The 57,671-nt window shown below is 48.1% G+C and carries 55 protein-coding genes (2 of these 55 cut by a window edge); 31 read left to right on the forward strand and 24 right to left on the reverse strand.

What is annotated here, in order from left to right:
- From recF to dnaA, 3 genes are all read right to left on the reverse strand, one after another.
- On the reverse strand, window positions 1–377 hold the 5' portion of the coding sequence (gene recF, locus AAC007_RS07010) for a DNA replication/repair protein RecF (RefSeq protein WP_339675531.1). Its footprint begins 742 nt before the window's first position; 377 of the gene's 1,119 nt are visible here — the first part of the coding sequence; it begins with the start codon at window positions 375–377; its stop codon lies off the left edge, out of view.
- 174 nt (window positions 378–551) lie between these two features.
- Window positions 552–1,658 carry a DNA polymerase III subunit beta gene (gene dnaN / locus AAC007_RS07015; RefSeq protein WP_295873339.1) on the reverse strand — a complete coding sequence of 369 codons (1,107 nt, stop codon included), beginning with the start codon at window positions 1,656–1,658 and terminating at the stop codon, window positions 552–554.
- Window positions 1,659–1,743: 85 nt separating this feature from the next.
- The gene (gene dnaA / locus AAC007_RS07020; protein ID WP_295873823.1) at window positions 1,744–3,213 is read right to left on the reverse strand and encodes a chromosomal replication initiator protein DnaA; all 1,470 of its coding nucleotides are present in this window, start codon (window positions 3,211–3,213) and stop codon (window positions 1,744–1,746) included.
- A 450-nt stretch (window positions 3,214–3,663) separates the two neighbouring features.
- On the opposite strand from dnaA, the gene rpmH reads away from it, so the two are divergent.
- The 23 genes from rpmH (at window position 3,664) to glmS (ending at window position 27,944) form a co-directional block, all read left to right on the forward strand.
- Complete coding sequence (gene rpmH / locus AAC007_RS07025) at window positions 3,664–3,801, forward strand: 50S ribosomal protein L34 (protein ID WP_219043305.1); 138 nt, start codon at window positions 3,664–3,666, stop codon at window positions 3,799–3,801.
- A 34-nt stretch (window positions 3,802–3,835) separates the two neighbouring features.
- Window positions 3,836–4,213: a ribonuclease P protein component gene (gene rnpA / locus AAC007_RS07030; RefSeq protein ID WP_219043304.1), complete on the forward strand. Its 378-nt coding sequence runs from the start codon at window positions 3,836–3,838 to the stop codon at window positions 4,211–4,213.
- Window positions 4,214–4,218: 5 nt separating this feature from the next.
- Window positions 4,219–4,482: a membrane protein insertion efficiency factor YidD gene (gene yidD, locus AAC007_RS07035; protein ID WP_295873333.1), complete on the forward strand. Its 264-nt coding sequence runs from the start codon at window positions 4,219–4,221 to the stop codon at window positions 4,480–4,482.
- Window positions 4,475–6,145, forward strand: a complete 1,671-nt coding sequence (gene yidC, locus AAC007_RS07040; protein ID WP_339675535.1) for a membrane protein insertase YidC — start codon at window positions 4,475–4,477, stop codon at window positions 6,143–6,145. Before yidD ends, yidC begins: the two co-directional genes overlap by 8 nt.
- Before the next feature lie 6 nt (window positions 6,146–6,151).
- Window positions 6,152–7,516 carry a tRNA uridine-5-carboxymethylaminomethyl(34) synthesis GTPase MnmE gene (gene mnmE, locus AAC007_RS07045; RefSeq protein WP_339675537.1) on the forward strand — a complete coding sequence of 455 codons (1,365 nt, stop codon included), beginning with the start codon at window positions 6,152–6,154 and terminating at the stop codon, window positions 7,514–7,516.
- 186 nt (window positions 7,517–7,702) lie between these two features.
- Window positions 7,703–9,586, forward strand: coding sequence for a TonB-dependent receptor (locus AAC007_RS07050; RefSeq protein ID WP_296435099.1), 1,884 nt, complete (start codon window positions 7,703–7,705; stop codon window positions 9,584–9,586).
- 99 nt (window positions 9,587–9,685) lie between these two features.
- A complete protein-coding gene (locus AAC007_RS07055; RefSeq protein WP_339675539.1) occupies window positions 9,686–10,495 on the forward strand; it encodes a hypothetical protein in 810 nt (269 codons plus the stop codon).
- A 1-nt stretch (window position 10,496) separates the two neighbouring features.
- Entirely contained in the window at window positions 10,497–12,377 is a 1,881-nt protein-coding gene (locus AAC007_RS07060; protein ID WP_339675542.1) for a response regulator, read from the forward strand.
- 375 nt (window positions 12,378–12,752) lie between these two features.
- Window positions 12,753–14,645, forward strand: coding sequence for a tRNA uridine-5-carboxymethylaminomethyl(34) synthesis enzyme MnmG (gene mnmG, locus AAC007_RS07065; protein ID WP_339675544.1), 1,893 nt, complete (start codon window positions 12,753–12,755; stop codon window positions 14,643–14,645).
- On the forward strand, window positions 14,646–15,272 hold the full coding sequence (gene rsmG, locus AAC007_RS07070; protein WP_296435094.1) for a 16S rRNA (guanine(527)-N(7))-methyltransferase RsmG: 627 nt from the start codon (window positions 14,646–14,648) through the stop codon (window positions 15,270–15,272).
- A gap of 175 nt (window positions 15,273–15,447) precedes the next feature.
- Window positions 15,448–16,257 carry a ParA family protein gene (locus AAC007_RS07075; protein ID WP_339675548.1) on the forward strand — a complete coding sequence of 270 codons (810 nt, stop codon included), beginning with the start codon at window positions 15,448–15,450 and terminating at the stop codon, window positions 16,255–16,257.
- The gene (locus AAC007_RS07080) at window positions 16,250–17,182 is read left to right on the forward strand and encodes a ParB/RepB/Spo0J family partition protein (protein WP_339675550.1); all 933 of its coding nucleotides are present in this window, start codon (window positions 16,250–16,252) and stop codon (window positions 17,180–17,182) included. Before AAC007_RS07075 ends, AAC007_RS07080 begins: the two co-directional genes overlap by 8 nt.
- Before the next feature lie 247 nt (window positions 17,183–17,429).
- On the forward strand, window positions 17,430–17,849 hold the full coding sequence (locus tag AAC007_RS07085; RefSeq protein ID WP_296435093.1) for an ATP synthase subunit I: 420 nt from the start codon (window positions 17,430–17,432) through the stop codon (window positions 17,847–17,849).
- Window positions 17,850–17,887: 38 nt separating this feature from the next.
- Entirely contained in the window at window positions 17,888–18,826 is a 939-nt protein-coding gene (gene atpB / locus AAC007_RS07090; protein ID WP_339675553.1) for a F0F1 ATP synthase subunit A, read from the forward strand.
- A 43-nt stretch (window positions 18,827–18,869) separates the two neighbouring features.
- Window positions 18,870–19,109 (forward strand): F0F1 ATP synthase subunit C, encoded by a 240-nt coding sequence (atpE, locus tag AAC007_RS07095; protein ID WP_008253083.1) that lies wholly within the window; start codon window positions 18,870–18,872, stop codon window positions 19,107–19,109.
- 53 nt (window positions 19,110–19,162) lie between these two features.
- Window positions 19,163–19,633 (forward strand): F0F1 ATP synthase subunit B, encoded by a 471-nt coding sequence (locus tag AAC007_RS07100; protein ID WP_123181780.1) that lies wholly within the window; start codon window positions 19,163–19,165, stop codon window positions 19,631–19,633.
- Window positions 19,634–19,645: 12 nt separating this feature from the next.
- Window positions 19,646–20,182: a F0F1 ATP synthase subunit delta gene (locus tag AAC007_RS07105; protein WP_339675560.1), complete on the forward strand. Its 537-nt coding sequence runs from the start codon at window positions 19,646–19,648 to the stop codon at window positions 20,180–20,182.
- Between the two features lie 31 nt (window positions 20,183–20,213).
- Window positions 20,214–21,758 (forward strand): F0F1 ATP synthase subunit alpha, encoded by a 1,545-nt coding sequence (atpA, locus tag AAC007_RS07110; RefSeq protein WP_339675562.1) that lies wholly within the window; start codon window positions 20,214–20,216, stop codon window positions 21,756–21,758.
- Window positions 21,759–21,809: 51 nt separating this feature from the next.
- A complete protein-coding gene (gene atpG / locus AAC007_RS07115) occupies window positions 21,810–22,676 on the forward strand; it encodes a F0F1 ATP synthase subunit gamma (protein WP_295873301.1) in 867 nt (288 codons plus the stop codon).
- A 57-nt stretch (window positions 22,677–22,733) separates the two neighbouring features.
- On the forward strand, window positions 22,734–24,131 hold the full coding sequence (gene atpD / locus AAC007_RS07120) for a F0F1 ATP synthase subunit beta (protein ID WP_295873298.1): 1,398 nt from the start codon (window positions 22,734–22,736) through the stop codon (window positions 24,129–24,131).
- A 38-nt stretch (window positions 24,132–24,169) separates the two neighbouring features.
- The gene (locus AAC007_RS07125) at window positions 24,170–24,595 is read left to right on the forward strand and encodes a F0F1 ATP synthase subunit epsilon (RefSeq protein ID WP_103685058.1); all 426 of its coding nucleotides are present in this window, start codon (window positions 24,170–24,172) and stop codon (window positions 24,593–24,595) included.
- A 115-nt stretch (window positions 24,596–24,710) separates the two neighbouring features.
- Window positions 24,711–26,081 (forward strand): bifunctional UDP-N-acetylglucosamine diphosphorylase/glucosamine-1-phosphate N-acetyltransferase GlmU, encoded by a 1,371-nt coding sequence (gene glmU, locus AAC007_RS07130; protein ID WP_339675566.1) that lies wholly within the window; start codon window positions 24,711–24,713, stop codon window positions 26,079–26,081.
- Window positions 26,082–26,114: 33 nt separating this feature from the next.
- On the forward strand, window positions 26,115–27,944 hold the full coding sequence (glmS, locus tag AAC007_RS07135; RefSeq protein WP_296436633.1) for a glutamine--fructose-6-phosphate transaminase (isomerizing): 1,830 nt from the start codon (window positions 26,115–26,117) through the stop codon (window positions 27,942–27,944).
- A 260-nt stretch (window positions 27,945–28,204) separates the two neighbouring features.
- On the opposite strand, the gene AAC007_RS07140 is transcribed toward glmS, so the two are convergent.
- From AAC007_RS07140 to AAC007_RS07170, 7 genes are all read right to left on the reverse strand, one after another.
- On the reverse strand, window positions 28,205–29,086 hold the full coding sequence (locus tag AAC007_RS07140; RefSeq protein ID WP_339675568.1) for an alpha/beta hydrolase: 882 nt from the start codon (window positions 29,084–29,086) through the stop codon (window positions 28,205–28,207).
- The gene (locus AAC007_RS07145; protein WP_339675570.1) at window positions 29,079–29,789 is read right to left on the reverse strand and encodes a hypothetical protein; all 711 of its coding nucleotides are present in this window, start codon (window positions 29,787–29,789) and stop codon (window positions 29,079–29,081) included. The genes AAC007_RS07140 and AAC007_RS07145 overlap by 8 nt, the downstream gene beginning before the upstream one ends.
- A gap of 4 nt (window positions 29,790–29,793) precedes the next feature.
- Window positions 29,794–30,480 (reverse strand): c-type cytochrome, encoded by a 687-nt coding sequence (locus tag AAC007_RS07150; protein ID WP_339675572.1) that lies wholly within the window; start codon window positions 30,478–30,480, stop codon window positions 29,794–29,796.
- Window positions 30,477–31,946 carry an FAD-dependent oxidoreductase gene (locus AAC007_RS07155; protein WP_339675573.1) on the reverse strand — a complete coding sequence of 490 codons (1,470 nt, stop codon included), beginning with the start codon at window positions 31,944–31,946 and terminating at the stop codon, window positions 30,477–30,479. The genes AAC007_RS07150 and AAC007_RS07155 overlap by 4 nt, the downstream gene beginning before the upstream one ends.
- An 85-nt stretch (window positions 31,947–32,031) precedes the next feature.
- Complete coding sequence (locus AAC007_RS07160) at window positions 32,032–32,502, reverse strand: 2,4'-dihydroxyacetophenone dioxygenase family protein (RefSeq protein WP_339675575.1); 471 nt, start codon at window positions 32,500–32,502, stop codon at window positions 32,032–32,034.
- Between the two features lie 172 nt (window positions 32,503–32,674).
- Entirely contained in the window at window positions 32,675–34,339 is a 1,665-nt protein-coding gene (locus AAC007_RS07165; RefSeq protein ID WP_339675577.1) for a 3-(methylthio)propionyl-CoA ligase, read from the reverse strand.
- A gap of 43 nt (window positions 34,340–34,382) precedes the next feature.
- Window positions 34,383–35,258: a M24 family metallopeptidase gene (locus tag AAC007_RS07170; protein ID WP_339675579.1), complete on the reverse strand. Its 876-nt coding sequence runs from the start codon at window positions 35,256–35,258 to the stop codon at window positions 34,383–34,385.
- 137 nt (window positions 35,259–35,395) lie between these two features.
- On the opposite strand from AAC007_RS07170, the gene AAC007_RS07175 reads away from it, so the two are divergent.
- The 4 genes from AAC007_RS07175 to AAC007_RS07190 all read left to right on the forward strand — a co-directional run bounded on the left by AAC007_RS07175 (window position 35,396) and on the right by AAC007_RS07190 (window position 40,007).
- The gene (locus AAC007_RS07175) at window positions 35,396–36,421 is read left to right on the forward strand and encodes an AraC family transcriptional regulator (protein WP_339675581.1); all 1,026 of its coding nucleotides are present in this window, start codon (window positions 35,396–35,398) and stop codon (window positions 36,419–36,421) included.
- A gap of 663 nt (window positions 36,422–37,084) precedes the next feature.
- Window positions 37,085–38,746 carry an MFS transporter gene (locus tag AAC007_RS07180; protein WP_296436624.1) on the forward strand — a complete coding sequence of 554 codons (1,662 nt, stop codon included), beginning with the start codon at window positions 37,085–37,087 and terminating at the stop codon, window positions 38,744–38,746.
- 94 nt (window positions 38,747–38,840) lie between these two features.
- Complete coding sequence (locus tag AAC007_RS07185; RefSeq protein WP_339675585.1) at window positions 38,841–39,719, forward strand: DMT family transporter; 879 nt, start codon at window positions 38,841–38,843, stop codon at window positions 39,717–39,719.
- Entirely contained in the window at window positions 39,720–40,007 is a 288-nt protein-coding gene (locus AAC007_RS07190) for a YkgJ family cysteine cluster protein (RefSeq protein ID WP_295873270.1), read from the forward strand.
- Here AAC007_RS07190 and AAC007_RS07195 read toward each other — a convergent pair.
- From AAC007_RS07195 to AAC007_RS07235, 9 genes are all read right to left on the reverse strand, one after another.
- Window positions 40,004–40,621 (reverse strand): TPM domain-containing protein, encoded by a 618-nt coding sequence (locus AAC007_RS07195; protein WP_219043284.1) that lies wholly within the window; start codon window positions 40,619–40,621, stop codon window positions 40,004–40,006. The genes AAC007_RS07190 and AAC007_RS07195 overlap by 4 nt on opposite strands.
- Window positions 40,622–40,671: 50 nt before the next feature.
- Window positions 40,672–41,418: a TPM domain-containing protein gene (locus AAC007_RS07200; RefSeq protein ID WP_339675588.1), complete on the reverse strand. Its 747-nt coding sequence runs from the start codon at window positions 41,416–41,418 to the stop codon at window positions 40,672–40,674.
- A complete protein-coding gene (locus AAC007_RS07205; protein WP_339675589.1) occupies window positions 41,418–42,032 on the reverse strand; it encodes a LemA family protein in 615 nt (204 codons plus the stop codon). The genes AAC007_RS07200 and AAC007_RS07205 overlap by 1 nt, the downstream gene beginning before the upstream one ends.
- A gap of 93 nt (window positions 42,033–42,125) precedes the next feature.
- Window positions 42,126–42,956 carry a hypothetical protein gene (locus tag AAC007_RS07210; protein ID WP_339675590.1) on the reverse strand — a complete coding sequence of 277 codons (831 nt, stop codon included), beginning with the start codon at window positions 42,954–42,956 and terminating at the stop codon, window positions 42,126–42,128.
- 96 nt (window positions 42,957–43,052) lie between these two features.
- Complete coding sequence (locus AAC007_RS07215; protein WP_295873260.1) at window positions 43,053–43,694, reverse strand: DUF2959 domain-containing protein; 642 nt, start codon at window positions 43,692–43,694, stop codon at window positions 43,053–43,055.
- A 139-nt stretch (window positions 43,695–43,833) separates the two neighbouring features.
- Window positions 43,834–44,529 (reverse strand): monofunctional biosynthetic peptidoglycan transglycosylase, encoded by a 696-nt coding sequence (mtgA, locus tag AAC007_RS07220; protein ID WP_296436618.1) that lies wholly within the window; start codon window positions 44,527–44,529, stop codon window positions 43,834–43,836.
- 128 nt (window positions 44,530–44,657) lie between these two features.
- Window positions 44,658–45,380: a spermidine synthase gene (locus AAC007_RS07225; RefSeq protein ID WP_339675592.1), complete on the reverse strand. Its 723-nt coding sequence runs from the start codon at window positions 45,378–45,380 to the stop codon at window positions 44,658–44,660.
- A 19-nt stretch (window positions 45,381–45,399) separates the two neighbouring features.
- Complete coding sequence (locus AAC007_RS07230; protein ID WP_295873257.1) at window positions 45,400–45,882, reverse strand: RNA methyltransferase; 483 nt, start codon at window positions 45,880–45,882, stop codon at window positions 45,400–45,402.
- Between the two features lie 144 nt (window positions 45,883–46,026).
- A complete protein-coding gene (locus AAC007_RS07235) occupies window positions 46,027–46,893 on the reverse strand; it encodes a dihydrodipicolinate synthase family protein (protein WP_339675595.1) in 867 nt (288 codons plus the stop codon).
- 150 nt (window positions 46,894–47,043) lie between these two features.
- On the opposite strand from AAC007_RS07235, the gene AAC007_RS07240 reads away from it, so the two are divergent.
- Together AAC007_RS07240 and AAC007_RS07245 are read left to right on the forward strand one after the other, a co-directional pair.
- Window positions 47,044–47,958 carry a pirin family protein gene (locus tag AAC007_RS07240; protein ID WP_339675598.1) on the forward strand — a complete coding sequence of 305 codons (915 nt, stop codon included), beginning with the start codon at window positions 47,044–47,046 and terminating at the stop codon, window positions 47,956–47,958.
- Window positions 47,959–48,035: 77 nt separating this feature from the next.
- Window positions 48,036–49,481, forward strand: coding sequence for a DASS family sodium-coupled anion symporter (locus AAC007_RS07245; protein WP_339675600.1), 1,446 nt, complete (start codon window positions 48,036–48,038; stop codon window positions 49,479–49,481).
- Window positions 49,482–49,538: 57 nt separating this feature from the next.
- On the opposite strand, the gene AAC007_RS07250 is transcribed toward AAC007_RS07245, so the two are convergent.
- Window positions 49,539–50,003 (reverse strand): hypothetical protein, encoded by a 465-nt coding sequence (locus AAC007_RS07250; protein WP_339675602.1) that lies wholly within the window; start codon window positions 50,001–50,003, stop codon window positions 49,539–49,541.
- A gap of 327 nt (window positions 50,004–50,330) precedes the next feature.
- On the opposite strand from AAC007_RS07250, the gene AAC007_RS07255 reads away from it, so the two are divergent.
- Window positions 50,331–51,983 carry a Na/Pi symporter gene (locus AAC007_RS07255; RefSeq protein ID WP_339675603.1) on the forward strand — a complete coding sequence of 551 codons (1,653 nt, stop codon included), beginning with the start codon at window positions 50,331–50,333 and terminating at the stop codon, window positions 51,981–51,983.
- Between the two features lie 119 nt (window positions 51,984–52,102).
- Here the strand turns inward: AAC007_RS07255 and AAC007_RS07260 are convergent, their stop codons facing one another.
- Both AAC007_RS07260 and AAC007_RS07265 read right to left on the reverse strand, forming a co-directional pair.
- The gene (locus tag AAC007_RS07260) at window positions 52,103–53,932 is read right to left on the reverse strand and encodes a TonB-dependent receptor (RefSeq protein ID WP_339675604.1); all 1,830 of its coding nucleotides are present in this window, start codon (window positions 53,930–53,932) and stop codon (window positions 52,103–52,105) included.
- Window positions 53,933–53,967: 35 nt separating this feature from the next.
- Window positions 53,968–54,534 (reverse strand): Plug domain-containing protein, encoded by a 567-nt coding sequence (locus tag AAC007_RS07265; RefSeq protein WP_339675605.1) that lies wholly within the window; start codon window positions 54,532–54,534, stop codon window positions 53,968–53,970.
- Window positions 54,535–54,843: 309 nt separating this feature from the next.
- Between AAC007_RS07265 and AAC007_RS07270 the strand changes: the two genes are divergently transcribed.
- Window positions 54,844–55,863, forward strand: a complete 1,020-nt coding sequence (locus AAC007_RS07270) for an AraC family transcriptional regulator (RefSeq protein WP_339675607.1) — start codon at window positions 54,844–54,846, stop codon at window positions 55,861–55,863.
- 7 nt (window positions 55,864–55,870) lie between these two features.
- Here the strand turns inward: AAC007_RS07270 and AAC007_RS07275 are convergent, their stop codons facing one another.
- Both AAC007_RS07275 and AAC007_RS07280 read right to left on the reverse strand, forming a co-directional pair.
- Entirely contained in the window at window positions 55,871–57,496 is a 1,626-nt protein-coding gene (locus tag AAC007_RS07275; RefSeq protein WP_339675609.1) for a GMC family oxidoreductase, read from the reverse strand.
- A 10-nt stretch (window positions 57,497–57,506) separates the two neighbouring features.
- A protein-coding gene (locus AAC007_RS07280; protein ID WP_339675611.1) for an NAD(P)/FAD-dependent oxidoreductase crosses the window boundary here: on the reverse strand, window positions 57,507–57,671 show its final stretch. 1,335 nt of this gene lie beyond the right edge of the window; the window shows 165 of its 1,500 coding nt (coding positions 1,336–1,500); the start codon falls outside the window, past its right edge; it ends in the stop codon at window positions 57,507–57,509.

Raw genomic sequence — 57,671 nt, forward strand, 5'->3', positions numbered from 1 at the left:
AACTCAAAACTAGCAGGGTTTATAACCTGAACCGGAAGCACTCCTGCCAACTGACCAGCTGTCGAAAGCTTCTCACCACCAAGCTTTACCAACACAGGCCCTTTTCTGGGCCTTCGAACCCCGATGATTTGTTGCCCAGCACGCTCGCCATGTCGCAACTCTCCACGAACCGTCAGATCGTCCTTATCATAAGAAATAACCGAATCCATTTTCCGCGAACGAAACGAACGAGTAAGTGCTACGGTGTGGACAGCTTCTAAAATGCTGGTCTTACCACTACCGTTAACCCCGTGAATAAAGTTGAACGAGGCCAGCTGAGGCATCTCTACATGAGAAAGATTTCTAAAATTATAGATGCTTAGCTTTTCTAACCGCACAATGAACACCTAGAATACCTATCGTCCCCAGAAGTGCGGACAAGCCCGATATAGATGCCGTCAAAAGCAAGCATAGAATTTAGCAATCTGAGGGAAGGGGAGCCAAGCATAGGAAAAACCAAACACGCTCTTATTCGCAAAACCAACAAGAGCATGTCGAATTGACCTAAAACCTTACAAACGCATCGGCATTACGACGTACTGACAATTTCCGCCATCTGCTTCTTCAATTAAAGCAGAACTATTTGCATCAGACAGCGAGAACTTTGCTGACTCGCCATTAATTGCCGACAGGACGTCAAGTAAATAACTGACGTTAAAACCAATTTCCAGGCTCTCACCTTGATATTCGACCGCAACAGTCTCTTCAGCTTCTTCCTGCTCAGGGTTGTTGGCGACGATGCGCAACTCCCCACTAGTAAGCAGCATGCGAATCCCGCGATACTTCTCATTCGATAATATTGCCGTCCTGGCAAAAGCTTGTTTTAAATCGGCCCTGGCACCTAACACAACCTTGGTGCTGTTACGCGGTAACACGCGCTCATAGTCAGGGAACTTGCCATCGATTAGCTTAGAGGTGAAAGTAAAGTCTGCCGTCACGACACGAATATGGTTACCACCAACAATGACTTCAGCATCCTGATCTTCATTCATCAACAACCTGGCGAGCTCAACCACACCCTTTCTTGGCACAATGACTTGGGCAACTTGATCGACGCTAATATCACCCTGAAATGTTGCCATCGCTAAGCGGTGACCATCCGTAGCCACCACACGTAATTGGCCATTGGTCACCTCAAACAGCATACCATTTAGATAATAGCGCACATCTTGTTGCGCCATTGCGAAGCTAGTTCTTTCTATAAGGCGCTTTAAATCGCCTTGCTTCAGCGTAAAGGACTGACCACCCTTTGCCTGCTCTACACTAGGAAAATCATTCGCGGGCAAAGTTGATAGCTGGAATCGGCTACGACCAGACTTGATAATTAATTTCTGATCATCTAACTGGAAGCTAATATCAGAACCATCGGGTAAGGCCTTACAAATATCAACTAATTTCCGAGCGGGGATAGTGATCTCACCTGACACACCCGTATCATCCACCAGATGAACACGGCCAATAAGCTCAACCTCCAAATCTGTGCCGGTCAGCGCTAATTCCTGACCGTTTAATACTAGCTGAACGTTTGCCAGTATTGGTAACGTTTGCCGACGCTCGACAACACCAGCGACTAGATTCAAGGGCTTTATCAACGCTTCCCGCGAAATCGAAAATTTCATGCTTCCGGTTCCTGTTCTTTTAAATATCTATTGATAGGTTATGGAATATTAAAGCTACTTTATTATATAAAGCGCCACTAAAACATTAGCTTGTGAGCAGTCTTATCAAATTTTGGTAATCTTCTCGTATATCACCATCACTTTCGCGCAACTCTTTAATTTTACGGCACGCATGAAGCACTGTGGTGTGATCTCTACCACCAAAGCCCTCGCCAATCTCTGGCAAACTGTGATTCGTTAATTCCTTAGACAAGGCCATAGCGACCTGACGCGGCCTCGCTACAGAGCGACTGCGACGCTTCGACATAAGGTCAGCAATTTTAATTTTGTAATATTCGGCCACTGTTCGCTGAATATTATCTAGGCTCACCTGCTTATCCTGTAAAGCCAATAAATCTTTAAGCGACTCTTTTATCAACGGGATATCTATGGGTCTTGCCATAAAGCGAGAACTTGCGATTACACGCTTTAACACGCCTTCTAATTCACGAACATTTGAGCGTACACGTTGGGCGATAAAAAACGCCGCATCCGAAGGCAGGGTAGCCTTTTCTTGCTCAGCTTTCTTCAACAAAATCGCCACACGGGTTTCCAACTCCGGTGGCTCTACCGCAACGGTGAGGCCCCAGCCAAAACGAGATTTCAACCGCTCTTCTAAGCCTTTGATTTCTTTGGGATATCTGTCGCACGTAAGTATCATCTGCTGCCCACCCTCAAGGAGAGCATTAAAAGTATGGAAAAACTCCTCCTGCGAGCGATCCTTACCGGAGAAAAACTGGATATCATCAATTAAAAGAGCATCTACGGAGCGATAATAGCGCTTAAACTCATTAATCGCGTTTAACTGCAAGGCCTTTACCATATCCGCAACAAAGCGCTCGGAATGTAAATACACTACTTTTGCGTTTGGGTTTTGCTGAATTAAGGCATTACCGACAGCGTGCATTAAATGAGTTTTACCTAGCCCAACACCACCGTATAGGAATAGCGGGTTATATCCCCGCCCAGGGTTACTAGCCACTTGGCTCGCCGCGGCACGTGCTAGCTGATTCGACTTACCCTCGACAAAAGTATCGAAGGTGTATGACTCCATTAGTGAACTCTGGTGCCGAATACCACCCTCAACCTCGACCTGGCGCTGACCGGTGATAATCTGCGGAGCAGCTTGCGGAGGATAAGGCGCAGGCGCCGCTACCTGAGCGCGCGAGAACACCTGTTCAGGATTTTTAGTAATAGGGGATGACTGAAATGGTTGGCGAGAAGCTCGCTGGTTTGTCGACACAGGACTGGCCGAGCTACGACTTGCCTGTCGCTCTGCAATTCCGAGCTCAACCTGCACTTTTTTTCCAGGTGGTGATAGCTCTGCAACCAACTCAACGATACGCGAATAAAAACGATCACTAACCCAATCGCGAACAAAACGATTTGGCGCACATAAGTGTATCAAGTCACCAGCTAACTCAACCCGTAACGGCCTAATCCAGGTGTTAAATTGCTGAGAAGGCAACTCGTCTTGCAAATGTGCGATACATTTTTGCCACGTAGCTTCTGGCAACACAAATACTCCAAATCTAGATTTTTAATGAAACAACAATGGCCACAAAACTCTGGGAGAGCCGAATAACTTTTAGTTGAAGAGCGACTTATTCTACTCGCCAAGCACCCAGTTATCCACAAATTTTACAAAGAAAAAAATCTAGGCACCCATAAAAAACTCCTTCTTATTCAACACCCTAAGAAGGAAATTCAGGTTTCTATCAATACTACCAACAAAAAACCCACATCTTGATAACAACATTGAAAACCTGTGGATAAGTTATGGGTAAGCTGTGATTTAAAAGGGTAGGGTGCTAATCCGCAAAAAGGTGTAACTAAACCAAGCAAGTCATTGCTATTCCTCCTAATGTCCACTAAAATTCGCGATCCGATTTTTCACTGTCTCGGCAATTTAGCTGTGCAGTGCCGGTGGCGACCCCGCCGGCTTATTTACATTACGGACAACATCATGAGCAAAAGAACGTTCCAACCAAGCAATCTTAAGAAAGCACGCAACCACGGTTTTCGTGCACGTATGGCTACTAAGAATGGCCGTAAACTAATCAACCGTCGCCGCGCTAAAGGCCGTGTTGTTCTATCTGCTTAAGACTTATTAAGCGATACGGTATGCTGGCATAACGGTGGATTTTCACTTTGAAAAATCATTACGCCTTCTAAATGCCAGCGAATACCAAGCGGTATTCGACGAATCACGTCTGAAGGTTTCAACCGCTGAACTACTATTTTTGGCACGCAAAAACAACCTAGGCCGCGCTCGATTAGGCTTAGTTATAGCAAAGAAAAACGTGCGACTCTCCGTGCAACGCAATCGCGTGAAGCGCGTTGTAAGAGAAACATTCAGGCTACATCAATATAAGCTGCAAGGCATTGATATTATTGTATTAGCTCGACGCGGGCTAAGCGATATTGATAACAAGCAACTTCATGAAACCTGTAATCAGCTTTGGTATCAATTAGAAAAACGGGCTGAGAAACGCTTTCGTCAGCAAGAGGGCTAGTCAATATGCAGCGCTTGCTAATTGCCTGCATCCACTTTTACCGCCTGTTTATCAGTCCGCTGATGGCTCCGCATTGCCGTTTCTATCCCACTTGCTCAAGTTACGCCGTAGAAGCTTTGCAACAACACGGTGCGCTGCGCGGAAGCTGGCTAAGCATTAAACGTATTTGTCGTTGTCACCCACTTAATGACGGCGGCTACGATCCTGTACCATCCTGTCACTGTCATTCCACCGAAATCACACTATCAAGGCATTCAAGCAATGATTGATTTTCAGCGCTATCTTCTTATCGCCGCCATCGCTGCACTATCACTTATGTTATTAGTGGAGTGGCAAAAATTCGATACCGGCCACACCGCCGCTAAGGTTGCTGCTGTTGCCACAAATAAAAGTGCGCCGACAACCAGCAATGACAGCGGTGATTTACCTGCCATCGTTAGCAATGATGACATCAATGCTATTAAAGCAAATGCCGCTACTGACGTGAAATACATCACCGTTCAAACTGATGTCTTTGATCTAAAAATAGACCTGCACGGCGGCGACATTGTCTACGCTGGTTTGCCAAAATACACAGCCAGCTTAGAAGCTGACGACCCGTTCGTAATCCTTGAGAACAGCGACGTTCGAAACTATGTAGCTCAAAGCGGGTTAATCGGTGCCAATGGCACAGATACTTCAAAAGGTCGCCCTGTCTTTACCGCTACCGCTGCGGAATATTCTCTAGATGGATCGTCTGACAGTCTAAACGTCGATTTACACTACCAATACAGTGATGCCATTACCGTTATCAAACGTTTTCAATTTACTCGTGGTGAATATCTAATAAAGGTTGAATACCTTATCGACAATCAAAGTGACGCCCCTTTCCAGGCGAGTTTTTTCGGTCAATTGAAGCGCGGCAATAGCGCTGACCCCAGCGTGAATGGTGATGGCGGTATGTTCGCCATGAAGCCCTTCATCGGCGTGGCGTATGCAACCAATGAAGATTTATACAAAAAAACCACCTTCGATAAGATGCAAGATAAACCCATTAAAGCCACTGTTAATGGCGGCTGGATAGGCATGGTTCAACACTATTTCGTCAGTGCATGGGTGCCGCCGGCAAACAGCGTTAATGAATTAAGTACTATTGTTACCAAACAAAATATGAATATCGCTCGGGTAACCAGTGCAGCCGTCACTATTGATGCAAAGAGCCAAGGCAAAATAAGTGCAAGTCTATATACCGGCCCTAAAGATCAATACAGCCTTGAAGAAATATCACCTGGTTTGGATCTGACCGTCGACTATGGGTGGTTATGGTGGATAGCACAGCCTTTATTCTGGCTTCTTACCAAAATACACTCCGTGTTAGGTAACTGGGGATTTGCGATTATCGGTGTGACTATTTTAGTTAAAGCTGCATTCTTCAAGCTAAACCAAAAAGCGTTCACCTCAATGGCGAATATGCGCAAGTTTCAGCCCAAACTTGTTGAAATCAAAGAACGCTACGCTGATGACCGTCAAAAGCAATCACAAGCCATGATGGAGCTGTACAAAAAAGAAAAGATCAATCCACTCGGCGGCTGCCTGCCCATGGTCGTACAGATGCCGGTTTTTATCGCATTGTATTGGGTATTAATGGAGAGTATTGAACTGCGTCACGCGCCGTTTATTTTGTGGATTCACGACTTATCGGCAATGGATCCCTACTTCGTATTACCACTGGTAATGGGCCTGTCGATGTTTATTCAGCAACGCCTAAACCCGCCGCCGCCGGACCCAATGCAAGCAAAAATAATGCAGTGGATGCCCATAGTATTCACCTTCTTCTTCTTATTCTTCCCTGCGGGCTTGGTGCTATATTGGGTCGTGAACAACACGCTCTCAATTATTCAACAATATATTATTACCAAGCGTATTGAAAAAAGCGGCCTACCGACCCGCTAACAAGCTATGGCTTACACAACGGATACCATCGCCGCCATCGCCACGCCACCGGGAAAAGGTGGCGTTGGTATTGTGCGTATCTCCGGCCCCAAAAGCCAAGATATCGCGCGCTCCATGCTAGCGCTAGACAACATCACCCCTCGATACGCGCACTATGGCAACTTCTTAGAAACCACCGCAAACAGCACGTCAACGATTGACCAAGGTATCGCACTGTTTTTCCCCGGACCAAATTCCTTTACCGGCGAAGATGTACTCGAACTCCAGGGTCATGGCGGCCCCGTCATTCTTGACTGTTTACTGCGCGAGGTTATAAGCCAAGGTGCTCGAATGGCCAGACCAGGAGAGTTTTCCGAGCGCGCTTTTCTCAACAACAAAATAGATTTAGCTCAAGCAGAAGCGATTGCAGATCTAATCGACAGCGCCTCTGAACAAGCTGCACGTCAGGCTATGCGCTCTTTGGAAGGCGCCTTCAGCAAAGAAATTAACAGCCTTGTCGAAGCGATAACCCTGTTAAGAATATATGTAGAAGCCGCCATCGATTTTCCAGAAGAAGAGATCGATTTTATTAGTGACGGCAAAGTCGCAAGCGAACTTCAAAACATAAAAAACCATCTTGAGACGGTATTTAACTCAGCTAAGCAAGGCAGCATACTGCGGGAAGGCATGACCGTCGTTATTGCAGGAAAGCCCAATGCCGGTAAATCAAGCCTACTAAATGCTTTAGCTGGGCGGGAATCAGCCATCGTCACCGATATTGCAGGCACGACTCGCGATGTCCTTCGGGAAAACATTCTAATCGACGGCATGCCCTTACATATCGTAGATACCGCGGGCTTACGCGATAGCGAGGATCCGGTTGAGCTCGAAGGGATTAAACGCGCCTGGAACGAAATCAGCCAAGCAGACCGCATACTATTGGTCATAGATAGCAAAACCAATGCTGAAGATAACGTAAACATTCCTCCTGAATTTGACGTATTTATCGCACAAGACAAACTCTCCATTATCTATAATAAATGTGATTTAACCGGGCAGAAAGCCGGAATTCACGATGACGGAATAAGCCGTTTATTCATTTCCGCTAAACAAAATCAAGGTATTGATACCCTGCGAGAGCATCTAAAATCGTGCGTCGGCTATGATGACGGCGATACGCCGTTTATAGCAAGACGCCGGCATATTGATGCATTAACACGCGGCCGAAACCACATATTAAATGGCGAGCTACAACTCACAACTTATAATGCCGGCGAACTGCTCGCTGAAGAACTACGGCTCGCCCAAAATGCTTTAGCTGAAATAACCGGTGAATTTAGTTCTGACGATCTACTTGGACGCATTTTCTCGAGCTTTTGCATCGGAAAATAGCCACATCTCCACCGCAATCTAGCATAGTAATAATCACACTATAGGATACACTTAGGATAGAACTACCGCATCTAAGGATTGTTAATGCAACGACGCTTACTAAGGCGCAGCCTGATTATATGCACCTGTACACTAATACTGTGCTCCCCACTAGAAGCGGAAATATGGAATACCGACGACCTGCCCGTGGTATTAACTCCCGCCAGACTTAAACAAAGCCGCAGCGAAGTACCCGCAAGCGTCAGTGTTATTGATCGCGATATGATTATCGCCTCTGGGCTCAAAGAAATACCTGAACTATTTCGTTTAATACCTGGCACCTCTGTCGGCGCACGAGATGGCTGGAACTATGTTGTTAGTTACCACGGCACAAACTACCGTGACTCACGCCGAATGCAGGTCTTAATAGACGGAAGATCTGTATATCAATCTGGACTAGCAACGGTAGATTGGAGCGATATTCCCATAACGATACACGACATAGAACGTATCGAAGTGGTTCGCGGCCCATCTAGCGCTAGCTATGGTGCCAATGCATTTTTAGGTGTAATTAATATCATCACTCGTCACCCCACCGACGTAAATGCATACGAAATAAATATTCTCAGTGGGACTGAAAATACCGAAAATTATCGCCTTAGTTACGCTGATGAAATGCTTAACGGAAATGTAAGGGTAACTCTCGCCAGTATCCAAGACGACGGCTTTGATATAGACAAAAATGGCGCAGAACGGTTTGATAGTAAATCCAGCAAAATAATTAATAGCAGATACGAGACACTTGTTAACAACTACAGTATTAGCCTAGGCGCTGGTTATAAAACGGGAGAAATAACCGACGATTTTGCCGATGAAGACGTTACACAACCAATTACAAAAACCGACGACTACTATCTATCGACTAAAATCGAAAAAGAAATATCTGAACTTCACCAACTAGCCTTCAGATATAATTTTTCAGCTCAAAAACAAATACATCGCTGGACTGTAGAAATTCCACCATTTTTTATTGGAATTAATGACAACCCTTCACCACTGGTACTAGCGGATGCAAATGAAGACCTGCGTGTTAATCGTCAAGATATAGATTTACAAGACACCTATATTTGGAACGATAAATTAAAAACTGTAGCAGGGGTGCATCTCAAAAAATCGCGGGTTTCCTCTGAAACCTATTACGGAAAAACAGTTGATAGCAATAACTATCAACTATTTTTTAATATTGAAAAGAATATTATCGAAACCTTTACAATCAATGCAGGTGGTTCTTATGAGTACGAACAGAACGTAGGTAAAAATTTTTCACCACGAGTATCCGTACATTATCATATTGATAATAACCATAGTCTTCGAGCTATTTACTCCGAAGCAATTAGAACACCTGATCTGCTTGAAACTTCTGCTAATTGGACATACACCGCTCGCAATGTAAGACCAGCTAACAATGGTAGAACAGAAGGCACGCTAATTCAAAGTGCAAGTGGAAACCCAAATCTTAAACCAGAAAAAATAGAATCGCGGGAAATTGGCTATTACGGAAATTTCAATCAGTATCATTTGCAGTGGGATGTGAAAATATTTTTTGACCAATTAGAACAACTTATCTCAAACTCCATATCACTGGAAAGATTCAATCCCGTTAACAGTGGGAACTTGAAACAATCTGGTATTGAAACTGAGATCGACTACAGGCCGAACAGAAAATGGCTTATCCATTTCAGCTACGCGTATATTAAAAGTAAGGCGTACAGCAATAGCGACCAAGCATTTACTCCTAACACTGAAACTACCTTTACGCCAAAGAATTCAGCTAGTGCTCTACTTAGCTATAAGACAGACGACAATATCCAAATTTCATTTTCACAGTATTACGCTAGAGAAATAGGTACATCCCAGAATAAATATTCGCGCAGCGATATGCGAGTATCGAAAACTATGCCTTTTAAAGATAGCGAAATTGAACTTTCATACTCAGCACAATTTAGGCACGACGAAGACAGCGAGCTACTCAGCAGCAATATCTACCGAGATGATTATCGTCAATTTATTGGGATAAATTTAAGGTATTAATATCGACAAGAGTCAAGGACTAGCCTCTTGATAAAACTAATTCACGGATTATTCATAGCGACATTGCTGTTAATATCAACGTCGGCGTATAGCGAAGACATGTTCATCGTAGATATTGTCTTGCCTGCAAAAAATAGTACTCTAGAAAAATTATCAAAAAAAATTGCAGAAGAACAAAATTTTATCGTTCACACCTACGAAAACCAATTGCCGAATAACGAAGATAAGGGGGACATATTAATCATAGTATCTGAAAATCTTCTCCCCTTACTAAAAAGCAATTCTTACAAAGCAAAATTCGCTCTTTATGTAAACTCAAATGAATACTTTAAGAGTCAACATAAAAATGCCACAGCACTATTCTCAGATCAACCATTAAAAAGACAAGTCCTACTTATAAAATCAATTTTCGATAATAAAAAAGTTCAACTTGGTATTGCCTATCAGGACAAAACTTATGAAAAAATTATCGACGATATTTCTATACAAAATCCACTATTAACAATAAATTCATACGAGATAAATACGCCCAATATAATAAGGAGCGTAACAAAAATAATTCAAAATAATGATGTCTTATTAACTACTTCAGAGAACACTATTTATAATTCCGACACTATAAGACCTATTCTGTTAAGTAGTTATCGCCATCAAACTTTAGTTATTGGGCCAACAGAAGGCTTCGTCAAAGCCGGTGCGCTAGCTACGGTACTTTCTACACCAGATCAATACACTTCAGATATTGTATCAATGGTAAATTACTATATAGATACGAAGAAATTACCTGCTCCACAATACCCTAGTAATTTCGCAGTAAAGATAAACTATAGTGTCGCAGAATCACTTGGCTTAACCCTTCCTTCAGAGGAAGAGTTAAGGCGACGCTTCCCCGATGGGGAGTCCAACTAAAATGTTACTTAAATTTAGAAAACATACTATTTTTAGTCAAATACTGATTGCGGGTATATCACCAGCAATTGTCATATTTATATCTCTTTTTACTTATTCATTGATAAGTCGACTTAATGACGCCGCCGTAAATCAGAGAGAAATTGCCACAAGAATTGCAGAAAATATTGCCGCATCTAGTGAGTTAGCAATCATAAGTGGAAATGACACTCAACTTATTGAAATCATGCGATCAGCTATAAACAAAGATATAACAGCAATAACCGTTGTAAATTTACTTACAGAAAATAAAGTATATCTAAAGTCTAATCACAGAAGTCATCAATCATTTGAATTAATAACAGTACCTATATTCCAGAGTAGAGTAGACATCAGTGACTCTTTTACGGGCGATATTAATACATCTATAAAATCACAAAAAGAAATTGGCACCGTAACGATAGAGCAGTCGAAAGATCAGTTAGAGAAACTACAAAAACGAATCGTTATTGTTTCTAGTAGCATAGGAGCACTTTCTATTTTCTTGTGTATTCTCCTAGCTTGGGTAATAAGTAGACGAATATCAAAACCACTGGCCGAAATAAACATATTTACAAAGAATATATCTTTAGGGAATCTTGGTAGTCGACTCAAAGTGAAAGGAGAGGGCGAGTTATGCGAGTTACAAAATCATATTAATGAAATGACTATGAATCTCGAGGCTCAGCAAGCTGAACTCACCAGTCGATTGCAGCAACTGCAACTTGCAAAAACCTTGGCAGATGAAGCGAATAATGCAAAGAGCTTGTTCTTGGCTACGATGACCCATGAACTTCGCACGCCCATGAATGGCGCTCTTGGTATGCTGCAACTGCTATCAACCACGGAATTAAATCAGGAACAAAGTAATTATATAGAAATAGCTAAAAGCTCCAGTGAACACTTATTAAATATTGTAAATAATATTTTGGATTTTTCAAAAATAGAGAAAGGTGATCTTAAACTCGACTCCCATCTTTACTCACCGACGACTCTGTTTGACATGCATTTAACGCCATTAATCTACGAAGCGAAAAACAAAGGAGTTGAGCTAAACTACAGCGTGTCCTCAAAATTACGGTCAGTAAATGTTTATGGTGACGACACCCGAGTTCGCCAAATCGTTCTTAACCTCGCGTCAAACGCTGTGAAGTTTACCCACAGCGGAAATATAAACATTAGATTAGACAGCGAGGAAATAAATGCAAAAGAATTGCTATTAACGCTCAGTGTTGAGGATACAGGTATTGGTATCGACGAATCAGATCAGCTCATTGTATTTGACAGTTTTCGGCAGGCTGACGGATCTAGAAAGCGGCGTTACGGCGGTTCTGGCTTAGGCTTAGCGATTGTTAAGCGTTTATGCTCGCTTATGCAGGCTGAGCTTAAAATGGACAGTAAGCTAGGAGAAGGTACCCAATTCACCATTAAATGGAAATGTCGGTACGAAGCTGTTCAAGCGATAGATGAAACGACAACTCAAGAAAATGTTCTAGCCGGTAAAACGGTGTTGATCGTTGAAGACAACCCAGTCAATCAAATGCTGGTGGCAAATACAGTAAAACGCTGGGACATGATTGCCTTAACGGCAAACAACGGCCAGGAGTGCTTAATTGAACTACAGAAACAGCACGTCGATATTGTCCTGATGGATTTACAGATGCCCACTATGGATGGCTATGAGGCAAGTATAAATATAAGGCAAAACGCTGAGTATGCTGCTATCCCAATCATTGCGTTAACCGCAAATAGCATACAAGAAGACAAAGACCGTTGCTTTTCGGTTGGCATGAACGATTTTTTAAGCAAACCCGTCTCATTAAATGTTCTAAAAGAGAAAATCAGTTATTGGCTCAGCTCATAAAGCGCTGGGAAAACACCAATTAAGTATGTGGGTAAGTGACTCAAATAAGCACTCTTACCCACAGGGAAAATAAAGCTAGCAACTTATCCACATTTCATCCACAAAAGACCAGCATGATTTTGACACCTTATCTGTGGATAAACCCTCTACTTATCATTGGTATAACTCTATATTTATCAGAGTGTTAAGTTAGTTATTAACAAAATACGCTTCCCTAATAACTATATTTAAAGTAAAGAAATAAGATAATAAGAATACATATGTATATACATTATTAACTAAAGATACTTGATTAAAATTTCACCAATTCATTGCAGCAGGCTTAGATCCACGTATAATTTCGCGTCTTCATTCAAACTCATTTTCAGGTGTTTCGTGGATTATCCGCAAAGCTACGACGTAATTGTTATTGGTGGTGGTCACGCTGGTACGGAAGCAGCGCTCGCTGCAGCAAGAATGGGTTGTGCGACCTTATTGCTTACTCACAATATTGAAACCCTGGGGCAAATGTCATGTAACCCCGCTATTGGGGGTATCGGAAAAAGTCACCTTGTTAAAGAAATTGATGCCTTAGGTGGCGCGATGGCAAAAGCCACCGATTTGGGTGGTATACAATTTCGAGTATTAAATGCTCGTAAAGGCCCCGCAGTAAGGGCAACACGTGCACAAGCAGACCGAATTCTTTACAAAGCGGCAATACGCACAATTTTAGAAAATCAGCCAAATTTAGCTATTTTTCAACAAGCTGTTGATGATTTAATTGTTGAAAATGAAGAAGTTAGAGGTGTTGTTACCAATATTGGTCTGCGCTTTTTTAGTAAAACGGTTGTTTTAACCGCAGGGACCTTTCTTGGCGGTAAAATTCATATTGGCTTAGATAACCACAGCGGTGGTAGAGCAGGTGATCCACCATCACTCGCTTTAGCACAGCGCTTACGCGAGCTACCTTTCCGAGTTGATAGACTAAAAACCGGCACACCACCGCGAATAGATGCGAAATCAGTAAACTTTACAGGTTTAGAAGCCCAGTGGGGCGACACACCAAGACCCGTGATGTCGTATTTAGGAAACCAACAACAGCATCCCGAACAAGTATGTTGTTGGATTACCCATACCAATGAGCAAACCCACGATATTATTCGCGGCGGTCTAGATCGCTCACCGATGTATACCGGTGTGATAGAAGGAATTGGGCCACGGTATTGCCCATCGATCGAAGACAAGGTTCATCGCTTTGCGGATAAAAATTCACATCAAGTATTCATAGAGCCAGAAGGCTTAAATACGCACGAGCTTTACCCCAACGGTATTTCAACTAGTCTGCCTTTTGATGTTCAGCTGAATCTAGTTAGATCGATCAAGGGCTTCGAAAATGCCCACATGACCCGCCCTGGTTATGCGATTGAATACGATTATTTTGAACCTAGGGATTTAAAGTACTCACTGGAAACCAAGTTTATACGCGGTTTGTTCTTTGCTGGCCAAATTAATGGCACCACAGGTTACGAGGAGGCCGCAGCACAGGGCTTACTGGCTGGAGCTAATGCAGCTCTGCAAGCACAGGGCAAGGAAGCGTGGTGCCCGCGTAGGGATGAAGCGTATATCGGTGTTTTGGTTGATGACTTAATTACCATGGGTACCCGCGAGCCCTATCGGATGTTTACCTCGAGGGCCGAGTATCGCCTATTGCTGCGAGAAGATAATGCGGATTTACGATTAACAGCAAAGGGCCGAGAGCTGGGTTTAGTTGATGATACTCGCTGGGCTGTATTCTCAGAGAAATGTGAAAACATTGAACGAGAAAGAGCGCGCTTAGCGTCTTTTTGGGTGCAACCAGGCAGTGATGCCGCGAATGCCTTAAATACCAAGATAGAAAAACCACTAAGCCACGAATACAATTTGTTGGAGTTGCTTAAACGGCCTGAATTGAAATACGCCGATATCGCTGCCTTAGTAGCTAGCCCTGAAAATGAGGTTTGTGAACAAGTCAGTGAACAAATTGAGATCGGTGTTAAGTACGCCGGTTATATCGATAGACAGCAAGAAGAGATCGACCGTTTGCGGCGGTATGAGAACACTAGATTGCCTTTGGATTTTGATTATTCGATTATCGAAGGTCTGTCTAATGAGGTAAAACAAAAATTGGGTAATACGCGGCCACAGACCTTAGCGCAAGCGTCACGGATACCCGGCGTTACGCCTGCCGCAGTATCTTTGTTATTGGTTTACTTAAAAAAACGCGGACTGCTTGATAGGAAATCAGCCTGAGTGGAAGGAATTAAACAAGGATTACTAGGTGGCATTGCAGAGTTAGGTATAGCGGTCTCTGATCAGCAAGTCGACTTATTGCTTGATTACTTAAACTTACTGCAAAAATGGAATAAAGCGTACAACCTCACCGCTATTCGCGATCCTCAGGCAATGGTAAGCAAGCATCTTTTAGATAGTTTGAGTATCGCACCTTATATCTTGAGCGACCGTTATTTAGATGTTGGCACGGGTGCGGGTTTACCGGGTATACCGTTAGCGATACTGTTCCCACATAAGCATTTTTCGCTGCTGGATAGCAACGGCAAGAAAACGCGGTTTTTGATTGAGGTACGCCAGCAACTGAAACTCCTCAATGTGAGTATTTACTCAGAGCGCGTTGAGCACTTCAAAGCCGAAGCGCGTTATGATGGTATTTTATCGAGAGCATTCGCATCCTTACGCGATATGATCGATGGTTGTGAAGGGCATCTCACCGAAGATGGTCGACTCTTCGCGATGAAGGGTGTTTTTCCTGATACAGAGTTGAGTCAGCTCCCAAAACACTTTATCGTCGAGGCTTCTTACGCCTTGTCGGTGCCAAATGTAGAGGAAGAGCGGCATTTAATCGTGCTGGCCCGTCATTGAAACGTTGGCGTCTTTGAACCATTTGTAGAGAAAAATTGGTTTCTGGCAGGGAAAACGGCGGGGAATGAGGGCGTTTATAGACTTAAATGGCCCATTCTGCACGATGTTGACATAGTGCTTGGGCAAAAGAGCAATCCTGCAAAGGTCTCTCAAAGTAAAACTGAAGGAAAATCCAGTGGCCAAGGTATACGCAATTACCAATCAAAAAGGTGGTGTCGGTAAAACGACAACTAGCGTAAATCTGGCTGCATCCTTAGCGGCAACCAAACGTAGAATTCTATTGATTGACCTAGACCCGCAAGGTAATGCAACGATGGGTTGCGGGGTAGATAAAAGCAGTGTTGAGTACTCGGTTTACGATGTACTTGTCGCAAATAAACCGATTAGCGAATGTATTGTAGACGCACCAGAATGTGGTTTTTCCATTTTGCCGTCCAATCAAGATCTAACTGCTGCAGAAGTAGAATTAATCAATGAAATCGGTCGTGAGTTTCGTCTGCGCGAAGCGTTGAATGCCGTTGCTGATCAATATGACTATGTGTTGATCGACTGCCCGCCGTCCTTAAACATGTTAACTGTTAATGCACTTGCCGCTGCAACCGGCGTGATCATTCCTATGCAGTGTGAATACTATGCCCTGGAAGGTCTAAGCGCGTTAATTAATACGGTTAATCGGGTCAAGCAGCTAATAAATCCGGCCTTAGAAATCGAGGGGATATTGCGTACCATGTACGATGGCCGCAACGGCTTGACCAATCAAGTAACCGACGAACTGCGTCGTCATTTTGGTAATAAAGTTTATAGCACCGTCATTCCGCGTAATGTCCGCCTTGCCGAAGCGCCAAGTCATGGCTTGCCGATTTTGTTTTATGATAAGCAGTCTAAGGGGGCATTGGCCTACTTAGCGTTAGCTGGCGAAGTATTACGCCGCGCAACGGCGCAAGATACAAGCGCGAACACACAGGCTGAACAAATACATGGTTAAAAAAAGAGGATTGGGCCGCGGGCTAGATGCACTGCTAGGGGCTTCTGCCACACCGGTATCAATAAACCCCGAACTGGCTGGCGTCGATCTCGCTAAACGTGAGAATTCGGAAGGCCAGTCTGAGTCAGCTACGCCGACTACCGACGGCACTTTGCGTAATTTGCCTATCGAATTTATGCAGCGTGGTCGCTATCAGCCCCGTCGTGATATGCAGCCAGAAGCGCTGGAAGAGTTGGCAAACTCCATTCGGTCACAGGGGATTATGCAACCGATTGTGGTTCGTCCAATTGATGGTGGCCGCTACGAGATAATTGCTGGCGAGCGCCGCTGGCGAGCCTCCCAGTTGGCGGGTTTAGATTCGGTTCCAGCATTGATTCGCGACGTAGCCGACGAAGCCGCCGCTGCGATGGCGCTAATTGAAAATCTGCAACGTGAAGACCTTAATCCCATGGAAGAAGCCTTGGCCATGGTACGGTTACAAAAGGAATTTGAGTTAACCCACGCTGAAATTGCCCAATTAGTCGGTAAATCACGAACCACAATCACGAATTTATTACGTTTGACGGGCTTGCGAGAAGAAGTCCAAAAACTATTAGAAAATGGCGATATTGAAATGGGTCACGCCCGCGCTTTGCTGGGCGTCGCGCAAGAGCAGCAATCTGCTGCTGCATCTACAGTTGTTAGCAAGGGACTTTCGGTACGGCAAACAGAGGCTTTGGTTCGCCGCTTGGCAGAAGAGAAGTTACAAGATAAAACCAAAAAGCCAGTTGCCCTTGATCCTGACATAAAACAACTGCAAGAAAGTCTCTCTGAACGACTAGGGTCACCGGTATCGATTCAACACACCGCAAAGGGGCGCGGTACTCTCACAATTAAGTACACTAATCTCGATGAGCTAGACGGTATTTTAAATCACATAAAATAGCTTATTTTGTGTACAGTGCAATAAGACCCTACATTATGTAGTGTTTTATGACACATGTTCTACGTTGTAACTGGGTAAATTATTGATTTTAAGAGTATTAAATAGATTTTGTGAATAAATGACATATAAGTCATAAGCACTTAAATTGGTTGAATATTGCTTATATAGCCCATATAATTCGCCCCGTTTTTTGAACAAGCAGTACGAGCACGAAGTAAGCCATTATTTGACATTCGCGGTGGCATAGATGACAGCAGGAAATGAGCGGAAAGTTCCGCGCGCTGCTCATAAAATAGCTAGACCGCCGATACTAAAGATATACGGTTTGCAATGTGCGCTTGTGCTGTTAAGCAGTTTCATACTGTTCCCCGTGGATAAGGTTATGGCCTATTCCGCAGTCATAGGGGGAATGATTTCCGTAGTGCCGAATGCATATTTCGCGCGCCAAGTATTTCGTTACACTGGCGCGGCATTCGCACGCGAGGTAGCTCGGTCTTTTTACCGAGGCGAATCCGGAAAGTTTGTGACAACAGTGATGTTGTTTGCAGCAACGTTTGCATTAGTACAGCCGTTACAGGTGTTTGTCTTATTTCTGGCATATTTGATCGTTATGCTGCTGAACGCTGTAATACTTGCCCGCTACGCTTTGCGGGGCAACAGAATTTAAAACTTTGGTCAACGCGTTAACATTTACGAGAGTGACACATGGCAGGTGAATCGCAATCCACCGTTGGTTATATCCAGCACCATCTTACCAATCTAACTTATGGCAAACTTCCTGCCGGTTATGAACGTCTCGACGAATCGGGTCATGTTCATGAAGTACTGACACAAGATACGTGGACCTTGGCCCACAGCGGCGCTGAAGCTTCAGATATGGGTTTCATGGCAATTCACGTCGACTCAATGTTGTGGTCTATCGGTCTTGGTTTTTTGTTTTTAGTCATATTTGCTCGTATTGCTAAGCGCGCTCATAGCGGTGTGCCGCGTGGCGCTCAAAACATACTTGAAATGATCATCGGTTTTATTGATCAAACCGTTAAAGACGGCTTTCATCACAAAAATGCCATGATAGCTCCAATGGCATTGACCATTTTCATGTGGATTCTGTTAATGAATACCATGGACTTGGTACCGGTTGACTGGATTCCTGCCTTTATGGCCTGGGTGACTGGCAATCCGCACTTCTTCTTTAAAGTCGTTCCAACTACTGACCCGAACGTAACCTTAGGTATGGGTTTCACCGTGTTCGGATTGATGGTGTACTTCACCATCGCCAAGAAAGGCCTTATGGGCTTTGTTAAAGAGCTGACTTTGCACCCATTCCACAGCCCTAAATGGTATGTAAATATTTTATTGGTGCCTATTAACTTTGCACTAGAAGCTATTTCTTGGATATCTAAACCAATTTCATTAGGTCTTCGGTTATTCGGCAACATGTATGCCGGCGAAATGATCTTTATCTTGATTGCGACTATGTTTGGTGCCGGTTTGGTACTGGGTATATTTGCCGGTGTGTTGCAGTGGGCGTGGGCAGTATTCCACATTCTTGTTATCACACTACAAGCTTTCGTCTTCATGGTTCTGACCATTGTCTACATGGCAACGGCGCATCAAATTGAAGAAGAAGACCAGTTTCACTGATTTACATTTTTATTAACTTAAAGTTGAAAGTAGGAGAACTACCATGGGTTTAGCACTGATCGCTGTTGCGTTAATGATTGGTTTTGGCGCACTGGGCACGGCAATTGGCTTTGCAATTTTGGGTGGCAAATTGCTGGAAGGTTCAGCACGTCAACCAGAACTAGCACCAATGCTGCAAGGCAAAATGTTCCTGATCGCTGGTCTGCTTGATGCGGTTCCAATGATCGGCGTTGGTATTGCGATGTACGTACTGTTTGTTGTTGTTCCTGGTCTGCCAGCTTAATTGCAAGCAGCTAAAAAACACCAACAGCAAATTCATACAGCAGAGGTATCGGCGTGAATATTAATCTCACACTGATTGGACAATCGATCAGCTTTCTGTTCTTTGTGTGGTTCTCCTACAAATTTGTATGGGGTGCCATTCGCACAGCGATGGATGAGCGTGAAAAGCAAATCGCTGATGGTCTGGATGCTGCGGATCGCGCGGGTCGTGACCTTGAGTTAGCTCAAGAAAAAGCGACCAAGCAATTACGCGAAGCGAAAGCAGAGGCGGCAACAATTATTGATGCTGCTAATAAGCGCGCTAGCCAGATCGTTGAAGAAGCGAAAGACGTAGCACGAACAGAGGGCGAACGCCTGAAGGCGGCTGCTGAAGCACAGATTGAGCAAGACGTGAACCGCGCTAAAGAACAGCTGCGTTCACAAGTTGCCAAGCTTGCTTTGGTTGGCGCTGAGAAAGTGCTTGAAGCATCTATCGATGAGTCTGTTCATAAAGACATGGTCGACAAGCTGGCCGCAAGCCTTTAAGCGAGGTTGATCATGGCGGAATTAAGCACAACAGCTAGACCCTATGCTAAAGCGGCCTTTGAGTACGCTTTAGCAGCATCGACGTTGGGAGAGTGGTCTGCAATGCTGGCAACAGCGGCAGCCGTATCCCAACAACCGGAAGTGATGAAGTTTTTAAGCTCTCCGGCGATGACAACCGATCAGCAAGCGCAAACGTTTATCGACGTATGTGCTGATACATTTAATGCTGGCGGACAAAACTTCATCAAGATTCTCGCAGAGAACAAGCGCTTGGGCTTACTCCCAACAATAAGCGAATTGTTCGAAGCGCAAAAGGCCATCCAGGAACGTACAGTGGATGTAGAACTGACAACAGCGTTCGCGTTGGATTCAGAGTCTGAGAAGCGTCTTGCTGAAGTTTTAGGCAAAAAATTGGCACGCGAAGTTCATGTTCACACTACCGTCGATCCCTTGTTATTGGGCGGCGTGATTGTGAAAGCAGGGGACTTGGTAATAGATGGCTCGGTGCGCGGTCGCTTAGCGAAACTCGCTGAAGCAATAAATTCCTGAGCGTTTAGAGAATAGGATTGAGGAACAGAGCATGCAGCAACTGAATCCATCCGAGATTAGCGATATTATCAAACAGCGCATCGATAAATTAGATGTGTCTGCTCAAGCCCAGAATGAGGGCACGGTAGTATCCGTATCTGACGGTATCGTACGTATCCACGGTTTAACCGAGGTGATGTACGGTGAAATGATCGAGTTTGAAGGTGGCCGTTTTGGTATGGCCCTTAACCTTGAGCGCGATTCTGTAGGTGCCGTAGTACTAGGTGACTACTTAGGAATTGCCGAAGGTCAAACCTGTAAATGTACAGGTCGTATCTTAGAAGTACCGGTTGGTCCTGAATTACAAGGTCGCGTTGTTGACGCACTGGGTAATCCAATCGACGGTAAAGGTCCTATCAACGCAAAATTGACCGACGCAATTGAAAAAGTTGCTCCCGGCGTAATTTGGCGTAAATCGGTAGACCAGCCAGTGCAGATCGGTCTTAAAGCCGTTGATGCGATGGTACCAATCGGTCGTGGCCAGCGTGAGCTGATCATCGGTGACCGCCAAATCGGTAAAACAGCAATTGCTGTCGACGCTATCATTAACCAGAAATCGTCTGGTATTAAATGTGTGTACGTCGCTATCGGTCAGAAAGCTTCTTCTATTGCGGCAGTAGTGCGTAAATTAGAAGAGCACGGCGCTATGGACCACACCGTGGTTGTTGCGGCGACGGCTTCTGATCCAGCATCTATGCAGTTCATTGCACCGTTCACTGGTTGCACCATTGGTGAGTACTACCGCGATCGCGGCGAAGACGCACTGATCATTTATGATGATTTGACCAAGCAGGCTTGGGCCTACCGTCAAATCTCCCTGTTATTGCGTCGTCCACCGGGTCGTGAAGCTTATCCCGGCGACGTTTTTTACCTCCACTCTCGTTTGCTTGAGCGCGCAGCCCGCGTTTCAGAGGATTACGTAGAGAAGTTCACCAACGGTGAAGTAAAAGGTAAAACAGGTTCATTAACGGCTCTGCCAGTTATCGAAACCCAAGCGGGTGACGTATCGGCTTTCGTACCGACCAACGTCATCTCTATCACCGACGGTCAGATCTTCGTTGAAACCGATATGTTCAACTCAGGCATTCGTCCTGCGATGAACGCAGGTATTTCGGTTTCGCGGGTTGGTGGTGCAGCACAGACAAAGATTATTAAGAAATTGTCTGGTGGTATTCGTACCGCATTGGCTCAGTACCGTGAATTGGCGGCGTTCTCGCAGTTTGCTTCTGATCTAGATGAAGCGACCAAAGCTCAGTTGTCACAAGGTGAGCGCGTTACCGAATTGATGAAGCAGAAACAGTACAGCCCCCTCAGCATTGCTGAAATGGGTCTGTCTTTGTACTGCGCCAACGAAGGCCATCTGAAAAACGTTGAAGTTGCTAAGATTCTAGATTTTGAATCAGCAATTTTATCTTTCGCCAACAGTGAATACGCTGCGGTAATGAAAGAAATCAACGACAGCGGTAACTGGAACGCAGAACTGGAAGGCAAGTTCAAAGAACTCGTTGAAAAGTTCAAGGCAACTCAGACTTGGTAAGACGTTAAGCTGCGCGCAAGCGCAGCTTTTCTGCTTGAGGATTGTTGAATCATGGCAGGTGCAAAAGAGATACGCACCCAGATATCCAGCATCAAGAGCACGCAAAAAATCACTAGCGCCATGGAAATGGTTGCGGCGAGTAAAATGCGTAAAGCTCAAGATCGCATGGAATTGGGTAAACCCTACGCTCAGCGCATGCGCGCTGTGGTGGGTCATATCGCCAATGCAAATCCAGAGTACCGTCATCAGTATATGACTGAGCGGGAAGTTAAACGCGTCGGTTATGTCATTGTCTCTACTGACCGCGGCTTGTGCGGTGGTTTGAATACCAATGTATTCAAAAAAGCCATCAAAGCAATGCAGGGCTGGTCAGAAAAGAACGTAGAAATTGATTTGTGCTTAATCGGGAGTAAAGCCGGTGCATTCTTCAAGAGCTATGGTGGCAACGTTGTTGCAGCGGCAAAAGATATGGGTGAAGCACCCAGCGTTGCTGATTTGATTGGCAGTGTAAAAGTTATGCTCGACGCTTACGGCGAAGGCAAAATAGATCGCCTGTATCTGGTTGGTAATGAGTTTGTGAACACCATGACTCAAAACCCATTTGTAAACCAGCTACTGCCTCTGGAAGCAGAGCAAGACGACAGCTTAAAACACCACTGGGATTATATTTACGAGCCCAGCCCTGAAGAATTACTGGAAGGCTTACTGACTCGTTATGTTGAGTCACAGGTTTACCAGACAGTGGTTGAGAACGGTGCTTGTGAACAGGCAGCTCGAATGATCGCGATGAAGAACGCGACAGACAATGCCGGCGATATTATCGACGGTCTGCAGCTGGTTTATAACAAAGCACGTCAGGCGGCGATTACCCAGGAACTGTCGGAAATCGTGAGTGGTGCAGCGGCGGTAGCGTCGTAAGATTTTTCACCACTGAAACAGAATTTGATTATTTAAGGTTTTGAAGAGGAACCGGACATGAGTAGCGGACGTATCGTACAAGTTATCGGCGCCGTTATCGACGTGGAATTTCCACGCGATGCGGTACCACAGGTCTATGATGCACTGTTGGTTGCTGACAGCGGTCTGACCCTGGAAGTGCAACAGCAATTAGGAGACGGCGTAGTTCGTACCATCGCCCTCGGTTCTTCTGAAGGATTGCGTCGTGGCCTTAACGTAAACAACACTAAAGAAAAGATCATGGTACCCGTGGGCATCGAAACCCTGGGTCGGATCATGGACGTGTTGGGCAACCCAATTGACGAATGTGGCCCCATCGGTGAAAAAGAGCGTATGCCTATTCACCGTAAAGCGCCTGCTTACGAAGAATTAGCGGCGTCTTCTGACCTACTCGAAACTGGTATTAAGGTTATCGACTTGGTTTGCCCATTCGCTAAGGGCGGTAAAGTTGGTCTATTCGGTGGTGCGGGTGTTGGTAAAACCGTCAACATGATGGAATTGATCAACAACATCGCATCTGAGCACAGCGGTCTGTCTGTATTTGCCGGTGTTGGTGAGCGTACCCGTGAAGGTAACGACTTCTACCACGAAATGCAGGAATCTGGCGTTGTTAACGTTCAAGACTTCAGCAAATCAAAAGTAGCAATGGTTTACGGCCAGATGAACGAGCCACCGGGCAACCGTCTGCGTGTAGCACTGACTGGTTTGACCATGGCTGAAAAATTCCGTGACGAAGGTCGTGACGTACTGTTGTTCGTTGACAACATCTACCGTTACACCTTGGCTGGTACAGAAGTATCTGCACTGTTAGGCCGTATGCCTTCAGCGGTAGGTTACCAGCCAACACTGGCAGAAGAGATGGGTGCACTTCAGGAGCGTATTACCTCCACGAAGACAGGTTCTATCACATCTATTCAGGCGGTATACGTACCGGCGGATGACTTGACTGACCCTTCACCAGCAACCACGTTTGCTCACCTTGACTCAACCGTTACTTTGAGCCGGGACATCGCTTCTAAAGGTATTTACCCTGCGGTAGATCCTCTGGACTCCACCTCACGTCAGCTCGATCCGCTGATTGTTGGTGCAGAGCACTATGAAGTTGCCCGCGGTGTACAGATGGTATTGCAGCGCTATAAAGAGCTGAAAGACATCATCGCGATCCTTGGTATGGACGAATTGTCTGAAGAAGACAAAACAACTGTAGAACGCGCACGTAAAATTGAGCGTTTCTTGTCACAGCCTTTCCACGTTGCTGAAATCTTCACCGGCAGCCCAGGAAAGTATGTATCTCTGAAAGATACTATTGCTGGCTTTAAAGGCATTCTCGGTGGTGATTACGATCACCTTCCTGAGCAGGCTTTCTACATGGTTGGTACCATCGACGAAGCAATCGAGAAAGCGGCTAAACTGTAAGCTCGCACTAGCGAGCTTTATGCCTGAGAGGCGAAAATATGGCTATGACTATTCATTGTGACATCGTGAGTGCAGAAGCAGAGTTGTTCTCTGGCCGTGCCAAGCTGATTGTTGCAAACGGTACTCAGGGTGACCTGGGTGTGACTTATGGTCACGCGCCGTTGCTAACATCCTTGGAACCAGGTCCGGTACGTATCGTACAAGACAACGGCGAAGAGATTATTTTCTACGTGTCTGGCGGTTTTCTGGAAGTACAACCCAATGTGGTGAGTATTCTTGCAGATACGGCTATGCGTGCTGGCGACCTCGACGAGGCAGCGGCACTAGAGGCGCAGAAACACGCTCAACAAGCGATGTTGAATCAAAGTGCAGATGTTGATTACTCCCGTGCAGCAGCGCAGTTAGCGGCAGCATCGGCTCAGCTTCGGACTTTGCAGCAAATTCGTAAGTCACTAAGTAAATAGTACGGTTTAACCGTATTAGAAAAAGGGCGGCTCTGGCCGCCCTTTTTTGTTTCCGTTACTATCTCCTGCTATATCCTTTTATCGGTAAACGCGCGCAACAGCAAAAGGTTAAATAATGACACTAGACGTAGTGATTCTGGCCGCAGGTCAGGGCAGCCGAATGCGCTCCAAGATCCCTAAAGTGCTGCATGAAATTGCCGGTAAGAGCATGCTGAGGCACGTTGTCGACGTCGCCGAAAAAATTGGCGCCGATAGAAGCCATATTGTGATCGGTCATGGCGCTGATTTGGTTAAAGAAAGTCTCGCCGGACAAAATATAAAATGGTCTCTGCAAGCGGAACAAAAAGGTACCGGCCACGCTGTAGCCCAAGCGTTGCCAGTCATCCCGGAGGATAGCCGCGTTCTTATTCTCTATGGTGACGTGCCGCTTATTTCGTCGCAAACCCTCGATGCATTGCTTGAGACCGCCTGCGCCGACACCCTTGCGCTGCTTACCGTGTATTTAGACAAGCCAACGGGCTATGGCCGTATTATTCGCGACGGTAATAATAATGTTATTGCGATTGTCGAACAAAAAGACGCGACGCCAGAACAGCTATTAGTAAAAGAAGTAAACACCGGGATTATGTCGGTAAGCGCTAAGAAGCTAAATCAATGGCTGCCAAGGCTTAAGTCAAATAATGCTCAGGGCGAATATTATTTAACCGATATTGTCGCCATGGCTGTCGCCGATAGCGTTGCCATTAAAGTAAGTCACGCGGCACATCCCATGGAAGTGCAGGGCGCTAATACCCGCTCACAACTGCAATTACTTGAGCGCTATTACCAAGGGCATCTTGCTGAAGCGCTAATGGTTCAAGGTGCTAGCTTAGCCGATGCTACACGAATAGATATCCGTGGTAATTTACAAACTGGCGAAGATGTTTTTATTGATGTGAATTGCGTTTTCGAAGGTGACGTTGTGTTGGGCGACGGCGTAAGCATTGGCCCAAATTGCCATATTATTGATTCAAACATTGCTGCGAACTGTGAAATTAAATCTAACTCTGTTATTGAAGGTGCAAGCTTAGCCGCATCCTGCACGATTGGACCCTTTGCACGTTTGAGGCCAGGTACGGTATTGGCCGAAGAAGTTAAAATTGGCAATTTTGTAGAAACGAAAAGAGCAAACATTGGCCGCGCAAGTAAAGTGAGTCATTTAAGTTATATCGGTGATGCCGAAATAGGACGCGATGTTAATGTGGGTGCAGGAACGATTACCTGTAACTACGATGGCGTTAATAAATTTAAAACCGAAATTGCAGATAACACTTTTGTGGGGTCAAACACCGCACTTGTAGCGCCGGTTAAGGTGGGCAAGGGCGCAACCATTGGCGCCGGATCAACCATTACTGGCAATATTGCCGATGGTGAATTAGCGGTAGCGCGCGCTAAGCAGCGTAATATCACTGGGTGGAAACGGCCAGAAAAAAAGCCCCGTGATTAACTGCAAAAACAGAATTTAAAAAGGGAACGACACATGTGTGGCATTGTAGGTGCAGTAGCGCAGCGCGAAGTTTCAGGTATCTTATTAGAAGGTTTGCGACGCCTAGAATATCGCGGCTACGATTCAGCTGGCATGGCGATTATCGATCCCAGTGGCCAGATACAAAATCGTAAGCGGGTTGGCAAAGTTGAAATACTTTCCGACGAGCTCTCCGAAAGCCCTTTGCACGGTCGCGTGGGTATTGCTCATACTCGCTGGGCTACCCACGGCCAACCGTCGGAAGAAAACGCCCATCCCCATGTCTCAGGTAACATTGCACTAGTTCACAACGGCATTATTGAAAACCATGCTGAACTTAAAATCCGTCTGCAAAAGTTGGATTACGTATTTGTATCCCAAACCGACACCGAGACCATTGTTCACCTAATACACCATTACTATCAAACAACGCAGAACTTGATGGAGGCGCTTAAGTTAGCGATTGCTGATTTACACGGGGCCTACGGACTAGCGGTTATTCACTCTAGTGAACCAGAAAAAATTATTTGCGCCCGCAAGGGTAGTCCTTTAGTCATCGGCATTGGTATTGGCGAGAATTTTATTGCCTCTGACCAGCTTGCCTTACGTCAGGTAACCGACCGTTTTGTGTATTTAGAAGAGGGCGATGTAGCTGAAATCACGCCGGAACAATACTCTATTTTTAACGCTGAATTTACGCCAGTTTCTCGCGATATAACACAAATCGATGCGGCCGCGGAATCGGTGGATAAGGGCCACTATCGGCACTTCATGCTCAAGGAAATTTACGAGCAGCCCTCCGTGATACGCCGGTCTTTAGCAGGCAGATTGGGTAGCAAAAAAATACTTGTTGAAGCAATGGGCTCACATGCGGGTGAGATATTACAGAATATTTCCTCCGTACAGATAGTGGCCTGCGGCACGAGTTATCATGCAGGTATGGTTGCTAAATATTGGATAGAAGGTTTAGCGGGCGTGCCTTGTCGTGTTGAAGTTGCTAGTGAATTTCGCTACCGGAAATTTAAAGTTCAAGACAATACGCTGTTTATTACTATCTCTCAATCAGGTGAAACCGCAGATACATTAGCCGCACTAAGGCTTGCTAAAACGCTGGGCTATTCAGCATCACTTACCGTATGCAATGTTGCTCAAAGCTCTTTAGTTAGAGAGTCAGATTTATACCTAATGACAGAGGCCGGCCCAGAAATTGGCGTTGCTTCCACAAAGGCATTTACAACACAGTTAGTCGCACTTTTGTTTTTAACGGTAGCGCTTGGCCGCCATCACGATATGAGTAGTGAGCAAGAAGAAGACATTGTGGCAGCGCTGAATGCGCTCCCGGATCTTTTAGCTGAGACCTTAGAATTAAATTTAGATATTAAAAAAATGTCTAATGCCTTCGCAGAAAAACATCACGCGCTTTTCTTGGGGCGAGGCGCGCAATGGCCTGTTGCAATGGAAGGCGCATTGAAATTAAAAGAAATATCTTATATCCACGCAGAAAGCTATCCGGCTGGGGAACTTAAACATGGCCCGTTAGCGCTGGTTGATGCAGATATGCCGGTTATTGCGGTAGCACCAAATGATGAGTTATTAGAAAAATTAAAATCTAATATTGAAGAAGTTCAAGCGCGCGGTGGTCAATTATTTGTGTTCAGTGATAAAGCAGCTGGTTTCAAAGCCGCTAAGGGCATGAATATTATTGAGCTTCCCCATGTTAACGATGTTATCGCGCCGATAATCTATACCATTCCTTTGCAATTATTGTCTTATCATGTGGCAATTCTCAAAGGTACAGATGTCGATCAGCCTCGGAATTTGGCTAAATCTGTAACAGTGGAATAACGTACAAAATAAGAAGCGACTGATGATAAAGAACAATATGGACTGTCCATTGCCAATATAAACTGTCTGATTGCCATTTAGTAGCAATATAGGCTGTCCTATATTTTTAACGCTTGGTCAATCATATGTTGATTTGTAGGGATTGTGGATCGTTAACTAAGGCTGACATCTTCTTTCTCCTCGAGCTTTCTGAAATGATGCGTATGCGGTCACCAGAAAAGAAATGGCGCTGTTCACTACTCGCGCCATATTTATTGATGCTAGTTATTTTCTAACCAGTCTAGGATCAGCGCGTTCACTTCCTGTGCACGATCGAGCATCACCCAGTGCGAGCCACCTTCGATGCGTTCATAGCGCCAATCGGCATCCATGAGTGCGCCGCTGGTTTTGATCTGGTCTTCCCATAGGTAAGTGTCGCCGCTACTCCAAATCCCTAATGTTGGAACTTGGCCTTTACGCGGTTCGGATTCGCCGGAGACCATGGCCAGATAAAAAGAAGACATCTGATTGGCCCGATCCCAGTTCAGCATGCCGTTGAGGGCGCTGGGATTCTGCATGCGTGACCACACTTCATCGATTTCTGGATGGGTCGGAATAATGAAGTGCTTGAAGAACTCGCCGTCTTTGGCCGCGTAGAGACTGGCGGTATCGGGCTGGCCGTTCAGGTACATGTACCAGCTTTCCTTGACCTCTTCCGGGCCGGACATGCTCATCATGCGATCGGGGTGGCCGACGGAAACAGCGACATGTCGCCGGAAGCGTTCTGGTAGGTTTAGCACTAGCTCCCAGCTGACAAAAGCGCCCCAGTCATGGCCGATGACATCGACCTGCTTCAATTCGAGTGCGTCCAGCAGGGCGACCATGTCGCCAATGATCAGTTCGCCCTGATAACGTGCGGTTTCCTGTGGTTTGTCAGTCTGTCCATAGCCGATCATGTCGGGTGCGATAACACGGTAGCCGGCCTTCACCAGGGCGTCTATCTGATAGCGCCAGACACTGGCAGTGTCTGGTTGGCCGTGCAGCAGCAGCACGACGTTATCGCCTGCGCCAGCATCGATTACATGGTAGTTGATGCCATTGAGGGATATTTCCTTGCTCGGAAATGAGGTGGCGACAATAGTATTGTTGGTGTTCTTATTCATGAGTAACTCCGATAGAAGGATTACGTAACAGGTGAATGCCTGTGAGCAGGGCCCATAACGGCAATAAAAGAATGAAAATGAGTTGAACAAGTTCGAATACAACAGTGAGGCCGAGCACGCTGGTCACGAAGGCGGTTGCATAGCACAGGCCAACGAACATCAGTAGCCGACCAAAAGGCATGCCAGAGCGGTGGATGGCTCTCCCGACCACTACGCCCCACAGGCCCATGACGGGACCTTCCAGCTTCCAGAGCCCCTGGGCCGCATGGCTTATAGCCAGCCAGGCTTTTTCGCTAGCGGCCTGAGACATTGAATCGCCCGCGGCGTGCGCCACGACCAATGGATGCAGGGTAGAAAACTGGATGCCGGCACCGGCGGTGCCGAGGATGACGTAGACCACGATGCACAGCAGGGCCATGTCCATGGGTACGCCATGATCAGGGCGTAGACGTGCCCAGAAGTAGGCACCGATGATCAGGAACGGCAGATAAAAACCGAGGCAGTCGAGGATCATGGCTAGCCAGAACTGGTCAATGGCAGTCGTCGGTAGAGCCAGAAATTCAGCCGGCCGCAGAACCATGCCGAAGTCGCCGCCAGTCGCCGCAGCGTAGAAGCCGGCACAGGCCCAGGCCTGGATGGCGGCGATGATGGCGGCCCAGGCAGTGAACTGCCGGCCGTCAGAGTAGTTGCTAGTATTTTGCATATCTTTATTCCTGAATCTGAACGGGATGACTTGCCAGGTACTGCGCGATGGCGTCAATGTCGGTGTCCGACAGAGCAGCCGTTATGGTTGGCATTGTTCCGGATGGGTCGGCTCGTCTGCCGTCGCGATAAGCCTGCAATTGGTTGACGAGGTAATCGAAGCCCTGACCAGCTAGTCGTGGGAAGCTGCCCTGACCGGCAAAATTCGGACCGTGGCAGGCGATACAGCCGCCTTGCTTTACTAGATCTTTACCGGCATCGCGCAAGGCAGGATTGGCCTGGAGCGAGGAATTGGCCACGACAGGCTGTGTGGCGAAATAAGCTGCGAGCTGTTCGATTTCGTCTTTGCTGAGGGTGGCCGCGAGTGGTGACATATTCGGGTTGGCACGTGTGCCGCTGGCAAAGGCCTGCATCTGCTCAACTATATAGGCTGCGGGCTGGCCGGCAAGGTCGGGATAAAGTTGGTTAATGCTGTCGCCTTGATTGCCATGACAGGACATACAGGCCTGATGCAGTTGTGGCCATGCGCCACCGCGTTCGATATCGGCTTCGCTCATGGCGACCACCGCTTGGCTAAAGCGGTAGTAGCCCAGCAGCTCAGGCCCGAGTAGCGCGCCGCCACCGACTAGCACTGCCAATACGATCAGGCCCATCAGGGACAAGCGGCTCATACCCAGGTTCCGGTGTTTCATGCGGACCTCCGCAGATTATTCAGGGCCTGCAATGCGGCGCGGTGGCCGGAACGCACGGCGCCATCCATATAGCCGGCCCAGATTCCGGCGGTTTCCGTGCCCGACCAGATCAAGCGTCCGACCGATGGGTGCAGGGCCTCGCCATGCTGCGTCCAGAAGCCCGGCGGGATGGCCGATACGCAGCTGAGTATCCACGGGTCCTGCCCCCAGTCGTGGTCGTGGTACTGGATTGGATGCAGGGCTTCTTCGCCGAGTGCGCGGGCATAGATCTCACTCAGTATTTTTTCTGCCTGTTGGTGATCGGCAGGCAGCATGGATTGCGCCACGAAGGCATTGATGACGCCAGTCGAAGCGTCTTCAGGAGAATTGTCATAGGCCCAGAAAATAGGACCCTGTGCCTGCATGATGTGGCCGTTTAGCCCTTTGTCTCGCCAGAAGGGTTTTTTGTACACGTGCGCCACTTTGCGGGCGGGGGAATGCGCGGGCCACTGACGTTGTAGTTCCTGCCGGGGTGTAGGCAGTACCGGATCAAAGTCGATCTGCTGGCACATCGCTGGCGACATCGCGAGGATGATTTGCCGTGCATGCACGATGCCAGTATCGGTCTCGAGCGTCACCACCGACTGATCCCAGTCGCGAATTCGGCGCACGGGCGAAGCGGTACGAACCTTGTCTCCCAGCGCTTCGGCCATCTTCAGGCTGAGGACTTGCGAGCCGCCAGAAATGCGGGTTTCCTGTGCACTGTCCTTGATGGAGTCGAGGCGATCGTAGCGGCTGTCGGCCGAATTGATCATCGACAGGAAATGCAAAAAGCCCATCTTGGCCGGCATCACACCCCCGGTCAGGAAGGAAGAAATGCTCCAGCCTATGCGATCCTCGGGCGAAAAGCCTTGCTGCGCCAGCCAGTCGCCCAGCGACATTTTATCCAATTCGGCAGCACGCTCCGCTTTCCAGGGCGCGCCGGAAGGGACACCGCGGGCCAGCTCATCAAGCTTGGCGGCAATCTTCATGTCGGTACCGAAAGTGCCGCCCAGATCGACGGATGCCTGTCCGTCACCGGCCATGAAAGTGGTTTTGCCTTGGTAATACGTTGGGAAAGTGCCGATGCCCAGTTCCCGTGTCAGATCGGCGATAGCGGTCTGGCCGGGCCCGATCCATTGGCCACCGGCTTCAGAGAACTGATCATTGCCCAGGTCGTGATTCAGGGTGCGACCACCGACGCGATCCATTGCCTCCAGCACCACGAAGGATTCGCAGCCAGCGCGTTGCAGATCACGCGCTGCCGTCAGGCCAGCCAGTCCACCACCCAAGATGGCGACATCGACCACATGATCGCTTGCGCCTGTCGCCTTTTCATCTGCGGCAAAGGCTCTTGCTGCTGGCAGGGCGGTAAAGGCAGTTGCACCGGCCGCCACCTGTAGAAAATTCCGGCGGCTGAATTTATTGTTGTTGCCACGACCGGTCATATCTATCTCCCAAGCTTCTTCATGATGGTCTCCTGGACGCGGCGGCTACCACCGCCACTACGCGGTAGCACTCGTTACGCATAAATTAGCCGTTGAAGGCGGTTAGATCTTGCGGCTCGATGCCATTGTCTTCGCAGAACTTCAAGTAACGCTGCATGCCGGTTTTCCAATTTTCAATGGCGATGACGTTGTTGTTGTCATCCAGATAAACCAGATCGCCGACGATGACGTTAAACACTATTACCTCGCCCTGATTAAGGGCCACAGGTGTATGCTCCGAAGAGGCTGTTTCGTAGACCACTGTATTTGGGCCCGCGGTCCAGTCATGTTCCTTGTACTTCCACTTGCCGGTCAGAGTATAGGCAATGACCGTGCCGCTGTGATGGTGGCGCGGCATTTCCATGTCGCCCGGGGCTTTCAGGAATACAATCATCTCGTCGGTGATGGGGTTGAATTTGACGTATTTCAGCATCACCTCAGGACTGTAGGGGGTGAAGGGAATCCAGGGCAGTGATTCCAGATCAATACAACCAGTGTCAATGTTTTCAAAGTTCATGTTCGGTCTCCTGTGTGAATATGAACAGTATTCACACTGTTAGGCTCTGAGACTTGCCATTTTCTGACAAGCTGTTGATATTTTTACCTCGGTGTTGTCCGCCTGAAATACAGGCGGCATGCGTTTCCAGATTTCTAATCGCACTTCCACACCCGTGGCATAGCGATCACCCCTATGCCTGCAAATCAGTCGGCCAAGAGTAAGCACCGAGCTGTTCGCGTAGCAGTAGTTTGCTGACCTTGCCGGTGGCGGTGTGCGGAATTTCGTCGACGAATACCACATCGTCTGGAATACAGAACTTGGCCACCTTGCCGGGATACTGCGCGAGGATATCTTCGCGAGTCACTTCCTGATCGGCTTTCTTCACCACTGCAATCAGCGGGCGCTCGTCCCACTTGGGGTGTTTAACGCCAATGACGGCGGCCTCGGCCACGGCTGGGTGGCCCATAGCGATGTTCTCCAGTTCAATGGAACTGATCCACTCGCCGCCGGACTTGATCACGTCCTTGGAGCGGTCGGTGATTTGCATGAAGCCGTCCTGATCAAGGTTGGCCACATCACCGGTGGGAAACCAGCCGTTTTCCAGCGGGCTGTCGTCCTTGCCGAAGTACTGGTTGACCACCCAGTGGCCGCGTACCAGCAAATCGCCGGCGGCCTGACCATCGCGCGGTAGTTCATTGCCATCGCCATCGACAATTTTCAGATCGATGCCGAAGGGCGGACGGCCCTGCTTGGTTTCCAGCGCGAATCGGTCTGCGTCGCTGAGTGTCAGATGCCGCTGTTTTAAGGTATTAACCGCCCCCAGCGGCGACAGCTCGGTCATTCCCCAGGCATGCTGCAACTTGATGCTGTATTCGTTTTTAAAACTCTGCATCAGCGCCGGTGGGCAGGCTGCACCGCCCACGATCATGCGTTTGACTGTAGATAGCTTTGTGCCGGTCGACAGAAGGTGTTGCAGTACGCCTAGCCACACGGTCGGTACACCAGCGGTAAAGGTGACGCCTTCATTCTCGAACAGCTCGCACAGGCTGGCCCCGTCCATGCCCGCCCCGGGGAACACCAGCTTGGCGCCGACCATGGGCGCGGCATAGGGAATGCCCCAGGCGTTGACGTGGAACATGGGCACGACGGGCAGCACGGCATCGCTGGCCGACAGGTTCATGGAGTCCGGCATAGCGCTGGAAAAGGCATGCAGCAGCGTAGAGCGATGTGAGTACAGAACCCCCTTCGGATTACCCGTGGTGCCGGAGGTGTAACACAGGGCGCAGGCGCTGTTTTCATCCAGCTGCGGCCAGGCAAAGTCATTCGACTCGGCGACCAGCAGGTCTTCGTAGCACAGCAGGTTCGGAACGTTCAGTTCCGGCATGTGCTCACGATCGGTCATCGCAACCCAGTGCTTGACGCTCGGGCATTGGGCGGCAACAGCCTCAATCAGTGGGGCGAAAGTCAGATCGAAAAACAGGATCTGGTCTTCGGCGTCGTTGACGATCCAGGCGATTTGTTCTGGGAACAGGCGGGGATTGACGGTGTGGGTAATCGCACCCATACCGGAGATGGCGTAGTACAGCTCGAAATGACGATAGCCGTTCCAGGCCAGGGTACCAACTCGATCACCGGTCTGGATGCCGAGTGTCTGCAGGGCATTGGCTAACTGCTTGGAACGCTGATGGGCATCGGCATAGGTATACCGGTGAACGCCATTATTTATCGCGCCGCCGTCGTCGGCGCTTAGTCCTTCCACTGTGCGTGATACGATCTCGGTATCGCCGTGAAAACGCTCTGCGTGTTCGATCAGTGAAGACACGATCAACGGTTGATTCATCATCTGGCCTTGCATGGTTTCTTCCTTATAAAGTTAGTTCTCACGTTGCTTGCTCCAATTAGCCTATGCCGCCATCGACGGGCCACCAACCCTTCTTTCGAGCTAGCTGGCAATGCGGCACGTCATCATCTAGCCAGAAGGCTTCTTCATCGGTGACTACGAGTATTTCTTCCCACTTGGCACCCGCCGAGTAATTGGGCGTCGCGATATGGGGTTCAACCGCCCAGACGCCGGGCAGCGGAGCATGGTCGGATTCCGCCCCGTCGTTCCATAGTGGCGACTGGATGCTGGGAATGATTTTTGCCAGTGCAGCCTTGCCGAGCAGCCAGACATACACCGGCAGACCATAGCCCATCACCCGGTAGCGCTGCAGGAAGCGCTGCGAACGCGATCCCTCAAAACGCGCAACGCGATGGGCCAGCACACGCTCTGGATAGAGGCGATGCACGTTGACGAAACCGCGGCTGGCGATCAGGCCGTCCAGTTCACGATAAATCAGGCGCATGCTTTTGCGGGCGCGCACGGACTTGAGGATGAAATCGCGGCATTCGATTAACACTTTCTGCATGGCTTCGACATCGGGGTTGTTGCCGAAGCTGAAGCTGTAAGCGATGTCGCAGGCGTAGCCGTCAAAGATGGGGGCGACGTCCAGGATTACCGCCATGCCTTTTTTCAGACTCCGGTCGGTGGCCTGGAAATCGCTGTCTTTTTTAATGTCCTTGAACGCGGTGCGGCTGCTAAACCATGCGAATGGCTCATGGAACATATCAGTGACACCGTGTTCGGCGAGCAGCGCGGAGATACGTTTGCAGGCTTCTCGCTCGGTGATGCCGGTCTGCAGTTCATTGCCGACTTGGCGAACCACGTCGTAGGCTAGGGATTGGGCGGTCTTGAAACCCTCTAGTTCGTCGAAATCGAATTTATCTATCTTCATGTTGCTCACCGTTGTCGCCTTGACCGCCCAGGGCGAGTGAATGGATGAGCTTATTGTTGGGATTTCCTTAACTCTGAGCTTGTTATTTTCTGACTTTGTGTTGATATTTACGGACTGGATTGATTTGAGGGACAGACATGCAGCCTGATGCCAATCGCATGCCGGCGCGTTACTACGCGTCGCTTTGTGATCTGCTCAAGACGGACGGTTTGGATATTGAGGCTGTTTTACGCGCGGCAGACATTTGGCCGACACAGATTTACGGGCCGGATGCGACCCTGAGTGTTGTTCAGTTCGAGGCCCTGGTTGACCAGCTGATAAAAGCCAGCGGGCGTACTGACCTGGGCTTTTTGATGGGGCGTCAGGTCAAACTCAGCAGTCACGAAATTCTGGGCTACGCCATCCTCACCAGCCCGACGCTGGATTATGCCCTGCAGATTGCCTCCCGCTATTACCGGCTAATGAACCCGGCCTTTGAGATGCAGTACCGGCATGGACCAAAGTCGTCCGAAGTCATCTTTCAGCCGATTCAATCCCTCGGGACGCCGGCCCTCCGGTTTCTACTGGAAATGGTAGTTGTGAGCGCCCATGAACAGATTAAGTCGCTCATACAGGAGGCTATGCCTGTCTACGGTATTTACGTGTCCTATGCCGAGCCCGCTTACGTTCAGCATTATCGCAAACTGCAACCGGCCATTTTTCATTTTGGCTACGAGGATAGGCCGGGGGCAAGAATGGTGCTGAGTAATGATGCACTATCGCGGCCATTGCCTTTGGCGGATAAGGCATCGCTCAAAATGGCCGAGGCGCGTTGTGAACAACTGATTCAGGCCACTATAGAATCCAGGCAGATGACCGAGTGGGTGACCATGATACTGCGTGAATCCACCAATGGCTTCCCCTCGCTGGCCGAATTAGCGCAGTTGCTGAATCAGTCACCGCGCACCCTGGATCGGCAATTGAGTCGCGAAGGCAGCCGCTTTCTGGAGATATCCAAACGCATCCGCCAGGAAAAGGCATGCGCACTGCTGCAGGCTGGTACGCAGTCTGTATCCCAGATTGCCTTGCAGCTTGGCTATAACGAAGTTGCCAGTTTTTCACGGGCCTTCAAGCGTGAGAGCGGCTGTAGCCCGAGTGAATATCAACAAAAACAAGGAAACTAAGTTTGGTTTGATAAATTGCTTGCATGAGCGCGGTATGTTTATTAACAACGGTGTTGTAGACCGACATCAGCTTTATATCCTTAAGTTAGATGGGGATTCATTCAAGGTTTGAATAGCCACCGATTGATTAGCGATCTATAAAGCTGAAGTAGTGTTTAGTAACCACCGCGGGATCCTCGAGCTGCGGATAGCGACGGCATCCTCACTCCGGTCGGATTTGGCCATCGCGCAGGAGCTGCCAAAACCTGAAAAGAAAGAATTATTAATCGGTGATATTACACAGCGGCACGCCATTGACTACTTATTTTGCTTCGGCGATTTTATTCATGTGGTTTCAATCGTTTCGCTAGGCTTTGTTGGAGAACCCAGCTAGGCCATCCTGACCGTTCGACGGTCTCGCCTTCAGGCAAACGTCTATCTCGGCAATTTCTTACTTTCGTAAAGCGAAGCAAGCGGCGTCTAACAAAATACTGTCATCGACGCGTCTAAAAAATATTGACCCAGACGCTCAAGTCATTGACCGAAACGACATTGCCGGTTGATTTATTCACGGCTGGTCGACAAGGTGGAACCACCCTTAATGCGCGAATTATCTATATAGAACTAAGTCAAACTTTCATACAATGACTGGCTATAAATTCGTTCTTAAGTACCGGAGAAATAATGGCAACGTCAGAGAATCATAATAATGACGCTATTTTTTCTCCTTTGCGCCACGCCTTGTTTCGCAATATGTGGTTCAGTAACACGATTTCCAATGCTGGCGGGCTGATTCAGAGCGTCGCGGCTGCCTGGATTATGACCAGTATTTCGACCGCCGATCACGTCGCCTTAGTACAAACAGCAACCTTTCTACCGATGGCCTTGTTCGCATTACCGGCCGGCGCCATTGCGGATATTTATGACCGTCGCAAGGTGCAAATCACCTTCTTTCTGCTGTCATTGATTGCCGCCGTCATTATGACCTTGGTATCGATACTGGGTTTAATTACACCCTGGGTTTTACTTGGCTTATGCTTTTTGGTGGGTACGGGCGGCGCCTTGGCGGCACCGGCGCGGGGAGCGTCCATTGCAGAGCAGGTCCCCAAAGAACTGCTTTCTCAAGCGGTGGCGCTAAATAATATTAGCTTCAATTTGGCACGTAGTGTGGGTCCTGCGATTGGGGGCCTTATTGTTGTTAGTTTTGGGGCAACGGTCGCCTTTGCCATTAATGCGATCTCTTTTGTACCAATGCTGGAATCCTTGCGCAGATGGAAGAGAGAGACCGAGGTTTCTCGCCTACCAGCTGAGGGCTTGCTGCGCTCTATCAACTCCGGTGTGCGCTATGTAATGAATATGCAGCCAGTGCGTCGTGCTATCGGGCGAGCATTTGTTCTATGTTTTATCGGTGCGTCACTACCGTCTCTGATGCCCTTGATTGCCCACGACTTGCTACAAGGTAATGCCGGTACATTCGGCCTGTTGTTGGGTTCATTTGGCATTGGTGCGGTGTGCGGCATTTTTGTACTTCATCCTATGCGCAAGAAAATTGGCAACGAGAATACCTTAAGAGTGTGTACTGTGATCGTTGCTGCAAGCTTAGTGGCTTTGGCTGCGAGTACTAGCATTGCCTTGGATTTCATCATTCTGATGGTCGCGGGTATGGCGTGGATGATGATCACGACATCCATCAGTGTTCTGGTTCAGTTGTTTGTGCCGCGATGGGTGATGGGGCGCGCGATAGCGACGTCAAGTGCGTCGATTACTTTGGGTGTAGCGATAGGTTCCTGGGTCTGGGGTCTTATCGCCAAAGATCACGGGGTGGTAATTGCGTTTCAGATATCGGCTATCGCGCTCATTGTGTCATTGCTATTAGGATTTCTTCTTCCAGTTGCAGATCGGACGACCTCTACCGAGTTAGATGAACAAGTCTTAGATGACCCTGATGTTACCCTGGGTATTAGCGGCCGCAGCGGCCCGATAAGCATTGAACTGCAGTACCAAATTCCAGAGGATAAGGCCCGAGACTTTTATAGACTAATGCGAGACCAGCAAAAAGTTCGGTCACGCAATGGCGCGTATGCTTGGTCGTTATCTCGTAATATTGCTGACCCAGAATGTTGGTCTGAACGATTTAGCTGCCCAACGTGGAACGATTATTTGCGCTTGCGTAACCGAAGAACCATCGAAGATAGCGATCTGCAGCGGCAAGCGGCAAAAATGCATATCGGCATTGAGCCCATTAAAGTATTGCGTTGGCTTGATCGCCCCGCAGGGTCAGTCCGCTGGAGTGACGATGCACCTGACCGTGGCGATGATGCCCTAAAGCTAGAAATACACTCTTAGCCCGCGGCAATTTATCTCTGGTAAGCATCTCGTCTTTTAGAAAAGCACGGAGTTCATTATTTTTACAATTCGGCGCGTACTGAGTAATCCCATTGTGCTGCTTACGTGTGTCGCATTATTTTGGGGTGGGAATGCAATCGCTGGCAAGTTAGCGGTGGGGCATGTTTCACCAATGCTGTTAACGGCGCTGCGTTGGCTATTTGCGGTTATATTCATTGCGCCTTTTGCACTAGTTAAAGTGCGAGAACAGTGGTCAATTATTCGCGAAAATATGCTGATGTTATTTCTGTTTGGCGCTTTCGGTTTTGCCGGATTTAATGCACTTTTCTATTACGCCTTAAATTACACCTCAGCGATTAACGTGACGATAGAGCAATCAATCATGCCCTTGATTGTCTTCTTCGGAAATTTTTTATTATTTAAATTAAAACCAAGTGCATTGCAGCTAGTAGGATTTGCCCTAACTTTATTTGGTGTCGCAATCACAGTATCCCACGGTGATTTGTCTCGTCTCTTACTGTTGAATTTGAATCGCGGTGACGCCTTAATGATGTTGGCAGCGCTATTGTACGGAGCTTATACCGTTACCTTAAGATATAAGCCTGCACTGCATTGGCAAGCTATGATATTTGTCCTGGCTGTATCGGCCCTGTTGTCGTCACTACCCTTGGCATACTTCGAGTATCAATCTGGAAAAATGCTATTCCCAGATTTACACGGAATGGGCGTGGTTTTATATATTGCTATTTTTCCGTCGCTTTTAGCTCAATCGCTTTATATTCGCGGAGTAGAAATGGTGGGCGGAAATCGCGCCAATTTATTTATTAATTTGGTGCCGGTATTCGGTTCAATACTAGCAGTACTCATTTTGGGAGAGGTATTACATGCTTACCATATTGTGGCACTCCTACTTGTTGTCGCTGGAATTTTGTTAGCAGAGCGCAGCGCGATGATGCGGCCAGAGGTGGGGTAGATGAGAATTGCGGCGTCCATCGTAGAAAATAGCAGTATTAAATGTGACAGCTGCCGAGCGGCTTGCTGCCGTCTAGAAGTCATGTTGATCAGTGATACCGGCGTCCCAGAAAAATACATACAGCGCGATGAGTGGGGCGGTGAAGTGATGGCGCGTTTGGATGATGGCTGGTGCGCGGCACTAGACCGCGACTCCATGCTTTGCACAATCTATGAAAATAGACCGTTTATCTGCAGCGATTTTGCGACCGGTTCGTATGAATGTTTAGATGAATACGAGCCGCGTTAATCTAAAATAATAAGATGATTCGGCAACTCGTTTTTGGCTGCGCTGGCAGGAAGTTGTCGCTGCAATTCTTTGCCACAAGATTCTATACATTCAATAAAGCCCTGCGCGGTTTCGCCTTTGGCAACCCGTGCGGTAAATTGGCTAACGATAGCTTGCCAATAACTATCTGGAATTTTTGCAGAGATACCGCGATCCACCAAAATTTCCACATAGCGCTCCGCTTCAGACACAAAAATTAGCATGCCTGTTTCGCCCTGGGTGTGATGCAGATTTTGTTCTAAAAACTGTCGTCTCGCTAAATTGCTGGCGCGCCAGTGCCGCACTGCGCGGGGGATTAGTCGTGTTTGAACTTTTGGCAGTTTGAACACGACTGCCAGTAAAATAAAGACGGCCCACTGGCACAAAATTAATTGATGTACGCTTAGCCATTGGGGGAAGTAATTTACCGCGCTGGGCAATAACAGCGCTAAAACACTGGCCCATAGTAAGGGAATGTAGGTGTAGTCATCTGCTTGGCGAGCCAAGACGGTGACTAATTCGGCATCAGTTTGACGCTCAGCATTGCTGATGGCCTCTGCGACCTGCGATTGTTGCTGTTGGTTTAATAAAGCCATAAATAACTCTGTGTTTTTAAATTCGCGACGGGGTAAATAAGCTCATTGCCTTACCAGCCTCCAGAGGCACCGCCGCCGCCAAATCCGCCGCCACCTCCACCAAAGCCGCCACCGCCAAATCCACCGCCACCGAAGCCACCACCATAGCCGCCGCTGCGACCTAGGGCGGAGCCCAATAGTAGGCCGCCGAGTAAGCCGCCGCGACCCCGGCCACCGCCCATCATCATAAAAATAATCAGAATAAAGAGTAGGCCGCCCAGGGCGGGTGGTGATTTCTTAGTGGAAGTTTGCTTCTTAGCAATCGCAGGGGCTTTGCCGTCAATGATCAAAATCATGGCTTCAACAGCACGGCTAACGCCGCCGTCGAAGTCGCCGGCTTTAAATGCAGGTGTGAGTATTTGCTGAATAATTTGCGCGCTGCGGGCATCCGTCAATTGGCCTTCCAAGCCATAGCCAACCTCAATGCGCATTTTTTTCTCTTTCATGGCGATAATCAATAAGGCGCCATTGTTCTTGTCTTTTTCGCCAATGCCCCAGTAGCGACCTAGCTGATACCCGTAGTCGGCAATATCGTAACCCTGTAATTCCGGCAGGGTGACAACCACAAGTTGATTGCCAGTGCGTTGTTCCTGCGCGGCGAGCTGAGCAATAATTCTTTGCTCGGCACTGGCTGAAATTAACTCTGCGGTATCGACGACGCGACCACTTAGTTTGGGAAACTCTGGCTCAGCGGCGAAGACGCTGAGGCTACAGAGTAAACCGCAGAGCAATAGCGATGTGCTTTTAAAAAAAGACATTAGAAATTAACCTGAGGCGCTTCATCAGCCTTTTCGGCGGTGGCTTTAAAGGTTTCCCGCTCTTTTAGCTCGCTGTACATAATGCTGTGCCATATTTTGCCGGGAAAGGTGCGAATCTCGGTGTTGTAGCGGCCGACAGCAAGGATGAAATCGCGGCGGGCAACGCTAATGCGATTTTCGGTGCCCTCTAACTGGGACTGCAATGCCAAAAAGTTTTGGTTGGACTTAAGTTCGGGATATCTCTCAGACACCACCATCAAGCGACTTAAAGCGCCGCTCAGCTGCGATTGCGCCGCTTCAAATTGCTGAAGTTTCTCAGGGTTATCAAGAATACTGGCATCAACCTGCATCGAGGTCGCCTTCGCGCGGGCTTCAACCACAGCGGTCAGAGTTTCTTTCTCTTGGGCGGCAAAACCTTTTACCGTAGCGACCAGGTTGGGAATAAGGTCTGCCCGGCGCTGGTATTGGTTTTCTACCTGTGCCCATGCCGCTTTGGCTTCTTCATCTAGGCGGGGAATATTGTTAATGCCGCAGCCTGTGAGTAATAGGCTGGTAAGCAGCAAAATGAATAGGGTGCGACTGCGGTGGGTTAGCGATGGTGTTGCAGCGTTCATAATATCGGTCTCGTGAACAAACAGACCTCAATGGTAACACCCTAGCTGACGGACTGCAGAGTCGATACACACATCGTCTCCGCAGCGAGTGGTTTACGCAACGCGGCGCAAGCGCTTGCGACCATTGGCAGGGGCTTTGGGGAAGTTGGGCTGGGTTGGCTCCTGCTTACGGTGCAGATAGTTAATAATCGCTTCACGAATTTTCTGATCGCCACCCTCAATCCCTTGATTGCCGAATAGGCGGTTAAATTCAAAAACATAGGGGTGGTCACCGACCATGGCGATATCAAAACCACCGTGGTCAATACTTAAACTCGTTGCCAAGTGCAACGCTAGATTGATGGCCTGCGCGGGTACTGGGCTTTGGTCAATGACTCCGCCCTTGGCGACATTATTGTAAAAGCCCTGGTCTGACTGTAAGCGCCAGTAAGCACAGACCACCTGATCGCCAATAATGACGACTCGAATATCGCGGTTTATGGGAAGGTATTCCTGCACATACAAAATATCCGTGCGCTCCAAATAGGCTTTCCAATCGGCGCGGGTTTGAATTAACCAAACGCCGCTACCCTGTGACGCTTTGGGGAGCTTGGCGACAAAGGGGTGAAGCATCACGTCCCACAAGTCATCGGCGTTGCCGGGGGTATTGGCGCGAATTTCAGTTTGGGGAATATTGGCCGGCGCCACCATTTCAAAGGCGCGGGTCATCTCAATTTTGTTGTGCCCCAGTAAATAGCTGGCCTGGCTCGGGAAAACCTTGGCTTTAAGTCCATAAATTAAGGCGTTGAGCTGCCAGTACTCAGGATACAAAACCCAGTCGGCACTAGTGATGTCTTCTTTATGTTTAAAAATCTGCTCAGGTTTTAGCTGCAGGGTGTCATTAAAACCGAGGGTGCGAAAAACGTCGAAGGATATCCACGCCATGATTGCTTACAAGAAATTGAGGTGCGCCTTTTTAAGCCTAAAACCCCGCGTGGTCAATAGCTCAAGACCGGCATTTCTTGGCTTTGTCCGCCCCTATTACTTTAACTGCTTAATAAAGGCGTCAGATTCACTAATAGCTTTTTCCATGGCGCCGAGCAATTGCTGCACATCGCGATCGATTCCGGCTAACTCGCCCTTTAGCGCACCAATCGCGGAGGCGTTGAGATTGTGCTTTAGATACAACACATTATCGCGCAGGGCGTTCAAGACGGGGTCGATGCTCTTTTCTGCGCGACGCATAGATTTGATCAAAACACCGTACTGGCGTTTGGTGGCCTGCAGTTTATTGGCACTGTCGGCGCGCAGGCGTTCATTGCTGTAAAGTTTCAGCTCATCTTGCCATTCATCAAACAAGGCTTCGGCCACAGACTCTACACTATTGATACGGTCGGTCACTTCCTTGGCGGCGGCTTCGCTGTCTTCAAACTCACTGTTTAGGCGATGGTAATGGCTTTCTAAATTGCCGCCATTAAAGCTCACCACAGAGCGAAACTCGCTTAGGGCATCTTTAAATTGTTCTTGCGCGTCTTCTTGAGACTCTTTGGCCTCATCGACACGGTCTACCAAAATATCTCGTTTATGCACACCGACTTTTTCCATGGCGTTGTAATAAGTCGATTCGCAAGCGGAAATTGAAATTATCGCTGTGGTAGCGAGGAGGAGTATCAAAAGGCGCATGGGGTGTCCGGGGGCATTATTAATTATATGCTCAATGGTAGCGTGCATGGCCCGATGCAGCAAACAGCGGTGGCGGGTAAATTAAAGAGCGTCGTAGCGCGTACCTGGAATTGCTCTTTCCGCGCAGTAACACCCGATTCTATTTCAATGGCGCTAACCACGAGTCGCCCCCCAGCATTCGCTGTTGTCCGAGGTTCCAGTTAGCGCGCGATAGTAAATGCGGAGCTGGAGACGCGGGTTTGTAGTTGAGAGGGCTGGGCAAGGTTGAGGCGAGGAGGGCGGATTGCATGGGAGATAATTGAGCGGCGGAAACGCCAAAGTGATAGCGACTGGCAGCTTCCAAGCCAAATACCCCATTGCCCCATTCGGCGATATTCAAATAGATTTCCAGAATGCGCTGCTTGGGCCAGCACAGCTCTACCAAGCCGGTGAACCAAACCTCAAGACCTTTGCGCAGCCAACTGCGTCCCGTCCATAAATACATATTGCGGGCGACCTGTTGGCTGATGGTACTGGCGCCGCGCAGACTGCCGCGGCGCTCGCGCTCGGCAAAGGCTTTTTGAATCGCTTTTATGTCGAAGCCATAATGACGCGGAAAGTTTTGATCCTCAGATACCACTGCCGCCAGTGCGGCATGGCGGGGTATTTGATGCCAACTCAACCACTGCCTTTTTAAATGGTAGTCCGTGTTGCGCTGCTGCCAGCTGCGTTCCATCATCACCATACTGACGGGTGGGTTAATCCAGCGAAACGGCATAACCAGTGCGACACTGAGTAGCACTAATATTAGGGCTGTGCGAAAAAGTAGCCTCGTTATTCCCTTTTTTCTGGCCATGGTATGCCCCACAGTGAATGCCATTTATCCCCTCAAAGAGGGAAGATCTATAAGATGCTCTGACGGAATATGTGCGCATTCGTTGCACGTGATCATAGTTATAATTAACGTCATTTCGCTGTCGATAATTAGGCTTTTACGCAAACATATACGGAATTGGTCGATTCGCCATTTTGGAATGGATTGTAAAAAGACACCACATGGGAGCTCACACTCTCAAATACGGTTGCCAATAAAGCCTCAAAGTTGGCTTCTGGCAGATTTTGCGACCACATCGCAAACACGCCCTTGGGCTTTAGCTGCCTTGCCATGAGTGCGAGATTTTCAGTGGTGTAAAAGCTGGCGTTGGCGGAGTTTAAAAATTCGGTGGGGGAGTGGTCTATGTCTAAAAGAATGGCATCAAATTTTCTAGCTGTATTGTCTGGATCGAAGCCTGAGCGGGGATCGGTCGCCAAGTCGAAGAAGCTGCCCAGCACATAGCGGTGTCTCTTATCGGCGTTTAGAATTTTTCCCAGTGGAACCAACTCATCTTTATGCCAGCCGATAACGGTGTCTAAGGCATCAACCACAAATAGCTCGCTAATTCGCATGTCTTTTAGTGCCGCAACTGCGGTGTAACCCAGGCCGAGGCCACCGACAACCACGCTCAGATCTTCGCCTTGCGTTGCAGCTAAGCCGAGGGTGGACAAGGCCTCTTCGGCATCGACAAACATACTCGACATTAAAAATTCGTCGCCCAGTTTTACTTCGTAAATATCTCTGTCACCAAAGGCGGGCATGCGCCGTCTACGCAGTGATATTTCGCCTAAGCTTGAGGTTTGGCTATCAATTTCTTCGAATAAAAGAGACATGTACCGATATCCTGATGGGCTATTTGGGCTTCTTTCGCAAGGCTTTCTGATGGTATGAGAAGTCATCACCTTTGGCGAGGCGGTCGTACAGCACAACGTTCACCGTCGCGGCTAAATTCATACAGCCCTGCGTTGGTATGTAAACAATATCTTGGCAAAATTCGGTGATCTCCTTTTTCAGAGTACCGTCTTCTGGGCCAAAAATATAAAAAGCCTGGGCAGGGTGTCTATAGGTGGTGAGCGGCTTGGCGCCGTCAAGTAACTCAACTGCTACGGGTACGCAGCCGAGGGGAATAACATCTTTTAAATCCTTGACGCCAATGAGTGGAATTTTCTCATGGACTTTTTGGGTGTCGGTGTAAAAGGGTTTGGCATAATCGTAGCGCGTGCCGGTATAGAACACCGAGCTAACGCCATAGCAACCGGCAGCTCGCATCACCGAGCCAATATTCTCAGGAGATTTAGGATTAAACAGGCCGATACAGGTGTAGCTATTCTTCATTGTGTATACACAGTGTTATTTTAAATTACGAGATATTAGCGTTTGCAGCGCCACTGGCCGCTAATAATAAGCTACATCGCTGATTGAATGTTATTTTTGTGCCGAAGAAAAAACAGCTCAGCTAGTGTTGTTTAGAACGAGGACTTATATTGGAATATGAGCCGCCCGTATCGCTCGACGCAAATTCGAGTAGTCATGGGTATGTGCAAGTACGGGTGGATGAATGCCCTCGGGAATGCAGCCCATCTCAATGAGTGCCCATTTAATTGGAATGACATTTGACTCGTCTAACAGTGCTTGCACCAAGGGTTGCAAGCGCGCATTGAGTAAATCAGCACGCGCCGTGTCACCCGTCTCGACAGCGGAACACAGCTTTTGAACAAGTGCAGGAGCGATATTGGCAACGATGGACACAATTCCTGAATAGCCTTCGCACAAGCTTTGATAAGCGCTGGCGAGGTTGCCTGAATAGAGGGCAAATTCTGCCGGCAGTTCCTGACGCTCGATTTGAAGGGCCTGCTTGGAGTAGTTTACAAAGCCACCAACTCCCGACGTGTTTGCCAGGGTCAAAATATCGGGTGGTGAAAGTAAGTTAGGGCGTGTGAAATCGTCGCCAATAATCAATGGCCGTTTCGCGCTGTCTATCACAGCGCCAAAATAGTCGAATAGGGCATCTTGCGATTGAATGGGCGAAGTAGGGTTGCGCAGTAATACAGCATCGGCGCCGAACTCATCGGCGGCTGCAGCAAATGCTAAGACGTGTTCCTGATGATCGCTGCTTAAATCGGCAATAACATCGATTCTGCCATCGGATTGCCAAATAGCGCGACGAAGTAATTCAGTGCGCTCATCAATATGCATGGCAGAGGATTGATTCACGGCGCTGGCAACAATGAGCGCCGAGCTGCCATTGTCGATATGCCATTCCACCAGTGTTTCCAGAATCTCGTAGTCTGGCGACCCGTCACTATGAGTTGGGGTGATCAGGTCAACAATACTGCCTTTGATCATAGGAGTACTCCTAAAAGTAGTCATCAGCACAGGTCTAAAGTATAGCGTCAAAATTCAGGCCTGTAGAAATCGCGTTAAAAAGTTTATGTGCGGTGTTTAATCGGTATTATAGATCTTCACATTTAAAATCTTATCGTATGGAGAGTGACTATGAGCAACCTAAGTAAGCAAGTTGAGCATGAATGCGATTCATCGGCGGGCTGCAACGCGATTGAACTGCTTCTCCATCCGCGCGAAAAAGATCTAGGTGGTTTTTCAGTGCGGCGTGTGTTGCCAGCTGTTCAGCGGAAGATGGTGGGGCCATGGATCTTTTTCGACCATATGGGTCCCGCGGAATTTAGCGCAGGCGAGGGGATTAATGTTCGACCGCATCCGCATGTCAATATTGCGACGGTGACCTATCTGTTTGAAGGTGAAATATTACATCGCGACTCGGTGGGTAGTTTGCAGGTGATTAAGCCGGGCGATATCAATTTAATGGTCGCTGGTAGCGGCATCACCCACTCTGAACGTGAGCGTCCAGAGCTGACGGCGGTCGATCATACTTTGCACGGTTTGCAACTGTGGTTGGCACTACCTGAGGCAGATGAAGAGATTGATGCGGCCTTCTATCATTATCCCGAGGCGGATATTCCGACGGCAGTGGTGAATGATGTTGCCGTGCGGGTCATGATGGGCAGTGCATACGGGGTCACATCACCGGTGAAGGTATTTGCTAAAACCCTCTATGTAGAAGCGCACTTAAAGGCAGGTCAAACACTAAGCTTACCCGACGCAGATGAGCGCGCCGTTTACGTTGCTAAGGGCAAATTAAAGTCTAAGGAAACTGAAATCGCTGAATACGCCATGGCGATATTTTCCGATCAGAAAGGTATTGTTTTAGAGGCCAGCGTTGATTCGCGAATTGCCATTATCGGTGGTGAAAATATCGGCAAGCGCTATATTGAATGGAATTTTGTATCTAGCCGAAAAGAGCGGATTGAGCAGGCGAAAGAAGATTGGCGAGAGGGTCGGTTCCCATTAGTGGCCGGCGATGAGCACGAGTTTATTCCGCTTCCAGAATGATAAATTTAGAAAGAAATAATCACTATGTCGGAGGTTCTAAATCTTGGCTAGAGAAGACAGAAGTTTGCTAGGCTGCAATGACTAATCGCGATCAGCCGCAAGTGCGGTCCGCCTCCATCAGCGGCTTGATATTAGGCCCGGCTATGTTAGCGCTGACCCTAATATTACCGCCTCCGGCGAGCATGGCCGGGGATGCTTGGTTGGCTTTGGGCGCTACCTTGTGGATGGCAATTTGGTGGGCCACCGAGGCGATACCTATCCCCGCGACGGCGTTATTGCCGCTAATTTTAGTGCCGGTATTGGGGGTCGCCAAGGTAGAGGATTTGGCGGGTGCCTATGCCAATAGCATTATCTTTTTGTTTTTGGGCGGCTTCCTCTTAGGTTTGGCGATGCAGCGCTGGCAATTGCACCGGCGTATTGCCCTGCGAATTTTACTGGCGGTGGGACAACAGCCCAGTCGTCAGATTGCTGGTTTTATGGTTGCCACTGCGTTTTTGAGCATGTGGGTGAGTAATACCGCGACCAGCATTATGATGTTGCCGATAGGTTTGTCGGTAATTGGTTTTGTTCCTGGGGGGAATGAGATCCAGCGCCGTCGTTTTGCAGTCGCGCTGCTACTGGCTATTGCCTATAGTGCCAGCATTGGTGGCATTGCAACCTTGATCGGTACGCCGCCGAACGCGATGTTGGCGGCGTATTTAAAGGCGAATCACGATATAAGTATTGGCTTCGCGGAGTGGATGCTTATTGGTGTTCCGGTCGCGGCAGCGATGCTATCGTTCACTTGGTGGTGGCTGTGTCGCAAGGGTTTTGAGGGTTTGGATACGGCTGACAGTCGCAGCCTGCTGCAGGCCGAGTTGCAAAAGCTCGGTTCATTAACAAGCGCAGAGAAACGCGTGCTGTTGATATTTTTAGCCACGGCTGCGGCGTGGGTATTTCGACCTTTGCTTGCGACATTTCTTCCGGGCGTTAGTGATACCGTTATTGCGATGACGGCGGCTATCCTACTTTTTTCAGTGAGATCTGGCGGAGAAAACTCCCAAGCTCTGCTGGACTGGAATTCCGCAGAGAAATTGCCATGGGGTGTTTTATTGCTTTTTGGTGGTGGCTTAGCCTTGGCGGCGATGATTAAAACATCAGGCTTGGCGGAATGGATAGCGCAGAACTTCTCGCTGCTGAATGGATGGCCCATATTTGCGGTAGTACTGATGATTGTGACGGTGATTATTTTCCTCACTGAAATAACGAGTAATACCGCCACCACGGCGACCTTCTTACCACTGCTGGGCGCCTTGGCGGTGTCGCAGTCGGTATCGCCTCTGTTGTTCCTTGTGCCCGCTGCCATTGCTGCATCGTGTGCCTTTATGATGCCGGTCGCTACGCCGCCAAATGCGGTGGTATTTGGTAGCGGTGAGCTGCGCATTAAAGACATGATGCATGCTGGTGGAGTTTTGAATTTGTTTGGAATTGCTTTGGTTAGTTGCGTGGCGTACTACCTTGTTCTTGCACTATTTTTATCGTGACAAAGATGACAGATAGGGAATGTTGCCGTCTGCGGTGATTCGACACTGTTTTGAGGCCTATGTTTTGGCGCTGGCGTTTTGCAATCTCGCGGCTACCTCGGTTTTCGGTTTAGCCTGCTGATGATCGGGGATGCGGCTCCGATTAGAAATCACACTAGCCATTAGGCGGCAAACTATAATAGTCAGTACCGCGCCCATTGAACTTAAAATCCAGAGCAGGGCGGCGAAGTCGCGTATTGGGTACACCGTTAGTAGCGCGTCGAGCTTGTAAGAAAACATAATGGCAACTGGCGGCGCTAATATTGCCGAGCACAATACGCCGTAAAAGCCATTTGCGCGGTGATGCTGGTGCAAATACAGTTGATACAAACTCACTGCTAACACCACACTGATTGAGCACAGCAATAATGCGCAAATGAGTGGCGTAATAGTCAGTAGCGCAGAGGTCGGTAGTAAAAGCCACAGCGAGAAGCTGACGATAAACCAGACCGGCAGGCCGAACTTGGTGAGTTTACCTAACACGTAATACCCTTTCGTGGTTCGCGGAAAATACCGTATAGACCTACTACGAAGAAATGGCTTAAGTTGATGATCTGCGCAGTCGCGCGACCCTAAAACGCCGGAAGAATATACGGTTATTCGACATTTTCTACCCATTCGATGTTTAGTTGAGCTGGCGGCCGGTACCGAAAAAAGCACTGTGTTAAGACGATGACGCTATTTGAAAAAATCTGTGCGCAGGAAAAATAGCTTTGTAGACAAAGATCGTGCCTCTCTTTTTTCATTTATACGGCGGGGCTTAGGCTAAGATGAATCACTATAAATACGCATTAATAAAGAGTCAGAACGATGCCAGAGAGTTATGTTGTTTTTGCAACCCTTCTGGGTGGTCTAGGCCTGTTTCTAGTCGCTATGGAGATGATGACCGATGGGCTGACCTTGGCCGCTGGACAATCGCTGCGTAGGCTACTCGCTAATTGGACCAACACGCTGGTACGTGGCGTACTCTCGGGTGTGTTGATGACCGCTATTGTGCAATCCTCTAGTGCGGTCACGGTTGCATCGCTGGGTTTTGTTAACGCCGAACTTATTAAAATGCGTCAAGCACTGGGTATTATCTACGGCGCAAATATTGGCACCACTATGACCGCGTGGTTGGTTGCGATAGTCGGATTTAAACTCGATATTCACGCGGTTGCACTGCCTGCCATCGGTATTGGCGCGTTTATGATGCTCGCCAAAAGCAAGGGGCCGCGTCTGGGTATTGGTCGGGCGATGGTTGGGTTTGGTCTGTTTTTCCTCGGCATCTCAACGCTTCAGCAAGCGTTTGAAGGCATCGTGACGAATTTTGATTTTAGCACCATCACGCTGGAAGGAAATTCGGAGGTGATCGGTTACCTCCTGATCGGCATTGTAATGACTATACTGACCCAGTCTTCCAGTGCCGCCATTGCTATCACCATCTCTGCCGCCTCTGCCGAAATGATCGGTATTTACGCGGCGGCGGCGATGGTTATTGGCGCTAATGTGGGTACAACGTCTACCGCGGTGCTCGCCTCAATTGGTGCCACTTCAAATGCAAAACGTCTGGCGACCGCACAGGTGATATTCAATATTGCCACGGCTATTGTCGCCTTAATATTGCTGCCTGCGCTGTTCTATACCGTGGAGGCGGTGCGGGAATTAATGAAGTTGACGCCCAATATTGGCGTTACCCTCGCGCTATTTCACACCATATTCAATTGTCTTGGTGTGTTATTGATAATACCGTTTAACGATAAAATGGTTAGCTTTTTAGATGCTCGGTTTATTACAGTCAGCGAGTCTTTGGGTAAACCTAAATACTTAGATAAAAGCACAGCGGGTGCGCCGGTAATGGCGGTAAGTGCGTTGATCTTAGAGTTACAGCGCACTGCAATTCAAATTGGTATTACTGCGAAGCAAACCATTGACACTAATATTTCGAATCATGATTTAGATCAGAAAATTTATGCTATCCACCAGCTGTCTAGCGCAGTATCCAGTTATATCGTTAATCTTGAACGCGCCGCCTTAAGCGACGAAGTGACAAAGCAGTTATCTAATTTGATGAAAGTGGATCAATACTTTTTGGCTTGTGCCGGTATATTAAGTACAGCCCTGGAAACCCGAACACGACTCGGCAAGCTACCTAATATTACCTTAGAGAAAGAGCTGCAAACCTATCGTGATAATGCCTGCAAATTTCTTAATTCGGTTACTAGTCCTGATTCGGAACTGTATTTTGAAAAGCTGGAAAATACCTACCACCAGCTTAAAAGTGACCGTGATGTATTAAAAGAGCATATGCTAACTACGGGAACGAAAGGGCTTATAAGCCTGGACCAAATGATTAACGCCATCGATTTTATTACCGAAATTAAGCAGCTGAATGAACATTGGTATAAAGCGATTAAAATCCTGGCGCATTTAGAAAACGAGACTCGAAAAGACGTCAGCGACGTTGAGGAACTTAGTGATTAATTAACACTAGTGCGAGGAAATATTAATTCGCATTTGTGACCGAAACCTTATATCGCCATCACTGACGATATAAGGTTTGTCCCATTTCTTGAAGTTGAATTACTACAAAGTTTACATTTTTAGAATTTAAACTGAACTTCTGCCCCATACGTACGCGGCTGACCAGGAAGATAATAGTCGAAACCAAAACCGGCTTGTAGGTTGATGGCGTAGCTATCGTATTCCTCATCCAGTAAATTTTTACCCCATACCGACACGCTGTAGCTGCCGTCATTGGAGTACCAACTTAGACGGCCGTTGTAGAGCCAGTAAGCCTCTTGCCGGATATTTTCATAGCCAAATTGATCGTTGTAAGCGCTGAACCATTGATCGTCCTGGAAGTTGGCGTTGGCGTTTACGCTTAAATAGCCATACTCGGTAATAAGCAGGTCGTAGTCAGCAGAGAAACTTACATTTAGCTTTGGCGCGGAGATTAACTCGTTTCCTGATAGATCGACACGGTCTTCTTGATCGGCGATAGTTTGGGTGTTTGCAAGTGACAATTCAGTGTACTCGGTTTCAAGTACACCTACAGCGGCCTGTAATGTTAGCCTTTCGGTAACGCGCGCCCACAACTCCAGCTCTGCCCCCAGAATTTGAGAGCCCCCAGCGTTCTCTAGGAAATTAGAAATACCGACAACGTTGATAAATTGTTGGTTGGTATAGTCATAAAGAAACGCAGCGCCATTTAAACGCACACTGCCTTCGGCCATGTCGGCTTTGAAACCAACTTCATAGGCATCGATAAACTCCGGTGAAGCATAAGCGGTTTCGATGGGGCGTGGCTGATAGTACACACCTCCGTTATAACTGCCGGCGCGATAGCCGCGACTAATACTACCGTAGACCATTAAGTCATCGTTAAAGCGATAATCGAGGCCGAGTTTGCCGGTGAACTCCTGCTCTGGTGCATCCAATCTTGGTGCTGAATCCAGTGTGTAGGGCCCGTGAGTGTAACCCGCCTGCAGATAGTTGGTAAGCGCCGTTGGATTGCTGAGTAGGTTTTGTAAATCGAAAGTTGTTAATGGCAATGTGATCCACGCATTGTCTGTTCCGGTGGTGTTGCCGGGCACATAGCTACCCCGTGGGGAACCGTCGTTGCCAAGCCGTGAAATATTTAAATAACTTAGCGTGCTGTCGTCTTCGGTGTAGCGCAGCCCGAAATCCATGCCGAAATTCGCGGTAAAATCGAAGCGCATTTGTGTGTATACCGCTGCAGTGGTTTTCTTGGTTTCCAGGCGCTGATCAATCATGCCGAAGTCAATTAAATATGGAAAAATTGGAATAGCATCTGGCTCGGCTATACCAACTCTCACATCAGGAATTTGGTCGAATATGTCGTAAATATTTTGCATGTATAAATCTTCACTGCCGTAATAAACGCCAGCGATGATATTGAACATGCCATCAAAATTAGAGGTGAAACGCAGATCTTGGCTGAAGCTCACGGAGTCTGAAGACCAGGTGATTTCCAACAAGCCGTTGGGGCTGCCATCCGTGTCCGCCATTTGGTAGTAATCTGCATCCATGTAGGAGCTGACCGATGTGATGGTGTAATTGTCGGCGTTGTAATTCATGGTTAACACCGCCAGTTCGGTGTTGGTAATCAGCGCGCCGACGCGATTGGATTCAGTTTCATGGAAGTCCAGGTTGCGGGAGCCTCGGGAGTAGCCGGTGTAGTCTATAAAACCATTGGAGTCACCCTCTAATCCGGTGCCACGTAAATCGGTGCGCGCTTCACTGCGGACAGGCGTGCTTAGGGAATCGTTGCCCGATTTGGTGATTTTTAATATTGCGTCTAGCTTGTCGTTAATAATCCAGTTGAGACTGAGGCGAAGGCCCTGGAAATCGGTTTGCGCCGCGTTTGTATCTTGGCCAACGACTTCAGCATAGCCTTCGTCGCGCTTCAAACTTCCTGAAATTCGTGCGGCAAGTACGTCGTCAATTAATACGGCCTCGGTGCCGGCCTCGAGTGAGGTGGCGTTGTAGCTCCCGATACCGCCTTTGATGTACGTGCTGCCTTCGCCGCTAAATCCGGGGGTGCGAGTAATAATATTGATTGCGCCACCTGTGGTGTTTTTCCCGTATAGCGTCCCTTGTGGTCCACGCAGTACTTCGAGACGCTCGATATCGAAGAAGTTAGCACCGGTCCTAAGTAAGCTTCATCTACGTAGACACCAATAGGGCTGGCTTGGTTAGAGCTGTAATCCGACATGCTCACACCGCGTATAGAGAAAATTGGCTGCACATCACCGTAGGGGCCACTGACCTGCATATTGGGAACTTGCGCAGACACATCGTTGGCATTTCTAAACCCGAGCTTGTCCAGCATATCGGCACTAACACCGGTCACGGCAATGGGAATGTCTTGGGCGCTTTCGCTGCGTTTTTGCGCGGTAACCAGCACCTCCTCGAGTGCAGGTGCAGCGATCACATAAGAGGCAGTGAGCAGCGCCAAGCTACTGAGGGTGGTATTAAGAAATATTTGACGGGTGAATTTTGAAAGGCCCACGGTTTACTCCTGAAGTCACAGCGTCTCTACGACAATAATCTGGTCGTTAGGCTGACCGATTAAATTAAAGTCGAAGGACTGCGTATTTATTATTAAGTCTTAAGCATAGAGCATCGCGTCGAAAATGTGACGCCGGATCGCAAAAAGTATTATACGAGTCACAGTGTAATTGATAAGCTATGTAGAAATTCGGACATTTCTGGAGTCTGGCGGACATAATCTCCATTAGCCTCGACTTGCATAGCAAGGGTTTGTACGAAAAATAAGCGAACCTTGATTTTAATAAGCTGCCAAAAAACCGGAAAAATAATGAAAACCTGGGATTTTTGCCGAAGCGTAACCAGCGTCCAAATATTGGTTGCCTTAGGTGTGGAATACGGCGCGAAGCAATCGGCCCTGCTACTGAATACGGGTTTAAATCAACAGAGTTTGAACAACCCGGAAACGGTCGTTGAGGCCAGTGACGAAATGGCCGTCATTCGAAATTTACAGCGAGAGTTACCAGAGCTAGCTGGTCTGGGCTTATACGCTGGTGAACGGTACCACCTGTCTGTCTATGGGATATGGGGTTTTGCTTTGGCTAGCAGCCCAACGGTGCGCAAGGCCGTTGAGTTATCGCAAACCTATCAGGAATTAACCTTTGTCTTTTCCGGGTTTGTTGTAGAAGAGGCGAGGGACTACGCCTGTTTGGTGTTTGATAACTCTGATGTACCTGCGGACGTGGCCCTGTTTTCCATCGAGCGAGAGATTCACGCGGCGATGGTAATTATGCGCGAAATAGTGGGGCAGCAGCTTGGAGAAGAGTGGGTGACCTTCAAACACGCGAGGCCTGCTCACAGTGATCTATACGAGCGTTTTTTCCGCGGGCGAATCGAATTCTCCGCACCCCAAAACGCCTTGATGTTTCCGCGCAGTGTCTTGGACGAGCCAAGAGTCGTTGGCAACGGCGCCACCGCTAGCTTGCTAGATAAGCAATGCTCGGAGCTTATTACCAAACGCACGGCGCGAAAAGGAATATCCGGCAAGGTGCGCGACATACTCCTGCGTCAAAGGCCGATGACGATGGATATGGAGATGGTGGCCGAATCTCTGTGTATGACATCGCGCACTTTGCGTAGAAAGCTGGATACAGAGAGCACGTCATTTCGACAGCTAGTTGACGAAATCCGGATGACGCTTGCAGAGGAAATGCTGACCGGCACAAGGCTTAGCGTTGAGCAAATAGCCGAGCGGCTCTGTTATGCCGATGCGTCTAGCTTTTCCCAAGCGTATAAGCGGATGAGCGGCCAAACGCCTGGCACACTGCGCAAGCATGGCCGCGGGCCTTAGGTTTTGCTCAATTGCTGGCAATAGAGCCTTTGCTCGGTATAAAACTCATGGCGCGCTCAGTCAGAGCAGTGATCGTCAAGCTGGGATTCACGCCGAGGTTGGCACCGAGCATAGAGCCATCGCAAACATAGGCATTTTGATATCCGAACAAGCGATTCTGACTATCGATTACCCCGCTCTTTGCCGACTCGCCCATGCCGCAGCCACCCATACAATGAGCTGTCGTTGGAATATTAAAAAATATTTCCGATACCATACTGGCGGCCATGCCATTCATCTGTTCGGCACTATCAGCCACAAATTTATTGGCGGCGGGAATAAAGGACGGGATGGGCTCGCCCTCGGTTTGTAAGACCTTGGTAAAGGGAAAATACCAAGGTCGGCGGTAGCGCATATTTAAATGCCCATCAACGGTTTGCATACACAGAAAAATAATCGTTTCTTTGGCGAAGCCAAAGGGGTTGCAAGCACGCAGCGTTTTTATGGGATGACGCAACAGGGACATTAAAAGGGTCGCCAGCCATAAAAAAGGCCTGAGCAAACCGGGCTTGCCACCTGTGAGGGGCGTAAATAATAAACTCAATAAATCGTGGCCTTTGCCGTAGCGTGTGGCTTCGATATGGGTGTATTGATCGAGGTAGAAACCCGAACCAATGGCCACACCCTTTGACATATCCTCACCACCAGGAAAGCGCAGCGCGAGTAAGGATTCTGCATTGGTGCGAACGCGATTGCCTAGCTCATCAGAAATATTTGGCATAGACCCCGATTGCTTGAGTTTAAACAAAAGCTCTTGTGTACCTAAGGAGCTCGCGGCAAAAATAACTTTCTTAGCAGTAAAGCGACGTGTATTTTTAGTGAGTAATGATGTGCCGTGACGGGTGAATATCGCGTAGCCTGTTTCACCCTCCTTGCCGTCTAGTGGTTGTACATCACTAACACAGGTTTGTTCAAAAACTCGTGTCCCTTTTTTTTCAGCAAGATACAGATAATTTTTATCTAAAGAATTTTTCGCGTTATGGACACAACCGGTCATGCAGCTACCGCAGCCTATACAGCTTGAGCGCTCCGGGCCTTCACCATCAAAATACGGGTCGGCATACACTTTACCGCCGCCCACGTCGTCTTCGTCGCCAAAGAAAACACCGACATCGGTTTTGTAAAAGGTGTCGTGTCTTCCCTGCGCGATGGCCATTTTTTCTAGCGCACGGTCGGCAGCCGCAAAGCGCTGGTTTTTATTCACGCCCAACATGCGTTTTGCGGTAGCGTAGTGATCGGGCATGACGGCCTGCCAATTGTCTAAACCCTGCCAGCTGCCATCCGACCACACAGAATCCGGCGGTACCAATAAGGTATTTGCATAAGTTACTGAGCCGCCTCCCACCGCATTGCCGTGCAAGACCATAACGTGTTTAAAAAACCGTAAACTGAAAAATCCGCGTAAACCAAGAAGTGGTCGCCATAAAAAATCCCATACTTTCCAGTTGGTGGACGGCATATTCGCGGGGCCCCAACGGCGACCCATTTCCATTACACCAACGGAGTAACCCTTTTCGCTAAGGCGCAAAGCCGAGACACTGCCACCAAATCCGGAACCAATAATAATGACATCGAAATCGTACTCAGTAGCCATAATCGTCCACCTAGTTGTTATTTTGTAATGAGCTAAATATATAGTCAGAGCGCTTAAAATTTCTATTGCGACGTCGGAAGGTAAAGGTAAAACCGGGCCACAACTGCGTTATTTTCCCCGAGCGGTGTTTATACCAGCTATCGCAACCGGTCGCCCATATCGAGCCGCCCAATAA

Origin of the sequence: uncultured Zhongshania sp., assembly GCF_963975605.1 — a bacterium.
GTDB classification, from domain to species: Bacteria; Pseudomonadota; Gammaproteobacteria; order Pseudomonadales; family Spongiibacteraceae; genus Spongiibacter; species Spongiibacter aquimaris.

Excerpts from the sequence above, each read along its gene's own strand:
- mtgA (WP_296436618.1), bottom strand. The coding sequence starts at position 44,529 with ATGGCCAGAAAAAAGGGAATAACGAGGCTACTTTTTCGCACAGCCCTA.
- AAC007_RS07160 (WP_339675575.1), bottom strand. The coding sequence starts at position 32,502 with ATGAACTTTGAAAACATTGACACTGGTTGTATTGATCTGGAATCACTG.
- atpE (WP_008253083.1), top strand. The coding sequence starts at position 18,870 with ATGGGTTTAGCACTGATCGCTGTTGCGTTAATGATTGGTTTTGGCGCA.
- AAC007_RS07085 (WP_296435093.1), top strand. The coding sequence starts at position 17,430 with ATGACAGCAGGAAATGAGCGGAAAGTTCCGCGCGCTGCTCATAAAATA.
- atpA (WP_339675562.1), top strand. The coding sequence starts at position 20,214 with ATGCAGCAACTGAATCCATCCGAGATTAGCGATATTATCAAACAGCGC.
- atpG (WP_295873301.1), top strand. The coding sequence starts at position 21,810 with ATGGCAGGTGCAAAAGAGATACGCACCCAGATATCCAGCATCAAGAGC.
- rpmH (WP_219043305.1), top strand. The coding sequence starts at position 3,664 with ATGAGCAAAAGAACGTTCCAACCAAGCAATCTTAAGAAAGCACGCAAC.
- dnaN (WP_295873339.1), bottom strand. The coding sequence starts at position 1,658 with ATGAAATTTTCGATTTCGCGGGAAGCGTTGATAAAGCCCTTGAATCTA.
- AAC007_RS07150 (WP_339675572.1), bottom strand. The coding sequence starts at position 30,480 with ATGAAACACCGGAACCTGGGTATGAGCCGCTTGTCCCTGATGGGCCTG.
- AAC007_RS07170 (WP_339675579.1), bottom strand. The coding sequence starts at position 35,258 with ATGAAGATAGATAAATTCGATTTCGACGAACTAGAGGGTTTCAAGACC.
- AAC007_RS07060 (WP_339675542.1), top strand. The coding sequence starts at position 10,497 with ATGTTACTTAAATTTAGAAAACATACTATTTTTAGTCAAATACTGATT.
- AAC007_RS07200 (WP_339675588.1), bottom strand. The coding sequence starts at position 41,418 with ATGTCTTTTTTTAAAAGCACATCGCTATTGCTCTGCGGTTTACTCTGT.
- AAC007_RS07275 (WP_339675609.1), bottom strand. The coding sequence starts at position 57,496 with ATGGCTACTGAGTACGATTTCGATGTCATTATTATTGGTTCCGGATTT.
- glmS (WP_296436633.1), top strand. The coding sequence starts at position 26,115 with ATGTGTGGCATTGTAGGTGCAGTAGCGCAGCGCGAAGTTTCAGGTATC.
- AAC007_RS07105 (WP_339675560.1), top strand. The coding sequence starts at position 19,646 with ATGGCGGAATTAAGCACAACAGCTAGACCCTATGCTAAAGCGGCCTTT.
- AAC007_RS07235 (WP_339675595.1), bottom strand. The coding sequence starts at position 46,893 with ATGATCAAAGGCAGTATTGTTGACCTGATCACCCCAACTCATAGTGAC.
- atpD (WP_295873298.1), top strand. The coding sequence starts at position 22,734 with ATGAGTAGCGGACGTATCGTACAAGTTATCGGCGCCGTTATCGACGTG.
- glmU (WP_339675566.1), top strand. The coding sequence starts at position 24,711 with ATGACACTAGACGTAGTGATTCTGGCCGCAGGTCAGGGCAGCCGAATG.
- AAC007_RS07080 (WP_339675550.1), top strand. The coding sequence starts at position 16,250 with ATGGTTAAAAAAAGAGGATTGGGCCGCGGGCTAGATGCACTGCTAGGG.
- AAC007_RS07125 (WP_103685058.1), top strand. The coding sequence starts at position 24,170 with ATGGCTATGACTATTCATTGTGACATCGTGAGTGCAGAAGCAGAGTTG.
- AAC007_RS07175 (WP_339675581.1), top strand. The coding sequence starts at position 35,396 with ATGCAGCCTGATGCCAATCGCATGCCGGCGCGTTACTACGCGTCGCTT.
- AAC007_RS07205 (WP_339675589.1), bottom strand. The coding sequence starts at position 42,032 with ATGAACGCTGCAACACCATCGCTAACCCACCGCAGTCGCACCCTATTC.
- AAC007_RS07055 (WP_339675539.1), top strand. The coding sequence starts at position 9,686 with ATGTTCATCGTAGATATTGTCTTGCCTGCAAAAAATAGTACTCTAGAA.
- AAC007_RS07165 (WP_339675577.1), bottom strand. The coding sequence starts at position 34,339 with ATGCAAGGCCAGATGATGAATCAACCGTTGATCGTGTCTTCACTGATC.
- AAC007_RS07230 (WP_295873257.1), bottom strand. The coding sequence starts at position 45,882 with ATGAAGAATAGCTACACCTGTATCGGCCTGTTTAATCCTAAATCTCCT.
- yidC (WP_339675535.1), top strand. The coding sequence starts at position 4,475 with ATGATTGATTTTCAGCGCTATCTTCTTATCGCCGCCATCGCTGCACTA.
- AAC007_RS07210 (WP_339675590.1), bottom strand. The coding sequence starts at position 42,956 with ATGGCGTGGATATCCTTCGACGTTTTTCGCACCCTCGGTTTTAATGAC.
- atpB (WP_339675553.1), top strand. The coding sequence starts at position 17,888 with ATGGCAGGTGAATCGCAATCCACCGTTGGTTATATCCAGCACCATCTT.
- AAC007_RS07190 (WP_295873270.1), top strand. The coding sequence starts at position 39,720 with ATGAGAATTGCGGCGTCCATCGTAGAAAATAGCAGTATTAAATGTGAC.
- AAC007_RS07270 (WP_339675607.1), top strand. The coding sequence starts at position 54,844 with ATGAAAACCTGGGATTTTTGCCGAAGCGTAACCAGCGTCCAAATATTG.
- AAC007_RS07255 (WP_339675603.1), top strand. The coding sequence starts at position 50,331 with ATGCCAGAGAGTTATGTTGTTTTTGCAACCCTTCTGGGTGGTCTAGGC.
- AAC007_RS07215 (WP_295873260.1), bottom strand. The coding sequence starts at position 43,694 with ATGCGCCTTTTGATACTCCTCCTCGCTACCACAGCGATAATTTCAATT.
- AAC007_RS07180 (WP_296436624.1), top strand. The coding sequence starts at position 37,085 with ATGGCAACGTCAGAGAATCATAATAATGACGCTATTTTTTCTCCTTTG.
- AAC007_RS07225 (WP_339675592.1), bottom strand. The coding sequence starts at position 45,380 with ATGTCTCTTTTATTCGAAGAAATTGATAGCCAAACCTCAAGCTTAGGC.
- AAC007_RS07240 (WP_339675598.1), top strand. The coding sequence starts at position 47,044 with ATGAGCAACCTAAGTAAGCAAGTTGAGCATGAATGCGATTCATCGGCG.
- AAC007_RS07155 (WP_339675573.1), bottom strand. The coding sequence starts at position 31,946 with ATGACCGGTCGTGGCAACAACAATAAATTCAGCCGCCGGAATTTTCTA.
- AAC007_RS07145 (WP_339675570.1), bottom strand. The coding sequence starts at position 29,789 with ATGCAAAATACTAGCAACTACTCTGACGGCCGGCAGTTCACTGCCTGG.
- AAC007_RS07195 (WP_219043284.1), bottom strand. The coding sequence starts at position 40,621 with ATGGCTTTATTAAACCAACAGCAACAATCGCAGGTCGCAGAGGCCATC.
- yidD (WP_295873333.1), top strand. The coding sequence starts at position 4,219 with ATGCAGCGCTTGCTAATTGCCTGCATCCACTTTTACCGCCTGTTTATC.
- mnmE (WP_339675537.1), top strand. The coding sequence starts at position 6,152 with ATGGCTTACACAACGGATACCATCGCCGCCATCGCCACGCCACCGGGA.
- AAC007_RS07140 (WP_339675568.1), bottom strand. The coding sequence starts at position 29,086 with ATGAATAAGAACACCAACAATACTATTGTCGCCACCTCATTTCCGAGC.
- AAC007_RS07245 (WP_339675600.1), top strand. The coding sequence starts at position 48,036 with ATGACTAATCGCGATCAGCCGCAAGTGCGGTCCGCCTCCATCAGCGGC.